The organism is Pantoea alhagi (genome assembly GCF_002101395.1).
Lineage (GTDB): Bacteria > Pseudomonadota > Gammaproteobacteria > Enterobacterales > Enterobacteriaceae > Mixta > Mixta alhagi.
Window position 1 is genome coordinate 4,191,921 of the sequence record NZ_CP019706.1, and the last position, 48,050, is coordinate 4,239,970.

49 protein-coding genes, 5 tRNA genes and 1 pseudogene (1 of these 55 only partly in view) are annotated in these 48,050 nt (G+C 53.2%); 28 read left to right on the forward strand and 27 right to left on the reverse strand.

The annotated features are described in order from the left end of the window. Together B1H58_RS19925 and B1H58_RS19930 are read left to right on the forward strand one after the other, a co-directional pair. Window positions 1-151, forward strand: partial view of a biofilm/acid-resistance regulator YmgB/AriR gene (locus B1H58_RS19925; RefSeq protein WP_085072154.1) — the 3' portion only. The gene continues 113 nt to the left of window position 1, outside the view; only the last 151 of its 264 coding nucleotides appear in the window; its start codon lies beyond the left edge, outside the window; the stop codon is at window positions 149-151. Window positions 152-373: 222 nt separating this feature from the next. Further along, the gene (locus B1H58_RS19930; RefSeq protein ID WP_085072155.1) at window positions 374-1,876 is read left to right on the forward strand and encodes a SulP family inorganic anion transporter; all 1,503 of its coding nucleotides are present in this window, start codon (window positions 374-376) and stop codon (window positions 1,874-1,876) included. A gap of 21 nt (window positions 1,877-1,897) precedes the next feature. Here B1H58_RS19930 and B1H58_RS19935 read toward each other — a convergent pair whose 3' ends face one another. The 8 genes from B1H58_RS19935 to uvrY form a co-directional block, all read right to left on the reverse strand. Then, the gene (locus B1H58_RS19935; RefSeq protein ID WP_085072156.1) at window positions 1,898-2,623 is read right to left on the reverse strand and encodes a YoaK family protein; all 726 of its coding nucleotides are present in this window, start codon (window positions 2,621-2,623) and stop codon (window positions 1,898-1,900) included. Window positions 2,624-2,998: 375 nt separating this feature from the next. After that, window positions 2,999-3,085: transfer RNA gene (locus B1H58_RS19940), tRNA-Leu, on the reverse strand. A gap of 11 nt (window positions 3,086-3,096) precedes the next feature. Beyond that, window positions 3,097-3,170: transfer RNA gene (locus B1H58_RS19945), tRNA-Cys, on the reverse strand. Between the two features lie 354 nt (window positions 3,171-3,524). Next, window positions 3,525-3,791: a hypothetical protein gene (locus B1H58_RS19950; RefSeq protein WP_085072157.1), complete on the reverse strand. Its 267-nt coding sequence runs from the start codon at window positions 3,789-3,791 to the stop codon at window positions 3,525-3,527. Window positions 3,792-4,322: 531 nt separating this feature from the next. Continuing rightward, window positions 4,323-4,398 (reverse strand) — tRNA-Gly (locus tag B1H58_RS19955). Window positions 4,399-4,541: 143 nt separating this feature from the next. After that, window positions 4,542-5,090 (reverse strand): CDP-diacylglycerol--glycerol-3-phosphate 3-phosphatidyltransferase, encoded by a 549-nt coding sequence (gene pgsA, locus B1H58_RS19960; RefSeq protein WP_085072158.1) that lies wholly within the window; start codon window positions 5,088-5,090, stop codon window positions 4,542-4,544. A gap of 71 nt (window positions 5,091-5,161) precedes the next feature. Beyond that, window positions 5,162-6,994, reverse strand: coding sequence for an excinuclease ABC subunit UvrC (gene uvrC, locus B1H58_RS19965; RefSeq protein ID WP_085072159.1), 1,833 nt, complete (start codon window positions 6,992-6,994; stop codon window positions 5,162-5,164). Further along, window positions 6,987-7,646: a UvrY/SirA/GacA family response regulator transcription factor gene (gene uvrY / locus B1H58_RS19970; protein ID WP_085072160.1), complete on the reverse strand. Its 660-nt coding sequence runs from the start codon at window positions 7,644-7,646 to the stop codon at window positions 6,987-6,989. Before uvrY ends, uvrC begins: the two co-directional genes overlap by 8 nt. Window positions 7,647-8,123: 477 nt before the next feature. Between uvrY and B1H58_RS19975 the strand changes: the two genes are divergently transcribed. Together B1H58_RS19975 and B1H58_RS19980 are read left to right on the forward strand one after the other, a co-directional pair. Next, the gene (locus B1H58_RS19975; protein ID WP_085072161.1) at window positions 8,124-8,348 is read left to right on the forward strand and encodes a DUF2594 family protein; all 225 of its coding nucleotides are present in this window, start codon (window positions 8,124-8,126) and stop codon (window positions 8,346-8,348) included. A 67-nt stretch (window positions 8,349-8,415) separates the two neighbouring features. After that, window positions 8,416-8,751: a GlpM family protein gene (locus B1H58_RS19980; protein ID WP_085072162.1), complete on the forward strand. Its 336-nt coding sequence runs from the start codon at window positions 8,416-8,418 to the stop codon at window positions 8,749-8,751. Here the strand turns inward: B1H58_RS19980 and B1H58_RS19985 are convergent. From B1H58_RS19985 to B1H58_RS19995, 3 genes are all read right to left on the reverse strand, one after another. After that, entirely contained in the window at window positions 8,748-9,362 is a 615-nt protein-coding gene (locus B1H58_RS19985) for an acyl-homoserine-lactone synthase (protein WP_085072163.1), read from the reverse strand. The two genes, B1H58_RS19980 and B1H58_RS19985, sit on opposite strands and share 4 nt — an antisense overlap. Window positions 9,363-9,491: 129 nt before the next feature. Further along, window positions 9,492-10,214 (reverse strand): transcriptional regulator SdiA, encoded by a 723-nt coding sequence (gene sdiA / locus B1H58_RS19990; protein ID WP_085072164.1) that lies wholly within the window; start codon window positions 10,212-10,214, stop codon window positions 9,492-9,494. 615 nt (window positions 10,215-10,829) lie between these two features. Next, window positions 10,830-11,528: an extensin-like domain-containing protein gene (locus B1H58_RS19995; protein WP_085072165.1), complete on the reverse strand. Its 699-nt coding sequence runs from the start codon at window positions 11,526-11,528 to the stop codon at window positions 10,830-10,832. A 295-nt stretch (window positions 11,529-11,823) separates the two neighbouring features. Between B1H58_RS19995 and cycA the strand changes: the two genes are divergently transcribed. Next, window positions 11,824-13,224 (forward strand): D-serine/D-alanine/glycine transporter, encoded by a 1,401-nt coding sequence (cycA, locus tag B1H58_RS20000; RefSeq protein WP_085072166.1) that lies wholly within the window; start codon window positions 11,824-11,826, stop codon window positions 13,222-13,224. Window positions 13,225-13,303: 79 nt separating this feature from the next. Here cycA and B1H58_RS20005 read toward each other — a convergent pair whose 3' ends face one another. Continuing rightward, complete coding sequence (locus B1H58_RS20005) at window positions 13,304-14,269, reverse strand: metal-dependent hydrolase (protein WP_085072167.1); 966 nt, start codon at window positions 14,267-14,269, stop codon at window positions 13,304-13,306. 80 nt (window positions 14,270-14,349) lie between these two features. Next, complete coding sequence (rutR, locus tag B1H58_RS20010) at window positions 14,350-14,991, reverse strand: HTH-type transcriptional regulator RutR (protein WP_418304161.1); 642 nt, start codon at window positions 14,989-14,991, stop codon at window positions 14,350-14,352. 314 nt (window positions 14,992-15,305) lie between these two features. Here rutR and rutA point away from each other — a divergent pair, with 314 nt between their 5' ends. The 6 genes from rutA to rutG are packed head-to-tail and all read left to right on the forward strand — an operon-like array spanning window position 15,306 to window position 20,303. Then, window positions 15,306-16,397 carry a pyrimidine utilization protein A gene (gene rutA / locus B1H58_RS20015; RefSeq protein ID WP_085072169.1) on the forward strand — a complete coding sequence of 364 codons (1,092 nt, stop codon included), beginning with the start codon at window positions 15,306-15,308 and terminating at the stop codon, window positions 16,395-16,397. Then, complete coding sequence (gene rutB, locus B1H58_RS20020) at window positions 16,397-17,128, forward strand: pyrimidine utilization protein B (RefSeq protein ID WP_085072170.1); 732 nt, start codon at window positions 16,397-16,399, stop codon at window positions 17,126-17,128. The genes rutA and rutB overlap by 1 nt, the downstream gene beginning before the upstream one ends. Window positions 17,129-17,155: 27 nt before the next feature. Further along, complete coding sequence (gene rutC / locus B1H58_RS20025; protein WP_085072171.1) at window positions 17,156-17,542, forward strand: pyrimidine utilization protein C; 387 nt, start codon at window positions 17,156-17,158, stop codon at window positions 17,540-17,542. A gap of 7 nt (window positions 17,543-17,549) precedes the next feature. Further along, window positions 17,550-18,377: a pyrimidine utilization protein D gene (rutD, locus tag B1H58_RS20030; RefSeq protein WP_085072172.1), complete on the forward strand. Its 828-nt coding sequence runs from the start codon at window positions 17,550-17,552 to the stop codon at window positions 18,375-18,377. A gap of 25 nt (window positions 18,378-18,402) precedes the next feature. Then, window positions 18,403-18,927: an NADH-dependent FMN reductase RutF gene (rutF, locus tag B1H58_RS20035; protein WP_085072173.1), complete on the forward strand. Its 525-nt coding sequence runs from the start codon at window positions 18,403-18,405 to the stop codon at window positions 18,925-18,927. 44 nt (window positions 18,928-18,971) lie between these two features. Beyond that, window positions 18,972-20,303 carry a pyrimidine utilization transport protein G gene (gene rutG / locus B1H58_RS20040; RefSeq protein WP_085072174.1) on the forward strand — a complete coding sequence of 444 codons (1,332 nt, stop codon included), beginning with the start codon at window positions 18,972-18,974 and terminating at the stop codon, window positions 20,301-20,303. A gap of 3 nt (window positions 20,304-20,306) precedes the next feature. On the opposite strand, the gene B1H58_RS20045 is transcribed toward rutG, so the two are convergent. Next, a complete protein-coding gene (locus tag B1H58_RS20045) occupies window positions 20,307-21,215 on the reverse strand; it encodes a DMT family transporter (protein WP_085072175.1) in 909 nt (302 codons plus the stop codon). 144 nt (window positions 21,216-21,359) lie between these two features. Between B1H58_RS20045 and B1H58_RS21125 the strand changes: the two genes are divergently transcribed. From B1H58_RS21125 to B1H58_RS20060, 4 genes are all read left to right on the forward strand, one after another. After that, a complete protein-coding gene (locus B1H58_RS21125; protein WP_237172438.1) occupies window positions 21,360-21,449 on the forward strand; it encodes a hypothetical protein in 90 nt (29 codons plus the stop codon). A 54-nt stretch (window positions 21,450-21,503) separates the two neighbouring features. After that, window positions 21,504-22,103, forward strand: coding sequence for an NAD(P)H:quinone oxidoreductase (gene wrbA / locus B1H58_RS20050; RefSeq protein ID WP_085072176.1), 600 nt, complete (start codon window positions 21,504-21,506; stop codon window positions 22,101-22,103). Between the two features lie 24 nt (window positions 22,104-22,127). Next, window positions 22,128-22,358: a YccJ family protein gene (locus tag B1H58_RS20055; protein ID WP_085072177.1), complete on the forward strand. Its 231-nt coding sequence runs from the start codon at window positions 22,128-22,130 to the stop codon at window positions 22,356-22,358. 68 nt (window positions 22,359-22,426) lie between these two features. Continuing rightward, window positions 22,427-23,803 (forward strand): NAD-dependent succinate-semialdehyde dehydrogenase, encoded by a 1,377-nt coding sequence (locus B1H58_RS20060; RefSeq protein ID WP_085072178.1) that lies wholly within the window; start codon window positions 22,427-22,429, stop codon window positions 23,801-23,803. 57 nt (window positions 23,804-23,860) lie between these two features. Here B1H58_RS20060 and agp read toward each other — a convergent pair whose 3' ends face one another. The 3 genes from agp to B1H58_RS20075 form a co-directional block, all read right to left on the reverse strand. Next, window positions 23,861-25,567, reverse strand: coding sequence for a bifunctional glucose-1-phosphatase/inositol phosphatase (gene agp / locus B1H58_RS20065; RefSeq protein ID WP_085072179.1), 1,707 nt, complete (start codon window positions 25,565-25,567; stop codon window positions 23,861-23,863). Window positions 25,568-25,931: 364 nt separating this feature from the next. Continuing rightward, a tRNA-Ser gene (locus tag B1H58_RS20070) sits at window positions 25,932-26,019 on the reverse strand. A 200-nt stretch (window positions 26,020-26,219) separates the two neighbouring features. Continuing rightward, window positions 26,220-26,307, reverse strand: a tRNA-Ser gene (locus tag B1H58_RS20075). Window positions 26,308-26,526: 219 nt separating this feature from the next. Here B1H58_RS20075 and yccA point away from each other — a divergent pair. Continuing rightward, window positions 26,527-27,186, forward strand: a complete 660-nt coding sequence (yccA, locus tag B1H58_RS20080) for an FtsH protease modulator YccA (RefSeq protein ID WP_085072180.1) — start codon at window positions 26,527-26,529, stop codon at window positions 27,184-27,186. Window positions 27,187-27,305: 119 nt separating this feature from the next. Next, complete coding sequence (locus B1H58_RS20085; RefSeq protein WP_085072181.1) at window positions 27,306-27,632, forward strand: TusE/DsrC/DsvC family sulfur relay protein; 327 nt, start codon at window positions 27,306-27,308, stop codon at window positions 27,630-27,632. Between the two features lie 33 nt (window positions 27,633-27,665). Here the strand turns inward: B1H58_RS20085 and yccX are convergent, their stop codons facing one another. Continuing rightward, on the reverse strand, window positions 27,666-27,944 hold the full coding sequence (yccX, locus tag B1H58_RS20090) for an acylphosphatase (RefSeq protein WP_085072182.1): 279 nt from the start codon (window positions 27,942-27,944) through the stop codon (window positions 27,666-27,668). Window positions 27,945-28,033: 89 nt separating this feature from the next. On the opposite strand from yccX, the gene rlmI reads away from it, so the two are divergent. Both rlmI and hspQ read left to right on the forward strand, forming a co-directional pair. Next, the gene (gene rlmI, locus B1H58_RS20095; RefSeq protein WP_085072183.1) at window positions 28,034-29,224 is read left to right on the forward strand and encodes a 23S rRNA (cytosine(1962)-C(5))-methyltransferase RlmI; all 1,191 of its coding nucleotides are present in this window, start codon (window positions 28,034-28,036) and stop codon (window positions 29,222-29,224) included. Window positions 29,225-29,287: 63 nt separating this feature from the next. Then, a complete protein-coding gene (gene hspQ / locus B1H58_RS20100) occupies window positions 29,288-29,605 on the forward strand; it encodes a heat shock protein HspQ (protein WP_085072184.1) in 318 nt (105 codons plus the stop codon). Window positions 29,606-29,652: 47 nt separating this feature from the next. Here hspQ and B1H58_RS20105 read toward each other — a convergent pair whose 3' ends face one another. Then, window positions 29,653-30,078: a CoA-binding protein gene (locus B1H58_RS20105; RefSeq protein ID WP_085072185.1), complete on the reverse strand. Its 426-nt coding sequence runs from the start codon at window positions 30,076-30,078 to the stop codon at window positions 29,653-29,655. Window positions 30,079-30,267: 189 nt separating this feature from the next. Here B1H58_RS20105 and B1H58_RS20110 point away from each other — a divergent pair, with 189 nt between their 5' ends. Then, window positions 30,268-30,918: a DUF2057 family protein gene (locus B1H58_RS20110; protein WP_085072186.1), complete on the forward strand. Its 651-nt coding sequence runs from the start codon at window positions 30,268-30,270 to the stop codon at window positions 30,916-30,918. Between the two features lie 73 nt (window positions 30,919-30,991). Then, on the forward strand, window positions 30,992-31,450 hold the full coding sequence (locus tag B1H58_RS20115; RefSeq protein ID WP_085072187.1) for a methylglyoxal synthase: 459 nt from the start codon (window positions 30,992-30,994) through the stop codon (window positions 31,448-31,450). Between the two features lie 20 nt (window positions 31,451-31,470). On the opposite strand, the gene helD is transcribed toward B1H58_RS20115, so the two are convergent. Next, window positions 31,471-33,525: a DNA helicase IV gene (helD, locus tag B1H58_RS20120; RefSeq protein WP_085072188.1), complete on the reverse strand. Its 2,055-nt coding sequence runs from the start codon at window positions 33,523-33,525 to the stop codon at window positions 31,471-31,473. 135 nt (window positions 33,526-33,660) lie between these two features. Between helD and B1H58_RS20125 the strand changes: the two genes are divergently transcribed. Beyond that, on the forward strand, window positions 33,661-34,107 hold the full coding sequence (locus tag B1H58_RS20125; protein ID WP_085072189.1) for a YccF domain-containing protein: 447 nt from the start codon (window positions 33,661-33,663) through the stop codon (window positions 34,105-34,107). Between the two features lie 12 nt (window positions 34,108-34,119). Continuing rightward, window positions 34,120-36,267, forward strand: a complete 2,148-nt coding sequence (yccS, locus tag B1H58_RS20130) for a YccS family putative transporter (protein WP_085072190.1) — start codon at window positions 34,120-34,122, stop codon at window positions 36,265-36,267. Here the strand turns inward: yccS and B1H58_RS20135 are convergent. Then, on the reverse strand, window positions 36,264-36,881 hold the full coding sequence (locus tag B1H58_RS20135; RefSeq protein ID WP_085072191.1) for a TfoX/Sxy family DNA transformation protein: 618 nt from the start codon (window positions 36,879-36,881) through the stop codon (window positions 36,264-36,266). The two genes, yccS and B1H58_RS20135, sit on opposite strands and share 4 nt — an antisense overlap. A gap of 209 nt (window positions 36,882-37,090) precedes the next feature. Here B1H58_RS20135 and sulA point away from each other — a divergent pair, with 209 nt between their 5' ends. Both sulA and ompA read left to right on the forward strand, forming a co-directional pair. After that, the gene (sulA, locus tag B1H58_RS20140) at window positions 37,091-37,597 is read left to right on the forward strand and encodes an SOS-induced cell division inhibitor SulA (RefSeq protein WP_085072192.1); all 507 of its coding nucleotides are present in this window, start codon (window positions 37,091-37,093) and stop codon (window positions 37,595-37,597) included. Between the two features lie 350 nt (window positions 37,598-37,947). Further along, window positions 37,948-39,021 (forward strand): porin OmpA, encoded by a 1,074-nt coding sequence (ompA, locus tag B1H58_RS20145; RefSeq protein ID WP_085072193.1) that lies wholly within the window; start codon window positions 37,948-37,950, stop codon window positions 39,019-39,021. A gap of 85 nt (window positions 39,022-39,106) precedes the next feature. Here the strand turns inward: ompA and matP are convergent, their stop codons facing one another. Beyond that, window positions 39,107-39,568, reverse strand: a complete 462-nt coding sequence (matP, locus tag B1H58_RS20150) for a macrodomain Ter protein MatP (RefSeq protein WP_085072194.1) — start codon at window positions 39,566-39,568, stop codon at window positions 39,107-39,109. Between the two features lie 181 nt (window positions 39,569-39,749). Between matP and B1H58_RS20155 the strand changes: the two genes are divergently transcribed. Both B1H58_RS20155 and fabA read left to right on the forward strand, forming a co-directional pair. Further along, complete coding sequence (locus B1H58_RS20155) at window positions 39,750-41,498, forward strand: AAA family ATPase (protein ID WP_085067387.1); 1,749 nt, start codon at window positions 39,750-39,752, stop codon at window positions 41,496-41,498. Window positions 41,499-41,565: 67 nt separating this feature from the next. Further along, on the forward strand, window positions 41,566-42,084 hold the full coding sequence (fabA, locus tag B1H58_RS20160) for a bifunctional 3-hydroxydecanoyl-ACP dehydratase/trans-2-decenoyl-ACP isomerase (RefSeq protein ID WP_085067388.1): 519 nt from the start codon (window positions 41,566-41,568) through the stop codon (window positions 42,082-42,084). A 56-nt stretch (window positions 42,085-42,140) separates the two neighbouring features. Here fabA and rmf read toward each other — a convergent pair whose 3' ends face one another. Continuing rightward, a complete protein-coding gene (rmf, locus tag B1H58_RS20165) occupies window positions 42,141-42,323 on the reverse strand; it encodes a ribosome modulation factor (RefSeq protein ID WP_085067389.1) in 183 nt (60 codons plus the stop codon). 34 nt (window positions 42,324-42,357) lie between these two features. On the opposite strand from rmf, the gene B1H58_RS20775 reads away from it, so the two are divergent. Continuing rightward, window positions 42,358-42,591, forward strand: coding sequence for a hypothetical protein (locus B1H58_RS20775; protein WP_157130121.1), 234 nt, complete (start codon window positions 42,358-42,360; stop codon window positions 42,589-42,591). Here the strand turns inward: B1H58_RS20775 and pqiC are convergent. The 4 genes and pseudogenes from pqiC to B1H58_RS20185 all read right to left on the reverse strand — a co-directional run bounded on the left by pqiC (window position 42,588) and on the right by B1H58_RS20185 (window position 47,998). Further along, window positions 42,588-43,166 carry a membrane integrity-associated transporter subunit PqiC gene (gene pqiC, locus B1H58_RS20170; RefSeq protein WP_085067390.1) on the reverse strand — a complete coding sequence of 193 codons (579 nt, stop codon included), beginning with the start codon at window positions 43,164-43,166 and terminating at the stop codon, window positions 42,588-42,590. The genes B1H58_RS20775 and pqiC overlap by 4 nt on opposite strands. Then, on the reverse strand, window positions 43,163-44,806 hold the full coding sequence (gene pqiB / locus B1H58_RS20175) for an intermembrane transport protein PqiB (RefSeq protein WP_085067391.1): 1,644 nt from the start codon (window positions 44,804-44,806) through the stop codon (window positions 43,163-43,165). The genes pqiC and pqiB overlap by 4 nt, the downstream gene beginning before the upstream one ends. Beyond that, complete coding sequence (gene pqiA, locus B1H58_RS20180; RefSeq protein ID WP_085067392.1) at window positions 44,793-46,061, reverse strand: membrane integrity-associated transporter subunit PqiA; 1,269 nt, start codon at window positions 46,059-46,061, stop codon at window positions 44,793-44,795. The genes pqiB and pqiA overlap by 14 nt, the downstream gene beginning before the upstream one ends. 15 nt (window positions 46,062-46,076) lie before the next feature. Continuing rightward, window positions 46,077-47,998 (reverse strand): annotated as a pseudogene (locus tag B1H58_RS20185) (ABC transporter ATP-binding protein). Between the last annotated feature and the right edge of the window lie 52 nt (window positions 47,999-48,050).

Genomic DNA, 48,050 nt, shown 5'->3' on the forward strand with positions numbered 1-48,050 from the left:
GCAGGCAGGGCAGCCCGTAACCAATAAAGCGATTATCTCACGTCTTATCCAGCGTCTTGAGCTGGAGAGCGATGTGGTTATGTTGGATGTTTATCGTCATGTTCTGGAGCTGGTGGTTAACAAAACGGAAGACGATATTATCGGTTATTAACCTCTTTAGTTGGCTATATCGCCAGTTAAAGCGGCCAGAGTAGTGATGTCATTGCGTCTCAGGCCGGCGCTTTCCCGCAGAGGGAAACCCGGTCTGAAACTGGTATCAACAGACAATTACAGGTAACATGCGCCTCTTGTCCTGTATGGACAACTCAAACCTTTCAGATCCATGATGCACCCTGCTGCATCTGACATTAAGACAATAAGAGCCTGCATTATTATGACCACCTCTTCTGAGGCGAACGCTGAAAAGCATGCCGACAGCGAGCTAACCGTTGCCCGCGTGTTACGCTCGCCCAAATTACTCACGCGCGAATGCCTGGCTGGTGTAATTACCGCGCTGGCGTTGATCCCTGAAGTTATTTCATTTTCCGTGATTGCCGGGGTTGATCCTAAGGTCAGCCTGATTGCCTCGGTGGTGTTGGCGCTTACGCTGTCTCTGCTGGGCGGTCGTCCGGCGATGGTGACCGCCGCCGCCGGTTCGGTTGCGCTGGTCATTGGCCCAATGGTGCGTGCGCACGGCGTGGAATACATTATGCCCGCCGTGCTGATGGGCGGCGTAATACAGATCCTGTTCGGACTCGCCGGGCTGGCGCGAATGATGCGTTATATTCCCCGCTCGGTGATGCTGGGCTTTGTTAACGCGCTGGGCGTGCTCATATTCTTTGCTCAGGTACCGCACGTTTGGGGGCAGTCGCTGCCGGTGTGGCTGCTGTTTGCCCTGACGCTGATTATTGTGCTGTTGCTGCCGCGCGTATTAAAGAGTGTCCCTTCCCCTCTGGTCGCGATCGTGGTGATTACTGCCATTGCCGTTTACTGTGGGCTGCATGTGCCAAACGTTGGCGATGAAGGCCCGATGCAGGCTGGCCTGCCAGGCCTGAATCAGCTGGCCGTGCCGCTTAATCTGGCGACGCTGCAAATTGTCTGGCCGACGGCGCTGAGCATTGCGCTGGTAGGCATTATGGAATCCTTGTTGACGGCGAAACTGGTTGACGATCTTACCGATACGCCATCCAGCAAACGTCGTGAATGTTGGGGACTGGGTATCGGCAATATCCTTGCAGGCTTTTACGGCGGCATCGCCGGCTGCGCCATGATTGGCCAGACCATCGTTAATGTGGAATTAGGCAAGGCGCGTACACGTATCTCTACTGTTGCAGCCGCTCTGGTTCTGCTGCTGCTGGTAACCGGGCTCAGTGCGCTAATGGCGCAGATCCCAATGGTGGTGCTGGCGGGCATTATGATGATCGTCGCGCTGAAAACCATTAACTGGCACAGCCTGCAGCCCGCTACCCTGAAACGCATTCCCCTGTCGGAAACAGCGATCATGGTGCTGACGGTTGCCATGACCGTCTGGACCGGTAACCTGGCCATAGGCGTAGTTGGTGGCGTTGTTTTCGCTATTTTGCTGTTTGCTCGTCGCGTCGCGCACGTTATCCATGCGGAGCGGCAGCTCAGTGCCGACGGTGAATCGGTGCGCTATGTGGTGCGCGGCCCGCTGTTTTTTGGCAGCAGCAACGACCTGTTTGAGCATTTCGACTATGCGCACGATCCGCAGGATGTCACCATTGATTTAACGCATGCGCAGATTTGGGATGCCTCCAGCGTGGCGGCGCTTGATGCGATTGAAAACCGCTACCAGCGCTATGATGCGCGGGTAAAAATCGTTGGGCTGGATACGCGCAGCAGCGATTTTCATCGTCGTCTGAGCGGCACGCTATAACCCAAACGGCCTGTTACATTTTTATTCGCCCGCCGTAATCCGGCGGGCTTTAAAAAGATAGCCTAGCGCCAGCAGCGTTAAAAACATGCCAATCACCAGCAGAAAGCCGTTTCCCATCATTCTGTAGAGCCAAATCCCGCCTACGCCACCCACCAGAAAGGCCGTTATGGTTGAGCCATGCAGCATCAGCCGTTGCAGATAGACCGGGGTGTACTCCGTAGATTCCCGACGCCGCAAAATATCCAACAGCATAGCTAACTCTATGCCAATATCGGTTGCCGTTCCGGAAACATGAGTTGTACGCACACGTGCGTTGGAAATCCGCGTAACCACCGCATTTTGCAGCCCCATTAAAAAGCTAAGGCTGAGGATCATCAGGATGCCGCCCGCTACCTGCGGGAAAAAGATCTCTGTTACGCCCAACAGCAGCAACAGCATCCCCTCCAGCAGAATATTAATGACGTAAACGGCGCTAATGCTGTGGCGACGGCCATGATTAATCAGCAGAGTTGAGAAGGTGGAGCCGAGAATAAACAGACAAACAATTTCAAAAAAGAACAGCGCGATCGGCAGCTCAGCACGCGCCAGTCGCTCGGAGAGTGATGAGACATTACCGGTCATATTGGCAGAGAAAAAACCCACCGCCTCAAAGGCAGCAGTATTTAACGCGCCGGCAACCAGTGCAAGCGTTGCGGCTAGACGGCTGTCGGTAATAAAGGTTCTGGCCTCATCCTGACGAATTAACATAGTAAGTGGTGATATTGCGAAGTAAGTGAGGCGCTATTATGCGCTTTTTTGTCCGCATCCCTTTGTGGTTTATCAAAAACCGCTCTGCAGTTGCTGCTTTCTCCTGCCAGGTCATCAATGGCTCGGTGCCTGATGCAACTTCAGGGATTATAATAGTATGTTGTAACTAATAACTGGCGTGGCGTTGTTATCCTGCATCAGGATATGCAGCTCATGCACATGTCCGGACTGGCTGATTATTCGATAGCTGGCAGGCAGAATAAGGGAATCATGTCAGAGGTTGATATCAGGAAACCGAAGACAAAAACAAAAAAACCGCCCTTGGGCGGTTACGACATTACTACATATTGCTTTGATTTTATTCGGTATTATTTATGGTGCCCGGGGCGGGACTTGAACCCGCACAGCCATACAGCCGAGGGATTTTAAATCCCTTGTGTCTACCGATTTCACCACCCGGGCAGGGTGTAAAGTGGAGGCGCGTCCCGGAGTCGAACCGAGGTGGACGGATTTGCAATCCGCTGCATGGCCACTCTGCCAACGCGCCTTTATTCCGTTTGATCGTCCGAATTCGAACCATCTAATTCTTAACTGGAGCTGCATCTTTGCTCAAATGCTAACTCATTGATTCGAGAAGTTTTTTCGCGTTCCCTCATCAGATGGACGGCATTATGGACTAACTTCCCGCGGTTGGCAACCCCCCAAAGTTAAATTTTTTAAGAAGCTTTTCCATAAAACACAAGGCTGTATGAATCATCGACGCTTTCTGTTCTGTTTTCATCCTTCGCGATTAAAGCGTCACCAGCAGCCTGACATCCGTTAGCGGACCGCTATAAGTTATAGACCGGTTTTTGCCGTAGCGACAGTTCTGTGATGAATCCATGGATAGCCCTGGCGCAAGTTACCCGAGCGTGGCCCGCTTATCGATCTTAATACAGCGCAGATACATATTACAGGCAGTCAGAGAGTCTGTATGCCATCGCCAGTAGAGATGCAAAAAATGGCAGCCGCTTGCCGGCAGATAGCAGACGAAAAAGTAAAGGATAAACGGCAGGCTCCAGGCCAGCCAGGCCAATAGCGCATTAATGAACATTAGCCACAGTAGCGGTAAGGCAACAAAAACAGTTATCCGCACTGCCAGCGGTTTTGCCTGCAGCGCCGCAGTCATTTATATCAACATAATTGTTGCCTGCTACCATTGACAGCTCTATTAAATTTGTCATATACGTTATGTGAAATGCCACGATCGTTCGCGTTGTTGATATCAATGACCGTTACACCATTACAACTGAAGAGGTTATACTTCTGTTACTAGCCGCGTGCGTTACACTGGCTAAGGAAAGTAAAATAAATGCCGCCACAGAAGGATAATTGACGTACGCATGCCCTATTGCTCTATTTCTCATATTCTTTTCCCTGTTATAACTCTCATTGTTTTTCATGCTGAAAGAACTGGTGCATATAATGAAACAATAAATGTCCGCTGCCTTAATAAGAATAATGTTTAAACGATACTCTTTTGTGCTGGCAGAGATAAATCTTAAATCATATTAAAAAATGAGCGCTATTTTGCAGACGTACAAAGGGATCAGTCTCTGTCAGCCCAAAAGAAGAGAAGGCGTGTGGTTTTTGTAACGAAAAAAGGGCCTTACGGCCCTTTTCGGAGAATTGCAGAAAATGCTTTCTACAATTTAAAATCTGGAGCGGGAAACGAGACTCGAACTCGCGACCCCGACCTTGGCAAGGTCGTGCTCTACCAACTGAGCTATTCCCGCATTCATCAGCAACAAAGCACTGATTTTTCCTCTTCCGGCAAATTTATTACCGTCCGATGAGTTGCATTCTACTGCGCTGAACATCTGAGTCAACCCGATTATCTTTATGCGCCAGTTGTTTGCTGTTTTTTGCACCATATCGATCAGTGTTCAAACAGATCGCCGCGCGCCGCGCTTAAATATTGAAACATCGACCAGAAAGTCAGCACTGCAGCAATATAGAGCGCCACCACGCCGATCGCTGAAACCAGCTGATTGGGATGCCACAGCAGCGCAACCAATGCCAGCATCTGAGCCGTGGTTTTGACTTTACCGATCCAGGAAACGGCAACGCTGCTGCGCTTACCAATTTCCGCCATCCACTCGCGCAATGCAGAGATAATAATTTCGCGGGCAATCATGGTCGCCGCCGGCAAGGTGATCCACCAGGCGTGAAACTGTTCAGCCACCAGCACCAACGCCATCGCGACCATCACCTTATCCGCTACCGGATCGAGAAAGGCGCCGAAGCGGGTCGATTGCTTCCAGCGACGGGCCAGAAAACCATCAAACCAGTCAGTAATCGCTGCTATCACAAAAATGATAGCGCAAACCATCGGCCCCCAATGAAATGGCAGATAGAATGCCAGCACAAAAAAAGGGATCAGCACAATACGAAACAGGGTGAGCCACGTCGGTATATTCAATTGCATAAGGTACGCTAACTGTCTGGCATGAGTAGGGTTTACCCGTATGTTGCTACATTGCCACAAGGGATTCAATGTTAGTGTTTTAACGAGTAAAAAATTTTCTCCGCCAGGGCGTGAGAAATGCCAGGCACTTTGGCGATTTCTTCAACCGAGGCGTTCATCAATGGCTGTAGGCCGCCCATATATTTTAACAGCTGCTGACGTCGTTTGGGCCCAACGCCTTCGATACTTTCCAGCGAGCTGGTATTTTTGACCTTTGCCCGCTTATTGCGATGTCCGGTTATCGCATGATTATGGGAATCATCGCGAATATGCTGAATAACATGCAGCGCCGGTGAGTCAGGCGGTAAGGAGAATCCCTCGCCTTCAGGCTCCAGAAATAGCGTTTCCAGTCCGGCCTTACGATCGCTGCCTTTGGCCACGCCCAGTAACAGAGGATGATGTTTATCCCAGCTTACTTCCAGCTCGGAAAAAACCTGCTTCGCCTGCCCCAGTTGCCCTTTGCCGCCGTCAATCAGGATCACGTCCGGCACCTTTTCCGGCTCCAGCTCTTTACCGTAACGACGACGCAACACCTGATTCATCGCCGCATAGTCATCTCCCGGCGTGATGCCGCTGATATTATAGCGGCGATATTCAGCACGCACCGGCCCGTTACTGTCGAAAACCACGCAGGAGGCGACCGTTTGCTCGCCCATGGTATGGCTGATATCAAAGCATTCCATACGGTTGATACGCGGTAATTTAAGCACCCCGGCTAACGCCGCCAGCCGCTGATGGATCGTTGATTGCTGGGTGAGTTTAGTGACCAGCGCTGTTGCGGCGTTGGTACGCGCCAGTTTCAGATAGCGAGCACGATCGCCACGCGGCTTACTCTGAATATGAATACGGCGTCCCGCCAGCTCACTAAGAGAATCCGCCAGCAGCTCGCGTTCCGGCAGATTAAAATCCAGCAGGATTTCACCCGGTAATGTACGCGACTCGCTGCCCTGCAGATAGAACTGACCCACAAAGGTTTGCACCACTTCCGCCAGCTCGGTCCCGCCGGGAATTTTTGGGAAATAGCTGCGGCTGCCCAATACCTTGCCCTGACGAATAAAAAGCACATGCAGACAAGCCATACCGGCATCGTAAGAGACGCCAATGACATCAAGGTCATCGCCCTGATTAGAGACAAACTGTTTTTCGGTAACCCGCCGCACCGCCTGGATCTGATCGCGCAGGCGGGCAGCTTCTTCAAAGCGCAACGCCTGGCTGGCCTGTTCCATACGGCTGACCAGCATGTTCAGCACCTGATCATCTTTACCGGCGAGAAACAGCCGCACATACTCGGTTTGCTGAGCATATTCCTCTTCACTGACCAGGCCTGCGACGCAAGGCCCCAGACAACGCCCAATCTGATATTGCAGACAGGGTCGCGTGCGGTTGCGATAAACGCTGTTTTCACACTGCCGCACCGGGAATATTTTTTGCAGCAGCGCCAGGGTTTCACGCACCGCATAGCCATTGGGGAATGGACCGAAATATTCGCCCTTTGCATGTTTAGCGCCGCGATGGATAGCCAGCCGGGGATGAGGATCGCCGCTTAAAAAGATATAGGGATAAGACTTATCGTCACGTAGCAGCACGTTGTAGCGCGGCTGATAAAGCTTGATGTAGTTATGTTCAAGCAGCAGCGCTTCCGTTTCAGTGTGGGTGACGGTGACATCAATATGATCGATATTGGCCACTAACGCTTCGGTTTTACGGCTGGCAAGATTGCTGCGAAAATAGCTGCTGAGGCGCTTTTTCAGATCTTTTGCTTTACCGACGTAAATAACCGTACCGCCACTGTCATACATCCGGTAGACGCCCGGCTGGCTGGTGACGGTTTTCAGAAAGGATTTTGCATCAAAAACTTCACTCACTACTGATCAACGACTCCGCATTAAACAGGCCATGTCGGATGGCCAGATGCGTCAACTCTACGTCGCCATTAATATTCAGTTTACTAAACATACGATAGCGGTAGCTGTTAACGGTTTTCGGGCTCAGATTAAGCTGTTCAGAAATATCTGTGACTTTCTGCCCTTTGGTAATCATCAGCATAATCTGCAATTCCCGTTCCGACAAACAGCTGAAAGGAGATTCTCCCTTTTCCGGTTCAATCTGGCTCAGCGCCATCTGCTGCGCTATATCAGAGGCGATATAACGTTGGCCTGAATGAACCGAACGAATCGCACTGATGACCTCCTGCGGCGCGGCTCCTTTACTGAGGTAGCCGGAAGCGCCCGCCTGCATCACTTTCGCCGGCAGCGGATTTTCCGTATGGATAGTCAGCATAATAATTTTAACATCGGGGTTAAATCGTACGATCTTGCGCGTCGCCTCCAGGCCGCCGATGCCCGGCATGTTCATATCCATCAGGATCACATCAACCTGGTTGGTCCGACACCACTTAACAGCATCCTCACCGCAGCATGCCTCGCCGGTTACCTGAATACCTTTGATATCTTCCAGTATGCGACGGATCCCTGCGCGTACCAGTTCGTGGTCATCCACAAGAAGAATGCTGATCAAAAGAGGATTTCTCCGGAATGGTGATGTTTATGGGCGACACTTTAATTAACCGGCTTAATGTTACTCTCTTTCGTGACAGGTTTGAACATAATTCAGCGTTTTTTGGGCGGTTAATTGCTCGCTCTGCCCACCGTTATTCTACCCGTAGCGCAACTATTTCTCTCTACCGATAATAAAGCGTTAAATCCGTTAAAAAATAGGCAGAAAATCATCTAAATTTTTAAATTCCTTTACATACAACAAGTTAAATTAAATCCGCCGGGCACTATCGCGTGACGGAATAAGACTCCTTTGACCGTTTTTATCCAGGTTAAATAGCGCAGTTTTTTTATTTACCTCTTCGTTCAGAAGGGCATTTTATTGTTTACCCTGCATGCTCAACTGAGAAAACAGTCTCATAATTTATGTTATACTTTCCTGCTATCGCTGATTTGAGCAGTAGTTCAAATGTTTGTACCATTTTATCAAGGAGAAGCTATGGGTTATAACGATTTTAACACCTCGCATGAAGCAGAGAAGTTGGCGAATGAAGTTGCCTGCCTGAAGGCGATGGTCACGATGATGCTGAAAGGCATGGGCCAGGCCGATGCAGGTAAGGTGATTATCAATATGGAACGGCTTATTGCACAGTTAGACGATCCTAAGCAGGCTGAAACTTTCGCTGATACCATTGGCCAAATCAAAGCTGGATACCGTCGCTAAAAACTTCAAACCCATTGATTTGATGCTGTTATTCACGCATGTTATGGATTTTGCCGTGGAGTGAACAATGGGTTTGCTGTTAAAAGCGTTGATTGGCGCACTGGTGGTGGTCGCGATCGGCATACTGGCCAAGAGTAAAAATTACTATATTGCAGGCTTGTTGCCTCTGTTCCCTACCTTTGCGCTGATCGCCCATTATCTGGTGGCAACCGATAAGGGTGTGAGCGCGTTACGTACCACGCTTATTTTTGGCATGTGGGCCATTCTGCCCTACTTGTTTTATCTACTCTCATTATGGTTTTTCATCGGTGCAATGCGACTGCCTGTTGCGTTGGCCAGCGCCGTGCTGTGCTGGGTGCTGGCCGCATGGTTACTGATTACTCTATGGACACGTTGGCATTAGCGTCCCGATTGCCAGTTTATGGAAACGCCCAACGAAGGCAAAACCTCTTCCGGGCTAAAACGACGTGCGCCACGATACTTTTCCGCCAAATCGGGCTGCTTAACCGGAATCTTAACCGCAAAAAGGTTATCTTCAGATTGAATCAAGCCCGGCGTAAGCGGTTCGAATCCCACTTTATGCTGTTCAAACATCTGCTCCAGCATCGGCGTAGCGGCACTGACGAGATAATCGATGCCTGCCAGCTCTGCCAATTGAACAGCATGCCAGAGAATGGTTAGCGGTAATTCAGCATCCACATCCAGTCTGGCTGAGAAACGCGACATTTCCCATATTGCTTCTTTACGATCGAACGGGACGCTGATGCCTTCAACGTTACCCGGTTCCTGCCACTGCATCAAACGCGCGCAGCCGCAAATTCCCATACGCGCGTGCCAGGCGATAAGCCAGCTGACATCAGAACGGTCAAAGCGATCATACTCCTGCCCCGGCGTGCTGAGCCGGGAAGGTATCGACCATCCTTCACCGCGTGCAAATACGCTATAGCGATAACTGCCCAATTCCGCCAATAACGAGGATGGCATATCCTTTAGCTGGGTTTGGATAATCTTCATCATATTCCCCTGTCGCACTCCCTCGTTTAAGCCGTATTCATACGGCGCTAGCCCAGCTGAAACCCAGGCCGAAGGGTAGACAACTGGTTAACCTTATGAAACTACTAAATTTAGTAGTTGCGCTAGCGCTCACAATAAACCCATTGCTGCTGCATAGCTGGCTACCTGGGTTTTATTCGGTGCATTGAATCGTTTCTGCAAATTTTTTTGATGAAAATTTACCGTATGGGGCGAGATAGCCAGAATCAGTGAAATTTCTACAGCCGTTTTGCCCTCCGCTGTCCATTTTAATATTTCCAGTTCACGCTGGCTTAAGGTTATATCTAAAATGCGCATTGAAACATCGTCTAAACGCTGTAAAGTTTGTAATGACAGATCCAAAAGATACTGTAGTCTTAATTGTTGTTCCGGCTGTAATGTCAACATATTCAGCGCCTTTTTAGAAGACGCAGATAATATACCGAGCGCTCGATTAAGCGCCATAAGCGAACAGGAAACGCCTGAAGTCAGCCCATGGGCTTTTGCCTCTTGCCAGAATAATTTCGTGCATTCTGATAGGGCATCTTGCCACAGTATAAATTTTCCCGGCAGTTGGCAAAGATCAAGAATAGGATCGATTGCATAATAATTTTCATTTTCGTATTGCTTTACCCAACTCTTTGGATAGGTAGTAAAAAGAAACGTTTTAGGGCGCGTAAAGGGAACAGGATGGCGGATAAGTAAAGCAAAATGCTCCAATCCCAACGCTTTAACCTGCTGCTGTAATATATCCGTTAGCTCATCAGTGTTATTCAGTAAAAAAAACAGTGCCTCGACCTCCTTGCGCCAGGCGAAGTAATCATCGAACGTCATTAAAGCCTCACCGGTACGCGAAGGCTACTCGCGCCATGGTTTAAGTCAAACTGCCACCGATGTAACAAAAAATTAAATGCTCTCGAAAAATTATTTTAATTATATTGGCTTAAGCGGTTGCGGATAAGATCGCGCTGCATTTATGATACGTTAAGAAAATGTGATATAATTGCTTAAGTTACACGCTTTGAACCCTTATAATTTAGTAAAGTTATATTTATCAATCTTGCGCAAGCGCAATACTTTGTGCATAAAGACAAGAATAAGATTTTTCTTAAAACTATTCAATCCCCTTGCAATTTAAGCTACGTTGATATGAAAAATCGTGCTGAAACGGCAATTCTTTTCATAAGAAAAAAGCGACAATAATATTCTTTTGAAACAGTGTCATAGCAAAACTCATAACCCAGGCTGATTGTTAACACCGTAATTATTTTAAAATCTCTGCTTTTACTTAAGCTCTTCTTAATTCATCACTAATAATCTTTTATAAAAAATTGCCTGATCTCTATTAAATGCCGCTAACCTTTTTCGTAAGGCTTTATACCATTAGATACCATAGAAAAAGCGTTAAATAGTCCGTTTTTCAAATAATTCTTTATAGACAGCAGCCAGTTAGCGACAAAGCATGTAGCCCCGCATTCCTAAATGGAAATGACTGGCATGCGCCGCGTTATAATTTGGCCCCAGCGCGTTGCCAAACCAGGTGCAGCTACTGTCGAACCAGCGATGCAGAAGCGCCGACGCTTCGCCCGTTCTGTGCCAGTCTCTTCCCACGCTGATTCGCGTACCGTTTGCCAGGCGAAACGCCGTTATATCCCATGCATCAGCGGTCGCATGTTCACTCAACCTGCCCTGCGCGCGGTGATAAATATTGCGGCAGGCGTAGCTTCCTACATGCTCAATACGTTCCAACGGCGATTTCAGTGGGCTTGTTAGCGCTATTTGATTTGCCTGAATCACAAACATTGTACTGCTTACCGCCAGCGGACAGCTGGCCAAAAAACTGCTGCTCAGCGTTATCCTGGCAAACCGCTGTATCCGAATCGGCTTTTCCAGCGGGCAGGCTCCCTTCATCGCAGGAGGCTGAGTAAAGCTGATAAATCCCGCCTCACGGGCACGCTGCAACACCGACAGACAGGCCGCAGGATCATTGCGCAGGCGCTGAAGCTTATAGCGCGTAATCGGCCCTGGCGCATCGGTGACCTCCAGCGGCCTGAAGGGATCCCAGTGCGATGGCAGATGGCGCTGTAGCCAGGGCATGCCTGCCAGCGCGGCCAGAATAATAATCAGCACTATCGCCATGGTTTTCACCCGCCCTTCCCCCGATTAGCCGCTACGCTTGCCTGTTAATTGTAGCCTGTGGCCCGGTTTTTACCGGGAAAGTTACGCATTCTGTGGTTTTTTGCAGCAGCACTGCATAAAAGTTGCACCTTTTCGCGGTTTGTAAATAAATGATGCCAACTTCGGGCCTCTAATTCTGCAGGATTGGCAAAAACCATTAGCTGATAATCGGTTAATTACACTATCTTATGCCAACTTACCTGCCGGTAAGCCTGATAAATATCGGCCAGCAGAGCCGCACGACATCACAGACAGGAACCACTTCATGACAGATCAAACCAAAGATACGCTGCAAAACGCAGAAAGCCCGGATAAGCTCCGGCGTAGTCTTCATAACCGTCATATTCAGCTGATTGCTATTGGCGGTGCCATCGGAACCGGCCTGTTTATGGGGTCTGGTAAAACCATCAGTCTGGCGGGACCGTCGATCATTTTTGTCTATATGATCATCGGTTTTATGCTGTTCTTTGTGATGCGCGCGATGGGCGAGCTATTGCTTTCCAATCTTGAATATAAATCTTTCAGTGATTTCGCCGCTGACCTGCTTGGCCCGTGGGCCGGTTATTTTACCGGATGGACCTACTGGTTCTGCTGGGTGGTTACCGGCATAGCCGACGTGGTCGCCATCAGTTCCTATTTCCAGCTCTGGTTCCCTGATTTCTCCATCTGGATGAGCGCCCTGCTTTGTGTTGTGGCCTTTCTGGCGCTTAACATTGTTACGGTTAAGCTGTTTGGTGAGCTGGAGTTCTGGTTTGCCATTATCAAAATCGTGGCTATCGTTGCGTTGATTGTTACCGGCATTGTTCTGGTGGCGATGCATTATCCTTCTCCGGGCGGCGGTACGGCTTCGCTGTCAAATATCTGGAATGAAGGCGGTATGTTCCCGAAAGGATTAAGCGGCTTCTTTGCCGGTTTCCAGATTGCCGTGTTTGCTTTTGTTGGCATTGAACTGGTGGGCACCGCCGCAGCTGAAACGCACGACCCGCATAAGGTATTGCCGCGTGCAATTAATGCCATTCCGATTCGCGTTATTATGTTTTATGTGCTGGCGCTGATGGTGATTATGGCGGTAACGCCCTGGACGCACGTAGTAGCCGACCGCAGTCCGTTTGTAGAAATGTTTATGCTGATTGGCCTGCCGGCGGCGGCCAGCATCGTGAACTTTGTGGTATTAACCTCTGCCGCCTCCTCGGCTAACAGTGGCATTTTCTCCACCAGCCGGATGCTCTACGGTCTGGCGGAACAGGGTGTAGCGCATCGCGCCTTTGGCCGTCTCTCAGCACGCGCGGTACCAACTGCCGGTCTGCTTTTCTCCTGCCTCTGTCTGCTAATTGGCGTGGCGCTGATTTACCTGATCCCGAATGTCATGACCGTGTTTACCATGGTCACTACCGTTTCGGCCATTCTTTTTATGTTTGTCTGGAGCATCATCCTCTGCTCTTACCTCGCCTATCGTAAAAAATATCCGCAGCGTCATCAGCAGTCGCGCTTTAAAATGCCGCTGGGCACGCTGATGTGCTGGGTATGTATGGCTTTCTTCGTGTTTGTCATTGTTCTGCTGACGCTACAGGAAGATACGCGCCAGGCGCTGATGGTTACGCCGCTGTGGTTTATTCTGCTGGGCATCGGCTGGTGGCTGCGTAGCCGTAAGGCAGCGGTGCGTTAACAGCGGCCTGTTGCCGGAGTGACGTTCTGATACTGACAGCTTGTCAGCTCAGGGGCGAACGCAGGTTCGCCCCTTTTCGTTACAGACGCTGACGAAAGTGCCGCCACGTTTGCGCCAGTGAGGGTCTTGACGAAGCAAGCCGTGAAGGATGAAGATTACGCGCCTGCGGAGCGCCCAGATCAAAAGTAAAGGTGAAATCTGGCGCTTCGCCCATACGCAAATCACTGATAAACAGTTTGCCGTCGCGCTGCTGCATGGCAAAAAAACCATGGCTAAACCAGGCGACACGCTCAACATGCGGATCTCCTTTCAACTGTTGGTAGAGCGCAGCGCCACGATCGTGCATGCTGAGCTGCAGCGGACGATGTGGCGCCAGCAGCGACCAGTAGCCCTCGTAGTAGCGCTCGGGCGTGACGGCGACCACGCGCCATACCAGCGTATTAAAAGCGGTGGGCGTCACCAGTAAATGAGGCTTAACGCCCAGCTGATGCGCCACCTGCGGCGCCACCTGATAAAGCGCAATCCCCTGCGCCGCCATGCTCCATAACAGATAGCCTGTACTGAGCGCCAAACCGGCGCGGCTCCAGCGCGGTTCGCGACGCCACAGGGCAACGATCAGGCAAATTATCAGCGGCAGCGTATACAGCGGATCGACAATATAAATGCTGCCAATAGCCCAGGGGTAATCGGTAAAGGGCAGCCCCAGCTGGGTGCCATATACGGTCATCAGATCGAGCAACGGATGGGTGATCAACGCCAGCCAGACGGCAGGCCACCACTGGATCCACTGAAAGCGCTGTTTGACCACGCCGGCAAGCAGCCACGCCAGCAACGGTGAAAGCAACGTTAACCAGACCAGCGCATGGCTTTCGGTGCGATGCAGAGTCATATTGCGGATTGCATCACCGTGATCGAGAAAAACATCCAGATCGGGCAAGGTGCCGCAAAATCCGCCCACCAGCGCCGACTTCCAGAGCGGCGCTTTGCGCCCCATGACCGCCATGCCCACCGAGGCGCCCAAAACCAATTGCGAAACAGAATCCATGCTTGCTCCTGGGTTGCAATCTAACGCTATAAGCCTGGCGCAATTCTGTTTCGCTGAAGGTAAAGTTTTTTAATCGCCTCTCAGCGCACGCGAATGCCTTCAATCACCATATGCTGCACGTTGCGCACCGCCTGGTTAAAAAACTCTTCGTCATTCAGCGTCTGGCCGGTTATCGCCTCTACCTGAACGGCAAAATCCGCATAGTGTTGCGTGGTGGCCCACAGCATAAACACCAAATGCTGCGGCTCTACCGGTGCCAGCCGCTTTTGCGCCACCCAGTTTTCAATCACCTGCGATTTTTCATCTATCAACGCCTTAAGGTCGCTCTCAAGCTCGGCTTTCAGCAGCGGCGCGCCCTGCAGCATTTCCAGACAGAACAGTCGTGAAGCCTGAGGATGATCGCGCGATACCTCCATTTTCAGCTGGATATAGTGGCGAATCGCTGCCAGCGGCTCGTGATCTTCACGCAGCGCACGCAGCGGCGCTAACCAGACATCAAGGATCTCTTTCAGTACCGCGATATAGAGCGCTTCTTTAGAGGGAAAATAGTAAAGCAAATTGGTTTTTGATATACCGGCGCGCTCGGCCACTTTATCGAGGCGGGTGCCATGCATACCAAACTGCGAGAAGTATTCCAGCGCCGCGTCAAGTATGGCTGAACGCTTTGCCGCTGCCGCCTGTGAACGGCGTGTTGGTGTCTTATTTACCACTTTCACCCTGATCCTTTTTCTGAACAATGCCCGCGCTGCATCTTAGCAGCTGGTCAGTTGAGTTAAGAAGTAATTAACCGATCTCGTTATCCGCTGATAGCGGATAGTGCCTTGCCTGATTTCTGTGCAGCAGGTTTTGACCAAATGGTCTGTTTTAGCGCATCGCCTGACGGCTCCTGCTGCTGTGCCTGTAAATTTCATTGTTATATCAATCGGATAAGAATTTGGCACACCTCTTGCTTTATTTGCCTTACGCGCCGCCGGAACAGGAAAGGCAGGAAGCCCCGCTGCGCACGTTGGTTAAACCACTTCCACGAGGGCTTCATATGAAAATTGGCGTTTTTATCCCGGTAGGTAATAACGGCTGGCTGATTTCCAGTAATGCGCCGCAGTACATGCCGACCTTTGCGCTGAACAAAGCGATTGTGCAGAAAGCGGAGCATTACCATTTCGATTTTGCTTTATCGATGATCAAGCTGCGCGGTTTTGGCGGAAAAACGGAGTTCTGGGATCATAACCTGGAGTCCTTCACGCTGATGGCGGCGCTGGCCGCTGTGACCACGCGTATCGAAATCTATGCCACCGCTGCCACTCTTACTCTGCCGCCCGCTATTGTGGCGCGCATGGCCGCGACGATCGACTCGGTTGCGGAAGGACGTTTTGGCGTTAACCTGGTTACCGGCTGGCAGAAGCCAGAGTATGAACAGATGGGACTGTGGCCGGGCGATGACTATTTCTCGCGCCGTTACGACTATCTGACCGAATACGTTACGGTGTTACGTGACCTCTGGGGCAGCGGCAAATCCGATTTGAAAGGCGAATTTTTTACCATGAATGACTGTCGCCTGAGTCCACGCCCGCAAAAAGCGATGAAAGTGATCTGCGCCGGTCAAAGCGACGCCGGAATGGCCTTTTCCGCCCGGCACGCCGACTATAACTTCTGCTTTGGCAAAGGAGTAAATACTCCGGCCGCCTTTGCGCCAACGGCAGCCCGCATGAAAGCCGCTGCAGAGGCCGTCGGGCGCGACGTCGGTTCGTTTGTGCTGTTTATGATTATCGCCGATGAAACGGACGAGGCAGCGCGCGCAAAATGGGAACATTACAAGGCAGGCGCGGATGAGGAAGCCCTGGCCTGGCTTACCACTCAAAGCCAGCAGGACAAACGTTCCGGCAGCGATACCAACGTGCGTCAGATGGCCGACCCCACCTCCGCAGTGAATATCAATATGGGTACGCTGGTGGGTTCGTATGCCAGCGTTGCGCGTATGCTGGATGAGGTCGCTGCCGTGGAGGGGACGCAGGGCGTGTTGTTGACCTTTGATGATTTTCTGCAGGGCATTGAGGCCTTTGGCGAGCGTATTCAGCCGTTGTTAGCCTGCCGGACACACGTTATCGCCGCAGCGCAGGAGGTAGCCTGATGAACACGGTTATTTGCAACAGCGTCAGCCAGCAGGCGACCGTTACGCTGCCCGCCCGTCCTGAAAATATTGCTTTCCCGCCAGCGCAAACGGCACTGATTGTGGTGGATATGCAGAATGCCTACGCCACGCCTGGCGGCTACCTTGACCTGGCGGGCTTTGACGTTTCCGCCACCCAGCCGGTAATTGAAAATATCGCCGTCGCCGTGCAGGCCGCGCGCGCCGCCGGCATCCAGATTATCTGGTTTCAGAATGGCTGGGACCCGCAGTACGTTGAAGCCGGGGATGCCGGCTCGCCTAATTACCATAAATCCAACGCATTAAAAACCATGCGCAAACAGCCGCAGCTACAGGGCAAACTGCTGGCCAAAGGCGGATGGGACTATGCGCTGGTGGACCGTCTTCAGCCGCAACCGGGCGATATTGTGCTGCCCAAGCCGCGCTATAGCGGCTTTTACCACACTCCGCTCGACGGCATGCTGCGCAGTCGCAACATCCGCCACCTGGTTTTCACCGGCATCGCCACCAATGTCTGTGTGGAATCGACGCTGCGCGACGGCTTTTTCCTGGAATATTTCGGCATCGTTCTGGAAGACGCGACTTATCAGGCAGGCCCACCTTTTGCCCAACAGGCAGCGATTTTTAACATTGAGACTTTTTTCGGCTGGGTTTCCGATGTGAATACCTTTTGCGCCACGCTGGCTGAACCAGCGCTTAAGCGCCTGGCCTGAACCGTCGTCCCCACAGGAGCTATCTTCATGCCTAAACATGTGATTATTCCACCCGGCAGTGGAACACCTATCGCCCCTTTTGTGCCCGGCACGCTGGCGGACGGCGTGGTGTATGTCTCAGGTACGCTGCCCTTCGATCGCGAAAACAATGTGGTTCACGTGGGCGATCCCGCCGCGCAGACGCGTCACGTCCTGGAAACCATTAAAAGCGTGATCGAAACGGCGGGTGGCACCCTGGAAGATGTGACCTTTAATGCGATTTTCCTTACCGACTGGAGCCACTACGCCGCCATAAATCAGGCGTATGCCGAATACTTTCCGGGCGATAAACCGGCCCGTTTCTGTATTCAGTGCGGGCTGGTAAAGCCAGAGGCGCTGGTAGAAATCGCCTCCACTGCGCATATCGCTAAGTGAGGCGCCAATGCATCTGAATATTACGGGCCTGCGCGGAGACAACGCGCCGGTGCTGGTGCTTGCGGCTGGTTTAGGCGGGCTGGGCAGCTTTTGGCTACCGCAGTTAAACGCGCTACGTGAACGCTATCGGGTCGTGAGTTACGACCAGCGCGGCACCGGCCGCAATGCTGACCGGCTGCCTGAAGGCTACAGCCTGCAGGATATGGCCGCCGAGCTGGCGGAAAGTTTACAGCTGGCAGGCATTGAGCGTTTCGATCTGTTGGGACATGCGCTGGGTGGCCTGATTGGGCTACAGCTGGCGCTGGACTATCCCACACGCGTCAAACGCATTGTGGTAGTGAACGGCTGGCTTAGCCTTGATGCACATACGCGCCGCTGTTTTCGCGTTCGTCAGGATCTGTTGCTTAACGCAGGCGTTGAAGCCTGGGTGCGGGCGCAGCCGCTGTTTCTCTATCCTGCCGACTGGCTTTCTGCCCATCAGGCACGTATTGAGGCGGAGGATGCGCTGCACTGCGCCCATTTTCAGGGCATGGAAAACCTGCTGCTGCGCCTGCATGCGCTGATGAGCGCCGACTTTCGTTCGTTTGCCAGCGCCATCACCCAACCGGTGCTGGCGCTGTGCAGCCGCGATGACCTGCTGGTGCCCTGGATCTGCTCACAGCAGCTGTGCGAGGCGCTGCCCAACGCCACGTTCCGGCAAATGAACTGGGGCGGACATGCCATGAGCGTGACCGATAGTTCTGCCTTCAACGCGCTGCTGCTGGCATGGCTTGACGCTACGCCTGAGACCATGCAGTCCACATCCGATGCGCTGCCGGAAACGCTGCGCAGCTAAACCGCTTACCACATAAGGAGTGATCATGTCGCATACCGCTTTATCCCCTGCGCTTTCCGCCGTGGAGAAACAGGATTTTCGTAACGCGATGGCACGCCTCGGTGCCGCCGTCAATATCATCACTACGGATGGGCCTGGCGGCCGCGCCGGTTTTACCGCATCGGCGGTTTGCAGCGTCACCGATTCGCCACCGACGCTGCTGGTTTGCCTGAACCGCTCCGCCTCGGTATGGCCCACGTTTATGCAAAACCAGGTGCTGTGCGTAAATACCCTTGCGGCGGAACATGAGGCGCTGTCGAACCTGTTCGGCGGTAAAACGCCGATGGCGGAGCGTTTTATTGCCGCCGAATGGGCCACGCTGCTCACTGGCGCACCGATACTGAACGGGGCCGTGGCCTCTTTCGACTGCCGCATCAGCCAGACGATTAGCGTCGGTACGCACGATATCCTGTTTTGCGAAGCGCAGGCACTGGTCTGTAATCATCATGGCGCCGGTTTGATCTATTTCGATCGCGGCTATCACCATCTGTTACGGCAGGAAGCCCGTTAACCCCGCTGCGGCGGCTCATCCCTTTTCCTCTGCAGGAGAAAATAATGGCGCATTCCTGGTTTCCTCAATGGCATAAAAAAACGGCGATAAGCGAAGATGGCGTGATCGCCCCGGATGAGACGCTGCCGCTGGGGCAGACAGTGATCCTCGGCCTGCAACATGCGGTAGCCATGTTTGGCGCAACCGTGTTAATGCCGCTCCTCATGGGGCTGGACCCCAATCTCGCCATCATGATGTCCGGCATCGGCACTCTGCTGTTTTTCCTGGTGACCGGCGGGCGAGTGCCAAGCTACCTCGGTTCCAGCGCCGCTTTTGTTGGCGTAGTGATTGCCGTTACCGGCTTTAACGGACAGGGCCTTAATCCGCATTTAGGCGTCGCGCTGGGAGGCATTATCGCCTGCGGTCTGCTTTATACCCTGACTGGCGTGGTGGTGGTCAAAGCGGGCACGCGCTGGATTGAACGGCTTATGCCGCCGGTGGTCACCGGCGCGGTGGTGATGGCGATCGGGCTGAATCTGGCACCTGTAGCGGTGCGCAGCGTCTCAGCGTCGGTTTTTGACAGCTGGATGGCGGTGCTGACCATTCTCTGTATCGGCACGGTAGCGGTGTTTACCCGTGGCATGGTGCAGCGTCTGCTGATCCTGGCAGGGCTTATTATTGCCTGGGCGTTCTATGCGTTGTTGACCAATGGGTTTGGTCTCGGCAAGCCGGTCGATTTTAGTCCGATCGCCAGCGCGCCATGGTTTGGCTTTCCACAGCTTACCGCGCCGGTTTTTTCAGTGTCAGCTATTACAATGATCGCGCCGGTGGCAGTTATTTTGGTGGCGGAAAATCTTGGACATATCAAAGCAGTGGCGAGCATGACCGGACGTAACCTCGACCCCTATATCGGACGCGCTTTCATCGGCGACGGGTTGGCAACCCTGCTTTCCAGCAGCGTTGGCGGTAGCGGCGTCACCACCTATGCAGAAAATATCGGCGTAATGGCGGTTACCCGCGTTTACTCCACGCTGGCTTTTGTGGCTGCAGCGCTAATCGCCTTGCTCCTTGGCTTCTCACCGAAATTTGGCGCGCTGATCCATACCCTTCCCGCGCCGGTCATTGGTGGAGCCTCAATCGTGGTGTTCGGGCTGATCGCCGTAGCGGGCGCGCGCATTTGGCTGCAGAATCAGGTTGATCTGAGCAAGAACGGCAACTTGATTATGGTTGCGGTTACGCTGGTGCTGGGCGCTGGCGACTTCTCGCTGAAAATCGGTGCCTTTACGCTCGGCGGAATCGGCACCGCCACCTTCGGGGCAATTATGCTGCATGCTATCCTGCGTTATCGCCGCAGCTCACCCCTTAGCGAGGCGGAGATCCTGCGGCAGAATCGTTAGCCTCTACTTTTCCACGGCGGGTTGGCTTTTTGCCCGCCTTTTCAGTTTAAATTCACTCACCAGCACTCCCAGCACAATTAATGCGCCGCCCAGCAGCGCCGTGCCGGGCAGCCGTTCGCCAGCAATACGCCCCACTACGCCCGCCCATACCGGCTCGCCGGCATAGATAACCGTGGCTCGCGTGGGTGAAACACTGCGCTGTGCCCAGTTCATTGTCACCTGAATCAGCGCGCTGGCGAGTCCCAGTCCCAGCGCGCTGCCCCAAAGCCAGGTTGACATAGCGGGCACGCTTTCACCGTTGGGCTGCATCATCAGAAAAGAAAACAGAGACGCCACGCCCAGCTGCACAATAGTGACGCGGCGAATATCGACTTTGCCTGCGCTGGCGCCGATCAGGATAATTTCCGCCGCAATCGCCAGCGTACTGAGCAACGTCGCGATTTCGCCCCGACTCAGCGTCAGGCCACCGCTCTCCGGTCCCGCCACCAGCAGCAGTCCGATAAAAGCCAGCGCCACGCCGCACCACGCCATCAGGCCGGGCATTTTGCCCAGGAATACCCACTGTAGCAACGGCACCAGCGGCACGTATAACGCGGTAATAAAGGCTGACTGACTGCCAGAGATGGTTTGCATGCCCCAGGTTTGTAAGCCATAGCCGCAACCAATCGCAATGCCGATCCAGAAGCCCGCCAGCAGTTCACGCCGCGTAAAGCCACCCAGCGTGCGCCATGAAAAGAGCAGCAGGAGCAGCGTTGCGGTGGCGAAACGCACGCCGACGAAAAAGAAAGGGCCGCTCATGGTCATAGCATGGTGCACCACCATAAAGGTGCCACCCCAGATCATGGTAATAAAAATCAGAATGCCTTCCTGCAGCGTAAGCGTCCATTTGTAGCGAGATAACCGGCCCGACATATTTATCCATTCCTTACAGCGAAGGCTGCCAGTGTGCTTGTCTCACCACATCGGGTCAATGGTGTTGACAGCTTCCAGGCAAGCTTGTGGAGTTCTTCTATACTCTGTTACTGAAGTTATCTTTCATTGCTACAGGAGAACGTTATGTCACAGAAACAATCCCAGCAGAGTAAAGACGATCCAAAACAGGCACCGGAATCAGGTGATAAAAAGCCTGCTAACCCGAAAAAGTAAACGCGTCCGGCTGACCGCCGTAGAGATCGAAACTCTTCCACAGGGAGCTGAACAATGGCAAAAATTCTGGTGCTGTATTACTCCATGTATGGCCACGTTGAAACCATGGCGCAGGCCGTTGCTGAAGGCGCAAGCCGTGTGAGCGGCGCTGAGGTAACCATCAAACGCATACCTGAAACCATGGATGCTGAACGCTTTGCTCAGGTTGGCGGTAAAACGCAGCAGGATGCGCCAGAAGCCACGCCAGAAGAACTGCCGCAGTACGATGCTATTTTGTTCGGCACCCCTACCCGTTTTGGCAATATGTCTGGTCAGATGCGTACTTTTCTCGATCGCACCGGTGGGCTGTGGGCCTCTGGTGCGCTTTACGGCAAGCTGGCCAGCGTATTTACCTCGACCGGCACCGGCGGCGGTCAGGAGCAGACCATTACCTCCACCTGGACCACGCTGGCGCACCACGGCATGGTGCTTGTGCCTATCGGCTACGGCACGAAAGAGATGTTTGATATCAGCCAGGTTCGCGGCGGCACGCCTTATGGCGCGTCCACCTATGCCGGCGGTGACGGCTCACGGCAGCCAACGGCAGAAGAGCTAACTATTGCCCGCTTTCAGGGCGAGCATGTCGCCCGGCTGGCGGTAAAAATCAACGGATAGTCTCAATCAACACAGGAGAACACTATGGCAACGCAACAATCCAAAGCACATCATGTTGGCGAATGGGCAAGCCTGCGCCATACCTCACCTGAGATTGCTGAGGCAATTTTTGAAGTCGCAAATTACGATGAAAAACTGGCGGAAGAGATTTGGCGCCAGCAGGGTAACGACGACGTGCTGTTTCGCGCCTTCGATAAAACCGATGCAGATGTCCTGACCTGGGACGATGTGGTAGTGGAACGTAAAAACGTTTAGTTCGCCATGATATCTGCGGGCGGGATCTTCCCGCCCTTTTTATTTTTATCCCGCGAAAGGAGTCCTCTATGTCTACCTACCAGTCTGTTAACCCTGCGACCAACGAAGTCATTAAAACCTGGCCTGCGCACAGCGATCAGTATGTTGAGGACGCGCTGGCGACCGCCGCGCAGCTTTATCAGTCAGCCTGGTCAAAAGGCGATATCCAGCCGCGTATCCAGGTCTTACATAAACTGGCGGAGCTGATCGACAGCCGTACAGAAGAGTTGGCCAAAATCGCCAGCCTTGAAATGGGTAAGCTACTGAAACAGAGCCGTGGCGAAGTGCAAATATGCGCGCGCATCGCCCGCTATTATGCGGAGCATGCCGAAAAGTTTTTGCAGCCCGTGCCCTATCCTACCGATTTGGGCGAAGCATGGGTTGAACATCATCCGCTTGGCGTTCTGGTAGCCGTCGAGCCATGGAACTTCCCTTACTATCAGCTGATGCGCGTGCTGGCACCCAATCTGGCAGCTGGTAATCCGGTACTGGCAAAACATGCAGCGATTGTCCCGCACTGCGCCCACATCTTTGAGCAGCTGGTGCTGGAAGCCGGCGCGCCAAAAGGTGCCTGGACGAATCTTTTTATCTCCAGTGAAAAAGTGGCTGAACTGATTGCCGACGATCGCGTTCAGGGCGCCGCGTTGACCGGTTCTGAGCGCGCAGGCAGCGCCGTCGCACAGCAGGCCGGCAAATATCTGAAGAAAACCACTCTTGAACTGGGCGGCAATGATGTGTTTGTGGTGCTGGACGATTGCGATTTAGAGAAAGCGGTTAAACAAGGCGTACAGGCGCGTTTGAGCAATGCCGGTCAGGTCTGTACCGCAGCGAAACGCTTTATCGTTCAGCGCAGCGTTGCCGATCGTTTCCTGGAAAAATTCACTGAAGCCTTCAAAGCAGTGAAAATCGGCGATCCGCTGGATGAAAACAGCACGCTTGGTCCGCTTTCCTCTGCCAGCGCGCGCGATACGCTGGACAAACAGGTTAAAGAGGCGATTGCTAAAGGCGCGACGCTGCACTACGGCGGCGAGGCGCTACCCGGCCCCGGCTGTTTCTATCAACCCACCATTCTGACCAATATCACACGTGACAATCCCGCCTACTTCACCGAATTTTTCGGTCCGGTCGCGCAGGTTTATGTCGTTGAGAACGATGACGACGCAGTACAGCTGGCCAATGATTCCCATTACGGCCTCGGCGGCGCCGTGTTTACCGGCGATATCGCTCGCGGTAGGCGTATGGCTGCGCGCATCGAAACCGGCATGGTGTTTATCAATTCCGCCAGCGATACCGCTGCAGAGCTGCCTTTCGGTGGCGTTAAGCGTTCTGGCTATGGACGTGAGCTATCCGATTTGGGCATTAAAGAATTCGTGAATCAGAAACTGGTAGTGGTTTCCGGTCAGTAAGCGGACGGAGCCATAAAAAAGGGAGCCTGAGGCTCCCTTTTTATTATCTGTCTGAGATCAGCTGGCGGATCCTGCCTGTGTTGCCGGTGCCTGCTGCGCTTTCTCATCAGCAGCTTTTGGCTGTGGTTCAGCTTTTGGCTGTGCAGCAGATTCGGCTTTCTCGCTTGCCGCTTTATCTTTTGCCGCCTGCTCAGCATCCGCTTTGGCTTTAGCCGCAGCGGCCTTCGCTTTCTCTGCATCCGCCTGCGCTTTCTCTGCCGCAGCTTTCGCGGCAGCGTCCTCTCCGGCGGCCTGTTTTTCTGCAGCTTTTGCCTGCTGGTCAGCTTTAGCAGCGTCCGCTTGATTCACTGGTGCATCCGCTGCGGGTTTATCCGCTGCGGCTTTGTCCGCAACTGACTTATCGGCAACAGGTTTGGCTGCAGCAGGTTTATCGGCGGCCGGTTTAGCTGCCGCTACATTATCCTGTGCTGTTTTGGCCCCGGGTGCCGGTTTTGCGGCAGCAGGCTGCAGCGCAGTGCCCTGCAATGCGGTATTCAATGCATTGCTGAACTGCTCCCATGAACAGAAACCGTTAGCATCCGTCTGGCAACCGTTAAGCTGCAGCGTTACGCGTTTTGGCGGGTTTTTCAGGCTAAGCGCTTCGGCATCACGTAACTGCCCGGCGGTCTGGTAAACATATTCAATTTTCACCAGATCTTTATCTGCTTTCGCATCGTGCCAGCGTTCGAAAACAACCTGGCCGCCAATTGGCGTTTTCTCATACTGTCCCGGCAGCGTATAGGCTTTGGTATCCAGCGCCGCCAGCAGCGAAGCGATATTTGAGTCATGACCCACCATCAGCGTTACTTTTGGCGCAGAGGCTTTATCCTGATCCACCAGTTGGCTGCGAATGTAATCAATCAGCGGCGCTGCCACTTCGCGGGCAATTTCCGGTGAGGTAAACAGCGCATCCTGATAGCCGTTTTTAATCGCCGCCAGCTCCTGCCACTGTTCTGGGGTTTTAATCTGTCCCCAGGCGACCTGCTCCAGCGGGAAGCCCTGATAATATTGCAGGGTAAAGGCGTCCACCAGCGAGTTCCCCACTTTCAGCGGACCGGCAACGCCAGGCTCTTTGCCATTTTCCGCGCTGAATTTGTTTTGGTTATCGCTGCTCAGCGCGCACTGCTTTTTGCCGTTGCAGGCCGGGGAGTTTTTATAATCGACAATTTTTTCCAGACGCTGGAAGGCGGGCTTAAGGCTCAGCTTTTCACCCTGTGCATTCAGGGCCGCCAGCGCTTTCTTGTTGAACTCTTCGCTGTCGTTACTGATCACCGGGCTGAATACGGGATCCATAGTGCCCATTTCATCCTGATGCGTTACGGTAATGTCGCAGCCGGGAAACGCACCGGTAACAAAATATTGTGCTGTCGCGACGGTACGTTGCAGGCTGTTGGCGTAGGCAAATACCTCGCTGGAATCCGGACAGGCATCATTTTTCATCAGGCCCTGCTGCGCCAGCCACTCGCGCGTATAACGCCCCATATAGACCTCCAGCACGCCGCCTTTGGTGGTCAGCTCGCCGCCCGCCACATCCCACTGCGGCCAGGCTTTCCTGGTCGCCTGCGCCAGCAGACTGCCGTTATCAGCCAGCGGAGCCCGCAGGTTATGACGGCTAAGCATTAATACCTGCTGGAGTTGCAGATCGCCATCAGCGGCGTGGGCGGAAAATCCTAAGGGTAACGCCGCAATAACCGACAATGCGCAAAGACTGAGTTTTTTGATCATTGTTACTGTTCCATTCGATCCGATGATGACTGGCTGACGGCTGACCGCAGGGGCGTCAGCGCCAATAATAGGTATAGCATTGTGCCCGACACCCTAGTTTACGGTAGCCGGAAGCAGGCTTCATATCGTATCAGGACTATAGCAGACGCGCGACACTGTGCTTTAACCTGTTTAGCTGATTGAAAAGTAACGAAATGTTTTAGGGAAGTATCCATTTTTCGTCTGCTGGCGCTTGCAGAATAAAAGGAAAGAGGCGAATCCTGACAAGTTAACCGGGCGTGAGGAAGATTTGGCTGGCTTTGCTCTTGCTGACCGGGATTGCAGGCATAAAAAAAGCCAGCACGCTGTGCTGGCTCTTAAAATTTGGCGGAGGAGGAGAGATTCGAACTCTCGGATGGTTTCCCATCGGCGGTTTTCAAGACCGCTGCCTTAAGCCACTCGGCCACCCCTCCGCAAGACAATCCACAACTGCGTTGCGACGTGTCATATTGTGCGACGAAGTCTAACGGCTTGATTCTGCTTGTGCAAGCCTCTTTTATGCAAAAAAGATCTGACTGATTATTTTCGCAGCGCCACGCTGAAAACATAGGCAAAACCGCTTGCGGCCCAAACGAAAACGGGCCAGCATTTCTGCTGACCCGTTGTAATTCAGTGGCGGAGGAGGAGAGATTCGAACTCTCGGATGGTTTCCCATCGGCGGTTTTCAAGACCGCTGCCTTAAGCCGCTCGGCCACCCCTCCGCAATGAGGCGAACTATAAACACCCCTCAGCGCAATGTAAATAGTCAGGCTTGCTGTTCGCCTGAAAAACAGCCAAACCCTCTTTATTTGCTGGCTTAATCTCCATTTGGTTCACAAAAACAGCGGCTTCACGCGTAAAGAAGGGTAAAACGCCTTTTCCCTTTCCGCCGCGCTTCGTATGCTCTGCGCTAAGATTGTTACCCCTGTATGAGGTGCATTATGGATCGTATTGTTTCCCGCTCTGGTACCGGCACATCGTTGCTGAGTACCCATAAAGTTTTGCGTAATACCTATTTCCTGCTGGGGCTGACGCTGGCCTTTTCTGCCGCAACCGCAACCGCCAGTACCTTACTGAACCTGCCTGCGCCTGGCCTGATTCTGATGCTGGTGGGTTTTTATGGCTTGATGTTTTTAACCTACCGCCTGGCCAATAGTCCGGCCGGTATCGTGGCCGCTTTCGCCTTTACCGGCTTCCTTGGCTATAGCCTGGGCCCGATCCTGAATTCCTTCCTGTCGGCAGGCATGGGCGATGCCATTGCGCTGGCGCTGGGCGGTACCGCTCTGGTGTTTTTCTGTTGCTCTGCCTATGTGCTGACAACGCGCAAGGATATGTCTTTCCTTGGCGGCATGATGATGGCGGGATTTGTAGTGCTGCTGGTTGCGGTGGTTGCTAACCTGTTCCTGCAGCTGCCGGCTCTGCAGCTGGCTATCAGCGCCCTGTTTATTCTGTTTTCTACCGGTGCGATCCTGTGGGAAACCAGCAATATTATTCACGGCGGTGAAACCAACTATATTCGCGCCACCATTAGCCTCTATGTCTCGCTGTACAATATTTTTATCAGCCTGCTGAGCATTCTTGGCTTCTCACGTAATAACTAAACGCCCTCCGCGTAGAGTTTTGGATGCCTGATTAAGGCCTCGCCCACCGGCGGGGCCTTATTTTTTGCCGCCGTTAAGTTTGCTAAGATAGCCACAGGTTAAACAAATGAGGCCATATTGTGCTGTTTGAAGGTAAAGACATTGCGCGTGATGCTCAGGGTTATCTGCTGAACTCTGCGGACTGGAGCGAAGCGCTGGCGCTGCATATCGCAGCCGAAGAAGCGATTACAATGAGCGAAGCGCACTGGGAAGTCGTGCATTTTGTCCGCGAGTTTTATCTGACGTACAACACCTCTCCGGCGGTAAGAATGCTGGTAAAAGCGATGGCGCAGAAGTGTGGCGAGGAAAAAGGCAACAGCCGCTATCTGTTTCGTCTGTTTCCCGATGGCCCGGCAAAGCAGGCGACCAAAATAGCCGGCCTGCCCAGGCCGGTTAAATGCCTGTGACGCTTAAGCGGAGCAGCCCCTGCCCCGCTCTGATTAGCCTGTGGTAAAGCGCTGCGGCATCTCACCCGCATGATGCGGCTCTGTTAATACGCGATCGACGCGCGCGCTGCGTGGCCCACCTGCCTTTAACCAGGCTACCAGCTGTTCCAGAGCTTCGCTTGCGCCACAGGCCAGCACTTCCACGCTGCCGTCATCCAGATTGCGTGCATAGCCGGTTAATCCAAGCTGCTGCGCCTGCATCTGGGTGCTGTAGCGAAACCCTACGCCCTGCACCTGACCATGAACCCAGGCTTTAATACATTGTTGCGTCATTGCGCGCTCCCCTGATGTCCGCTGATTGCATTTTGCCGGTAACCACCGGACAATGTGGCCTCATTTTCCGTTGGTAAGCATAGCAAAATATGACCGTTCGATTGATTCTCGCTAAGGGACGTGAAAAGTCCCTGCTCCGTCGTCATCCGTGGGTTTTTTCCGGCGCCGTTGCGCGTATGGAAGGTAAAGCCCGGCGTGGTGAAACCATTGACGTTTGTGACAGCCAGGGTAAATGGCTGGCCCGCGCAGCCTTTTCACCCGATTCGCAAATCCGCGCACGCGTCTGGAGCTGGCAGCAGGACGAATCTGTCGATATCGCCTTTTTTGTCCGTCGCCTGCAGGCAGCCCAGCAGCTGCGTGACTGGCTGGCGGTACGTGATGGTCTGGACAGCTACCGTTTGATCGCCGGTGAGTCTGACGGCATGCCGGGCGTGACGATCGATCGTTTTGGCTCCTTCCTGGTGTTGCAACTGCTTTCCGCCGGGGCGGAGTATCAGCGTCCGGCGATTATTTCCGCGCTGCAGCAGTGCTATCCCGACTGCAATATCTACGACCGCTCCGATGTGGCCGTCCGCAAGAAAGAAGGACTGGAGCTGAGCCAGGGGCCGGTTTGCGGGGCGTTGCCACCCGATCTGTTGCCGATTAGCGAACATGGCATGAAGCTGCTGGTAGATATTCGTACCGGCCACAAGACCGGCTACTATCTGGATCAGCGCGACAGTCGCTTTGCTACCCGGCGCTATGCGCAAGACAAACGCGTGCTTAACTGCTTCTCCTATACCGGCGGCTTCGCTGTTTCTGCTCTGCTTGGCGGCTGTAGTGAGGTTATCAGTGTTGATACTTCGCAGGCGGCGCTGGATGTGGCGCGTCAGAACGTAGAACTGAACGGGCTCGATGTCAGTAAGGCGCAATTCGTGCGCGATGATGTGTTTAAACTGTTGCGCAGCTATCGCGATAACGGCGAGAGATTTGATCTTATCGTGATGGATCCACCTAAGTTTGTTGAAAACAAAAATCAGCTGGCAGGCGCATGTCGTGGCTATAAAGACATTAATATGCTGGCGATGCAGCTGCTGAATCCGGGCGGCATGCTGATGACCTTCTCCTGTTCGGGACTGATGGCAACTGATTTATTTCAGAAAATTATCGCTGACGCCGCCGTTGACGCTCATCGTGATGTACAATTTATAGAGCAGTTCCGTCAGGCAGCCGATCACCCGGTTATCGCCAGCTATCCTGAAGGACTCTATCTGAAGGGATTTGCCTGCCGCGTGCTGTAACTTGAAAACGATGCTTTTATCCCCATATTTGTGGTTAAAGGCAATGTTTGTCAGGAGGTATTGATGATTGCCAGTAAATTTGGAATTGGACAGCAGGTGCGTCATAAGATGCTGGGCTTTCTGGGCGTGGTGGTTGATGTCGATCCCGAGTATTCGTTAGACGACCCTGATATTGATGATGTGGGCGCAAATGAGATGTTACGTACTGCGCCCTGGTATCATGTCGTTACCGAAGACGATGACGGTGAGCCGATTCATACCTATCTGGCCGAAGCACAGCTTGCAGGCGAAGCGCAAACCGTTCATCCCGAACAGCCTTCGCTGGATGAACTGGCCGAGTCAGTTCGTCAACAGCTTTTATCCCCTCGCTTACGTCACTAATATTATGCCTGGCGCGCCAGGCATCTCATTTTCTTTACGCTGCGCGATCAGTTCGCCTGATTTTTCAGTAACCCCAGCCGCGGGATCTCAATTTTTGGACAGCGGTCCATGACCACGTTTAGCCCTGCTTCTCCAGCCAGCACCGCAGCCTGTTCATTTATCACGCCCTGCTGCAGCCAGAGCGTCTTCGCACCGATAGCAATCGCCTCCTGCGCCACGCCCCACGCCGCCTCTGAATTACGGAACACATCTACCATGTCAACCGGCACAGGGATCTCTGCCAGCGTGGCATATACTTTTTGCCCCAGTAATGTCTGGCCTGCCAGCTTTGGACTGACCGGAATAACCTGATAGCCCTGCTGTAGCAGCCAGGCCATCACGCCATAGCTGGCACGGGTTGTTTTATCGCTGGCACCCACTAACGCAATGGTCCGGGTAGAACGCAACACGTCGGCAATCATCTGATCGTTCATGAATGACTCCTGATACAATGGATTGACCCATTTTAGGTTATTTACAGTTAGGTAATGAATTGCTGGCATTCATCTGCGCATTTAGCGATTCAGGGCACAAAATAATATGTTAAAATGTTAACACACTGCCATAATGTAAGAATTTGATACATTCACTGCCGGGATTCCCGTGCGCCTTCTGGAGAAATAATGAAGCTGCGTTTGATCTGTTCAGGTATGTTTGCGTTGTTGTTCGCAACATCCTGTTACGCGACTACGCTCAGGCTCGATCCCAATATCGATCTGCTGGTACTGGACGGACGCAAAATTTCAGGCTCACTGCTCAAGGGAGCTGAAGGACTGGAGCTGGACAATGGGGAGCATCAGCTTCTGTTCCGCGTTGAAAAAGTACTCGACACTTCTCATGGCAACGTAAAGCGTAGCTATATTTCCGCCCCTTTAATCGTGACATTTGTCGCCAAAGCCAAATCCATTTCTATTCGGCTTCCCGCGCTGGAAAACCTGCGCGATCGTCGCCAGTTTGATAAAAACAGCGCTTTTATCCTGGTAGACGAAAAAGGTCAGACGGTTGAAAGCCGCCGCGATCGCCTTCCCCTGCTGCAGGGACATCAGACCGATCTGGAAAAAGCGCTGATAGCCTATAACCGCAACGGTCAGGTGGCATCCGTCCCCCGTTTCGCTCAGCAACCGCCGTTAAGCATGCAACAGGAGAAATTCCCGGTTGATGTGGTAGGCGCTAATATGCCCGCGGAGCGTATGCTGCAACTCTGGTTTCATCAGGTCGACAGCGCCACGCGCCAGCGCCTGGTAAGCTGGATGAAAGCGCTACGGCCAAGTTGATGTTTACCGCTCCGCAGCGGTAAACTCTGGGTTTGTTTCCCTATTTTCACCTTATTCTCAACAGGATGCATCAATGGAGCAAACCAGCCGTATTCTTGCCGAAGCGAAAACCATTGCCCTGGTGGCACACGACCATTGTAAAACCGCACTGCTGGAGTGGGTCAGCCAGCATAAAACGCTGCTGGATGCACACAGGCTCTATGCCACTGGCACCACGGGCAATTTGATCCAGCGGGCTACCGGCCTTGAGGTTAATGCCATGCTTAGCGGCCCGATGGGCGGCGATCAGCAGGTAGGCGCGCTAATCGCCGAGGGTAAAATCGATCTGTTGATCTTCTTCTGGGATCCGCTGAACGCCGTGCCGCACGATCCGGATGTAAAAGCACTGCTGCGTCTTGCCACCGTCTGGAATATCCCAACGGCCACTAACCGTTCTACCGCTGACTTCCTGATCCAGTCACCGTTATTTAATCAGGCGGTTACCATTCAGATCCCCGATTATCAAAACTATCTGCAGGCGCGCCTTAAATAAACGCACCGGGCTTACCCTCTCTAGGGTTTACGCAGCAGCGGAACGCCCAGTCGTTTAAAATCTTCGACGAATACTGACGGCTGCTGACGATTATAAAGCAGCCAGACCTGCTGTTTCGCTCGCGTTATCGCCACATAAGCCAGGCGTCGCTCCTCCGCATCAGGAAAATCTTCAGGCTGGGGCAGCAGCCCCTCTTCGATTACCGACTCACGCGTCGGAGCCGGGAAGCCGTCACTTCCCGCCTGCAATCCCAACAGGATCACATAATCCGCCTGCTGCCCTTTGCTGGCGTGAATTGTCATAAAATCCAGCCTGAGCTTAGGCCAGCGGGTTTTGGCTTTTGCCAGTAATGCGGGTTGCAGATGATGATAGCGAGCCAGCAGCAACACCCGCTCTTCTGGCAGGGCGTAGCCGCTGATTTTATTCAGCAAATCTTCCAGCCGGTCGTCAGGCAGCAGCGAAATAGCTTTCCTGGTACCTTTTGTCAGGCTGTTAAGCGGTTTAGCAAGCTGATGAGGATTTTCCTGCACGAAGCGGTTGGCGATGTCACCGATGCGATCGTTAAAACGCCAGGTGGTATCCAGCATGCAGCTATCCCCCTGGCCAAAATAATGATGAAATGAGGTTGTCAGCGTCATTTCCGCTCCGTTAAAACGGTAGATCGCCTGCCAGTCATCACCCACGGCAAACAAGCTGGTTTGCCGATTCTGTTTGCGTAAAGCGGCCAGCAATAACGCCCGCTGCGGCGAAATATCCTGAAACTCATCCACCAGGATATGTTTCCAGGGACTGATAAACCGCCCTTTCTCTACCAGGTTAATCGCCTGATGGATCAGCCCGGAGAAATCGACCGCCCCCTCTTCTTTCAGCGCGCTTTTCCACGCTTTCAACAGCGGCGCCATCAGCTTAACGCGTTTAGCGAAGAGATCGCGTATCGCGTCCGGCGCGTCAGCAATCATTGCCGCCTGGGCTCCGCCATGCATACGCATCAGGCCAAGCCAGCTTTCCAGACGGCTTGCTAACCGCTGCGCCAGCGCATGGTCTTGCCAGAAATCGCTCTCCGGCACCGTCCACTCCAGCTCTTCCGTCAGCCACTGCCGCCAGCCGTTAGCGTGGGCTTTCTTTTCCGCGCACTGTTGTTGCCAGGTTTCAACCAGCAGCTGGCGTCTTGCCTCGCTATCGGTTTCAAGGCGGGAGATCAGCGGCGTTTTATTACTGCTCTCACGGATGATATGCAGCGCCAGCGAGTGAAAGGTGCGCGCCTCCGGCTCTTCAATATGCAGTCGGCTCCTGATGCGCTCGTTCATCTCTTCCGCAGCCTGACGCCCGAACGCCAGCAGCAAAATTTGCTGCTGCTGAGCCTGCTGCTGGCGTAGCAGCCAGCCCGCCCGCGCCACAAGAACCGCAGTTTTACCGCTGCCGGCACCCGCCAGCACCAGTAGCGTCTCTTCACCATTCACCACCGCACGCGCCTGCGCAAGATTGAGCGGGGCTGATTCTACCGTAGCAAAAAAATCGGCATGCTCTTCCAGCATCCGTTGAGTCCAGACGTCGTTACGCCTCGCCCGTTCTGCTTCGCCACGGCATAGCCACTCCCGGCACTGGCGGTAAAGCGTCCGACAGTTATCGAAATTCTCCAGCCGTGAGCAAGGCAGCGGTAAAGCGGAAAAGGTTTCTTCGATCTGCTGCTGCAGTTCAGCCAGCTCACGCTGCTTTAACCAGCGAGCCTGGGTTTCCTGCTGCGGTAAGGCCGCCACCAGCGTCTCGAGCACGCCGGCGCTGATTGCGCTCATCTCTTCGCTCCAGCCCTGCCATGCCTGCATAAGATAGTGATAAAAGCGCTGCGTTTCCTGCCACTCCGTACCGTGCAGACGCACAACTTTTTCATCCGGCAGGGTAAACTCCAGCTCTCCCCAGATCAGGCCGCGTTTGCATTTAATTTCCAGCAGCTGGTTAAACGGGATCAGATACTCATGTTTTTCACCGCTGACTTCTACCCCGGCGCTTAATAGCCGTACCCGATTGTAGGGGTGCTGCGCCAGATGTTTGCCGAGCGACGTTGCTTTTAGTTCCATGCGTTATAACCAAAGGTGGATGGATACGGTTTGCTGTTTAGTCTACCGAGCCGTAGTTTACCGCTCCAGGGTTAAAACAGGTTACAATCAAGCGCAGTGATGCTGGATAAATTCTGTTTTTGAAGGAAGCCTGTTATGCGTACCGTTTTGAATATCCTTAATTTTGTATTAGGTGGCTTCTTTACCACACTGTGCTGGTTGTTCGCTACCCTTGTAAGCATCGTTTTGATCTTTACCCTGCCACTGACACGCTCCTGCTGGGAGATAACGAAACTTTCCCTGCTACCTTATGGTAATGAGGCGGTTCATGTAGATGAATTACGTCCTGAACAAAGCAACACGCTGCTGAATACCGGTGGCACGTTGCTGAATATTTTTTGGTTTATCTTCTTTGGCTGGTGGCTGTGCCTTTCCCACATTATGCTCGGCATTACACAATGCATCAGCATCATTGGCATTCCGGTAGGTATTGCCAACTTTAAGCTGGCGGCGATTGCGCTATGGCCGGTTGGCCGCCGCGTTGTCTCCACTGAAGAAGCGCGTGCGGCACGTGAAGCTAATGCGCGTCGTCGCTATCAGTAAGGGCGCCATGTCATGATTGCGTTAACTGCGGGTTTGCGTCGTTATACGGCGAACAGTACCGGGCTTTATCTGACCCGCATTTTTCTGGCGCTGGCGGGCGCGGCCGCCTTTCCCTGGTGGATCCAGCAGGTTGTCTGGACATTACCGCTTACGCTGGGCGTGGTTGCCGCCGCGCTGGCCGATCTTGATGACCGCTTCACTGGCCGATTGCGCAATCTGTTTATCACGCTGCTCTGTTTTTGCATCGCTTCGGTTTCGGTAGAGTTACTTTTCCCCTGGCCCTGGCTATTTATTCTCGGCCTGGCGATTTCTACCTGGGGTTTTATTTTGCTGGGTGCGCTTGGCCAGCGCTATGCCACTATCGCCTTTGGCGCGCTGCTGATTGCTATTTACACCATGCTTGGCGCGGGTCTTTTTTCGCAGTGGTATCTCCAGCCGATCCTGCTGCTGCTGGGCGCTGTCTGGTATAACCTGCTAACGCTGACAGGACACCTGCTGTTTCCTATTCGCCCGTTACAGGAAAACATGGCGCGCAGCTACAGCATGCTGGCTAATTACCTGGACGCCAAGGCCAGCCTGTTTGACCCAGATACGGAAGAAAACGACGACGGCGGGCTGGTTGAAGTGGCGATGGCTAACAGCAAGCTGGTGGCCGTGCTTAATGAGACGAAAACCTCGATCCAGAGTCGGTTACGCGGCGATCGCGGGCAACGCGGTACGCGGCGAACATTGCATTATTATTTTGTCGCGCAGGATATTCATGAACGCGCCAGCTCTTCTCATGTGCAATATCATGCCCTGCGTCAGGAGTGGCGCTACAGCGAAATTCTGTTTCGTTTTCAGCGTCTGTTGACCATGCAGGCGCGCGCCTGTCGTCAGCTTTCCGATGCGATTCTGCTGCAGCGCAGCTATCAGCATGATATGCGTTTTGAGCGCGCTTTTAATCACCTGCAGGCGGCGCTGGATCGGCTACCTGATACAACAGAAGATAAAGCGCGCCAAAAAGCGCTGCACTATTTACTACGCAATTTAAAAGCAATCGATGCCCAACTGGCAACGATAGAGTCAGAGCAGGCGCTGGAGCAGGCGCATCGGGATGGCAGCGATACGCATCTCTCCAGCGAGGGATTAACTGGCTGGAGCGATATTCGTCTGCGTATTAGCCGTCATTTAACGCCAGAATCACCGCTTTTTCGTCATGCCGTGCGGATGTCGCTGGTGCTGTGCGTTGGCTACGCCTTTATTCAGCTGACCGGTCTGGAGCGTGGTTACTGGATCCTGTTGACCAGCCTGTTTGTTTGTCAGCCCGGCTATAACGCAACGCGCCGCCGTCTGGCGCTGCGCATTATCGGCACCTTAACCGGCATCGCTATTGGTTTGCCGGTTTTATGGCTGGTGCCTTCTGTGGATGGGCAGCTGCTGCTGATTGTGCTGTCAGGCGTGCTGTTTTTTGCTTTCCGCCAGGTACAGTATGCGCATGCCACTATGTTCATCACGCTGCTGGTGCTGCTCTGCTTTAATTTGCTGGGCGAAGGCTTCGATGTGGCTGTTCCCCGTATTGTCGACACGCTGTTGGGCTGCGGCATCGCCTGGCTGGCGGTTAGTTTTATCTGGCCAGACTGGCGTTTCCGACGCCTGCCGGCGGTGGCGGAAAAAACCTTAACGGCTAACTGCCGATATCTGGATGCAATTCTGGAACAGTATCACCAGGGGAAAGATAACCGCCTGGCCTACCGTATTGCACGCCGCGACGCGCATAACGGTGATGCCGAGCTGGCCTCGGTGGTTTCCAACCTTTCAACCGAAATGCGCCCGGATCCGCAGCTGCGTGAAGCGGCATTTCGTCTGCTCTGCCTGAATCACTCTTTTTTAAGCTACATCTCAGCGTTAGGCGCGCATCGTGAAAAAATAACGCAGCCAGAGCTGCTGGCGTTACTGGATGATGCCGTCTGCTATGTTGATGATGTATTACAGATAGATATTGTCAGCGAGCAGCAAGCGCAGCAGATGATGGGTGAGCTTGCTACCCGTATTGGAGGGTTTGACAGCGAGGCGGATTCACAGGCGCAGCTGGTATTACAACAAATCGGTTTGTTGATTGCGCTGTTGCCCGAAATTGCCCGCCTGAAAAAGCAGCTGGCCTCCTCTTCCGCCGGTTAGTTTTGTCGTGCTTTTTCCCCATGCACGGCGCAATCAAACCAGTTACGCAGCTCTTCTTTTATCTCTGCGGGCAGGGCCGCCTGATGATGACCAGAAATCGCGCCCTGCAGCGCCATTAAACAGTTCAGCCCCAGGTGCTGGTTACGCATTCTTAAACGTAGCCAGCACCGCTTTGCTCCCGCCTCGCGCAGTGCGTATACGCTGTTAATGCCGATCTCGCGTAACAGCATTTCCATGCGAATGCCCAGATTAGGCAGGTCTTTAAGGCGGATATTATTTTTGCGCGCACTTTTTTGCTGCTGCGCCAGAGCCAGCGCCGATTTTGACAGCCTGATTAACAACGGCCGGTTGTTCCATAACGCTTCATCAATATGGTAATAACGTAATTCTACCGCAATGCCGCGTTTATCGATAACCAGCGGCGTTAACGATTGCGTACGGAGATAGCGCGTTAGCGTTTCGCTGGCTCGCAGATAAAGTTCGCCATCGGTAATCAAGGCGAACACCACTTTTTCCACGGCCAGGCTATAGCCGCCGAATTGCGAGCGCACGGTAATATTGCCTAATGCCGCCAGCTGCTGTTTTGATTGAATTATCCGTTGGTAAGAATCCATATCCTGCTCCTTTTCCTTAAGAAACCTAAACTAACCTACTGTTTTCCATCAGCTAAAACATAGGCAATTCTTATTAATGGTTCAATTGCTAAATGAGCTTGCATTCTTTTGCATGTGAAAAGTGCGAGACGTTTTCAAAAAATGAGGTTGATCTTAAGTGCTCAGCGCATTACTGTATATCCATACAGTAACCACATGAGCTGATAATCATGCGTACTCATTTACTGAAGTCTTCTTTTGCTCGTTCTGCTTTGCCTGGTCATTCTCGCGTTGCCGTATCGCCGGTCTTAACAACCGGTTGGATCAGCGAGCTAAGCTATAGCGAAGCTCAGCCAGGGCTAACGCAGCTGTTACTCCTGCCGCTATTACAGCAGTTGGGTACGCAGTCGCGCTGGCAGCTCTGGTTGACGCCGCCGCAAAAGATCAGCCGGCAGTGGCTTAAGGCTTCGGGACTGCCGCTGAATAAGATGATGCAGCTCCCTTATCATCAAGAGTTCAGTACGGTTGAGGCGATGATAAAAGCGCTGCAAACCGGGAATTACAGTGTAGTTTTGGGCTGGTTTGCTAATGATATAAGCGAAAACGATCGTCGTCGGCTTGAAGAAGCAGCGTCCGCAGGGCAGGCTCTTGGGCTCATAATGCGTCCTCAAACTGGCGCTACTTGTTCCAGCGGACAAAAAAACCGGCTGAAAATTCACTCAACTTTGTATCATTAAGTAAATATAAGATAAATCTCAGCTAAAAATTCTCACTTTCTTTTAATAACCCGCTGATTCTACTCTCACGCGGCTAAGCCTCGCTTCTGCCGCGCTAAATAAGCTTCTTTATATCGTTCAAACAGATGTCTATTGTTAAAATTTATGTCTGAAACGTCCTTTTTTTGCCGAGCGCCCTCACATCTTACTTGTAAGTTTCTCGCCACGTTGTAGACTTTATCTCGCCAGGGTGCTCAATAACCTCCGTTTTCCGGTAGAGTAATAATCGAGCAAAAGGACCCGGCGAAGGATTACAACCAAGAGCTTAATTTAAGCTCCTTGCCTATTTGGATGATAACGAGGCGCAAAAAATGAAAAAGACAGCTATCGCAATTGCAGTGGCACTGGCTGGCTTCGCTACCGTAGCGCAGGCCGCACCGAAAGATGACACCTGGTACACCGGTGCCAAACTGGGCTGGTCTCAGTATCACGATACTGGTTACTACGGTAACAACTACGTGAACAACGATGGCCCGACTCACGAAAGCCAGCTGGGCGCTGGTGCATTCGTTGGTTATCAGGCTAACCCGTACCTGGGCTTCGAACTGGGTTATGACTGGCTTGGCCGCATGCCTAACAAAGGCGACGTAGTTAACGGCGCATTTAAAGCACAGGGCATCCAGCTGGCAGCGAAACTGAGCTACCCGATCATGGATGACCTGGACGTTTATACCCGTCTGGGTGGTATGGTATGGCGCGCTGATTCTACTCAGCACGAAGTGGGTACCAACATCAGCCGTAACGACCACGACACCGGCGTTTCTCCGCTGGCAGCCGTTGGTGTTGAATACGCACTGAACCAAAACTGGGCTACCCGTCTGGACTACCAGTGGGTTAACAACATCGGTGACGCAGGTACCGTTGGTACTCGTCCTGACAACGCCATGCTGAGCTTAGGTCTGTCTTACCGTTTCGGTCAGGACAATGCAGCAGCTCCGGTTGTAGCGCCGACTCCGGCTCCGGCTCCGGTTGTTGAAACCAAACACTTCACGCTGAAATCAGACGTGCTGTTCACCTTCAACAAAGCAACCCTGAAAGGCGAAGGCCAGCAGGCGCTGGATCAGCTGTATTCTCAGCTGAGCTCAATGGATCCGAAAGACGGTTCCGTTGTTGTTCTGGGCTACACCGACCGTATCGGTTCAGAGCAGTACAACCAGAAGCTGTCTGAAAAACGCGCTCAGTCTGTGGTTGACTACTTGGTATCTAAAGGTATCCCAGCTGACAAGATCTCTGCACGTGGCATGGGTGAATCTAACCCGGTTACCGGCAACACCTGTGACAGCGTGAAAGGCCGTAACGCCCTGATCGACTGCCTGGGTCCGGATCGTCGCGTAGAAATCGAAGTTAAAGGTCTGAAAGACGTTGTTACTCAGCCGCAGGCTTAAGTAATACGTTAAGAAAAACCCCGCTCCGGCGGGGTTTTTTATTGGCTGCTTACCGGGAAAAACGGTTATTTTTCATTTTTCCGCATTAGCTCACATCGTCCTTGCCCAAAATAGCCTGCAGATCCTGACGTAGCGTCGACATCTGGCTGGCATATTTTTCTTTTCGCTCAGCATCCTCAATCAACTGTACGATCGTATCCGATAAGGTGCTGTTGCGACGCTGCGCCAGCCCCGCCAGCCGTTGCCACACCAGATATTCTAAATCGATCGATTTCTTACGCGTGTGCTGATGCTCGGCATTAAAGTGACGTTTACGGCGCGCACGAATCGTCTGCTTCATACGGTTTTCCAGCGCCGGATTAATGTGTTGCTCAATCCATTTCAACACCTCTACCGGATGGTTTTCCATGGCCAGCAAAGCCCTGACGGCTTCCTGTGCGGCGCTGATTTCAATGTAACGGGTAATCGGCTCCCCTTCCCGGTATTTTTTTACCAGGTATTTCCATTTCCATCCGCTTTCAAGATTTTCCAGCTGCTGATATTTCATCGGAATCTCATCATGAGCAGGTAACAAACTAAGAATAACAGCTTTTTTACGACTTGCGGCAGAGAAAGGCGCAGCGGCGACTCCGCCACACTGTTGAGAATCAGTCTAATCTCTGCCGTGCGTAACAGCCTGAAAAGCTGTATAATCGCGCTTTTCATTTATTCAGACAAATACGATTACTTTGACCAGCAACCGACTTGCATGGCAGGCGCTACAGCCTGATGCCGAAAGCTTCCAGCCTCTTTTTTCCCGCGTCTTTAGCGATAATATCGGTGATATTCTCCCCGACGTTCAGCCTCGTCTGTTTGATGCAGCCAGCCTGCTGCAGAACAGCAGCGCGCCTTTTTCATTGATGCTGATACGCTGTGCGGAAAACAGTGAGAATCTGTCATTGCTGGCGCAGACATTACAGCATAACAGTAGCCAGACGGAAGCGCTTTACGGCGGTAACTATCTGATCAATGAAGAACAGATAACCTGGCAGCCTGCCAAATCAGCAGATGATCCCTTCGCCAGCCGCGGCGGCGTACATTTCGCCGACTGGATCGAGTCTGAGCAGCTGTTTGGCTGCGTACGTATTTTTTCCCAACGCATCAGCCTGCAGCCAGGTCTGATCCATCGGGCTAACGGCGGCATCTTAATGCTTTCGTTGCGTGCTCTGCTGGCCCAACCGCTGCTGTGGCTGCGGCTGAAGCAGACCATTGCCCGGCAGCGTTTCGACTGGCTGTCGCCTGATGAATCGCGCCCGCTGCCGGTGACAGTCCCCTCAATGCCGCTGCAGTTAAAGCTGGTGCTGTGCGGCGATCGTGACGCCCTGGCTGATTTTCAGGAGATGGAGCCTGAACTGGCGGCGCTGGCGATCTACAGCGAATATGAAGAGAGTCTGCAGCTCGACGAAGAAGAAGACATGGCGTTATGGTGCCGCTGGGTAACCGCGCTGGCGCGTCAGGCGGGCTTACCGCCAATTGCCGTTAACTTCTGGCCTGCCCTGCTGCAGGAGGCCGTCCGCTATAGCGGCGATCGCGAAACGCTTCCGCTCTGCCCGGCCTGGCTTGGCCGCCAGCTGCGCGATGCTGCCTTATATGGCGAACAGCTGGATGCCGCCGCGCTTCAGGCCGCTCTGGATGCTCGCCTGTGGCGTGAAAGTTTCCTGCCCGATCGTATGCGTGATGAGATTCTTCTTGATCAGGTCCTTATTGAAACGGAAGGTGCCGTGGTAGGGCAAATCAACGGCCTGTCGGTCATTGAATTTCCCGGACATCCGCGCGCGTTCGGCGAGCCTTCGCGTATCAGCTGCGTGGTACACGTGGGCGATGGCGAGTTTACTGACGTTGAGCGCAAGGCTGAGCTGGGCGGCAACATTCATGCTAAAGGCATGATGATTATGCAGGCGTTTTTGATTGCAGAACTGGAGCTGGATCAGCAACTGCCCTTCTCCGCTTCGCTGGTATTTGAGCAGTCCTATTCGGAAGTAGACGGCGACAGCGCCTCTCTTGCCGAACTGTGCGCGCTGGTCAGCGCGCTGGCCGGAGAGCCCATTAATCAGCAAATTGCGGTAACCGGCTCGGTGGATCAGTTCGGTCATGTGCAGCCGGTAGGCGGCCTGAATGAAAAAATCGAAGGCTTTTTCGAGATCTGCCAGCAGCGAGGCTTAACCGGTCAGCAGGGCGTGATTATCCCTGCCGCCAATGTGCGACATCTCTGCCTGCAACAGCAAATTGTTGATGCGGTACAGGCGGGAGAGTTTCATATCTGGGCCGTCAGCGAGGTGGATGAAGCGCTGCCGTTGCTCACCGGCGTTCCGTGGAAAAAAGATGATGCTCCCTGCCTGTTGCAAACGATCCAGGCGCGCATCACAGAATTTAATCAGCAGGAGGCGCGCCAGCGTCCCTGGCCTCTACGTTGGCTAAACTGGTTTAACCACAGCTGATCGGAGTTGTTCAGCTTACACCTGTTAGCTAATGTTCGTGATTCACTAAAAAAAGGCTTATTGAAACATGGTAGATAAACGCGAATCCTATACAAAAGAAGACCTGATTGCCTCTGGTCGCGGCGAACTATTTGGTGCTGAAGGCCCGCCGCTGCCCTCTGGCAATATGCTGATGATGGACCGCGTGGTCAAAATGAGCGAAGAAGGCGGCAACTACAACAAAGGTTACGTTGAAGCCGAGCTGGATATTAATCCTGATCTCTGGTTCTTCGCCTGTCACTTTATTGGCGATCCGGTGATGCCGGGCTGTCTGGGTCTGGATGCGATGTGGCAGCTGGTTGGTTTCTATCTTGGCTGGCTGGGTGCAGAAGGCAAAGGCCGTGCGCTGGGCGTAGGCGAAGTGAAATTTACCGGTCAGGTTCTGCCTACAGCGAAAAAAGTGACCTATCGTATTCACTTCAAACGCGTCATCAACCGTAAACTGGTTATGGGCGTGGCCGATGGCGAAGTGCTGGTTGACGGTAACGTTATCTATACCGCCAGCGATCTGAAAGTGGGTCTGTTTAAAGACACCAACGCTTTTTGATGCGGTGAATTAAAAACCTCCGCAAATGCGGAGGTTATCCTTTTTATGACAGGCCGTCAGACCATCGCGGCACTTACGCTAACTGCCCTGTCCTCCATGGCTTTTCGCCAACCTCCCAACCAGTGAGACCGAGCCTCAATCATTTGATAAGGACACATTTCTTTTGAACGCCCGGTGATGCCAGCCTGATAGCCTCGTGAATGTGCTCGTTCCAGGCGGTCTCGTTTCTGTCTCTTCATGCCTCATTTCCCTCATTCAGGTATGGTGGAACTGGTGGAAAGAAAACAATGGTCACAAAGTGCGCAACCACTTTTCTTTTCTACCCCTATCGCTGAAAAAGATCAATGCGCAAATTTCACGCCATTGTCATACAGGCAGGCTATTTTTAAAGGTTTTTCTGCGGTGAAAATTTGCGGGTGGGATAACGGAATGATCTGCAATAAAAAATCCCGGCCAGCGAACGCGCTATGCGCTGCCGAACCGGAATTGACTTTCAAGAAAAATTAATTACTTCTTATGGCACTAATGGCTGTCGCCATACGCTGCGCTTGCTGTTGCCATCCCTGCGCCAGGGTTCTGACCATCGCATCATAGCCATCTTCCTGCTGCGGCAGCGTCAGATTAAAGTTCTGACGCGTAATTTGCCCGTTATGCTCCAGTGTCCAGCTGCCGCTAATGATCGCCTGGCCATCATAACGTCCGTGGAAGCCAGTAACGTTAACGTTCAACGTATCGTGCTGCTCACCCAGCGGCGTGGTGGAAATTAGCCAGCCCGGCAAAGCATTACTCAGGTTGGTTACCAGCGTTTGCTGTAATTGCTGATCAAGCGGACTGGCCCACAGATTACTGGTGGCAACAACATATTTAACGTCGCTGGTCTGATAAACCACGCCATTGCCTGCCAGATAATCAGGCACCGAAACGCGCTCGATCCAGACTGGCAACGAATTATTTACCATCAACGCGCTCTGGCTAACCGGCGCAACCGCCGACGTTCCCGCCGGCAGCTGATACAGGGTGGTTTGCGTGTTGCTGCTGCAGGCGCTCAGCGCCAGCATCAGCAATGGCATCCATTTCATCATTGTTTCGCCCTCTTCGGCTGTGGGTCTTCGCCCGGTTTAGCTTCAAATACCAGCGCGTTGCTCTTTTGATTGAGCGTCTTCAGCACCGGTTGCAGCTCACGCAGCACCTGATCCAGTCGTTGCATATCGCCAACCAGCTTGTTGTAGGCCGGAGAGCCGGGCTGCAAACCTTTCATGCTGCGGTTCAGCTCGCGCAGCGTTTGCTGCATATCCTGCGGCAGCTGCTGCATTGAGGGGCTGGCGGTGATTTTATTCACGTTGTCCAGCGTCTTTTGCAGCTCGCGCAGGGTACGCTGGCTCTCTTTCAGCGTGCCGGTGGCCTGGTTAATCATAGGATTCAGCGGCAGATTATTGATCTTATCCAGCGCATCCATAAGCTTCTGCTGAATCTGACTCAGGCCGCCGCTAACGGTGGGAATGATCTCCAGTCCGGCAACTTTTTCCGGGCCTTTATACTGCGGCGCGTTGTCATAGAAATCGAGATCGATATACAACGAGCCGGAAAGCAGGTTGCCGGTTTTCAACGAAGCACGCAGGCCGCGTTTTTTGCCGTCGCGCAAATGCTGGCGAATATCAAAGTCACCGCCCAGGCGGTTAACAAAGCGATCGGGTTCAATACGCACCAGAACCGGAATGCGGTAATCCGTATTCAGCGACTGTTTCCAGCCCGGAACGGTATAAGGTGCCTGTGCCACTGTTCCCAGACGGATGCCGCGGAACTCTACCGGCGCCCCTGGCTGCAGCCCACGAATCGAATCGCTAAAGAACATCAGGAAATCCAGATGCGTGGTATACAGCGAGTCCTGGATGCTGCGCTGATCGTCATACAGATGGTATTCCGCTTTGTTTTCTGCCGGTACACCCAGCTCCCAGCCGTCAGGCACGTCAAAACTAACGCCACCGCTGAACAGCGTGGTCAACGAGCCCATCTCCACACGCATACCGGAGGCGGACATCTCTACGGCAATGCCGCTGTCTTTCCAGAAACGCACATTTGAGGTAACCAGGCGATCGTAGGGCGCGGCGACAAACAGCTGATACTGCATTGCGCGTTTATCCGCATCAAAGCTGCTGGTTTCCACTGAACCCACGCGATAGCCGCGGAACAATACCGGATCGCCTGGATTGAGCTGGCCTGCCTTGGTGCTGTCAAGCACGATACGGATACCCTTCGCATCTGGCGGTGCCAGCGGCGGCGAATCCAGTAGTCTATATTGTTCTGGCTTTTCACCTTTACTGCCGGGCTGGAGTTCAATATAAGCGCCGGATAATAATGTACCCAGACCGGTAATGCCTTCGCGTCCTACCTGCGGCTTAACCACCCAGAAGGCGCTGTCGCCATGCAGCAGCTTCTCCATTCCCGCGTTAAGGCGGGCTTTGATTTCTACATGATGCAAATCGTCAGTTAATACCGCGCTCTCCACCACGCCCACATCAACACTGCGGCTTTTAATGGCCGTTTTACCGCCCTCAATGCCTTCGGCATTGGTGGTAATCAGCGTAACTTCCGGTCCCTGATGGCTGAAATGATAAAACAGGATCCAGGCACCAATCAGCACGGTCACAAGGGGAATGATCCACACCGGTGACCAGCGCTTGATCTGATCGACCTTCGCAACGCCGTGATTATTTTCCGTCAAGGCTCGGCTCCTTCAGATTATTTTCTGGTTCGCAATCCCACGTCAGACGCGGATCAAACGTCATGGCGGCAAACATAGTCAGAATGACCACCGCCGCAAACAAGAGTGCGCCTGGCGCAGGATAGATATTCATTAACTGTCCGATACGCACCAGCGCAGAAAGTACCGCAATCACAAAAACGTCGATCATTGACCAACGTCCCACAAACTCCACCACCTCATAAATCAGATGCATTCTTTCGCTGTCTCGCCTGCCATGCCCCCGCGCATCCCAGCACAGCCAGCCAATCGCCACCATTTTCAACGAAGGCACCATAATACTGGCGATAAAAATCACCAGCGCCACCGGATAAGAGCCATCGCTCCAGAGCAGGATCACCCCGCCCATAATATTGGAGTTCATCCTGTCGCCGAGCGCTTCGGTGACCATAATCGGCAGGATATTGGCGGGGATGTAGATAATAATGGAGGTGAACAGCAGCGCCAGCGTCCATTGCAAACTGTGCCGCCGACGCGCATGGCCTGTGGTGCCGCAGCGTGGACAGAGAAAACGATCGGCCGGCAGCACCGCTGTACAGCATGGACAGGATCGCAGTCCCTGTTTCAGACCGCTGATGCCCGCCTGTGGCGCAGCTGGCAGCGGCGGTTCAGGCGCAATCTGACGCCATAGCCAGCGCCGATCAACACACTGAAAAGCACGCAGCTGCAGCAGACAGAATAAACACCAGGGTAAAAAACTGCTGCCGATACCAATATCGCCATAGGCCATCAGCTTAACAAAACTGACCAGCACGCCTGCGAGGAAGATTTCCGCCATTCCCCAGCTTCTGAGCTGAAACAGAATGCGGGCGATAGCAATTTGCAGACGCTGCGGCAACGGCAGCCGATTCACCAGCAGCAGGATCGCGATCATGCAAAAGGCCGGCACCGCCTGAACAAACAGCATAAACAGCGTGGCGAGACTGGCGTAATCTTCTGAGACCATGACCTGTGGAATTTCCATCAGGGTGATTTCACTGCTCAGGCCCGACACGTGCATATTGACGAAAGGAAACAGGTTTGCCAGCAGCAACATAAATAGCGCAGCCAGCGCATAGCTGGAGGGCCGCTTGCGCGGCTCGCTCCAGTTAGCGGTTAGCGTAGTATGACAGCGTGGACAGCTGGCTTTCTGACCAATGGCAACCGATGGCAACTGCGTCATCAGGTCACACTGTGGACAAAGCATCCAGTGTTGCGGGTGTTCAGCTGAACACATACCCTACTCCCGATTTCAGCCGCCGTTCTTCAGCGATTCAAGGTATTCCCAGCGTTCAAACGCGGTTTCCAACTGCTGTTCCGCTTCTGCCAGCGCGGTCACTACCGGCTGCGTTTTTTCATGCGGCTGGGTGAAAAAGTTAGCATCCGCCATCTGCAGTTGCAGTTGCTCTATCTGATTTTCCAGCGCTTCCAGCTGTTGCGGCAGCTGGTCCAGTTCACGCTGCAGCTTATAGCTTAGTTTAGTGCCGGACGCTTTTACTTCGTTTTTAACCGTCTCGTTTTTTACTGGCTTTTCTGCTGCCGCCACGGTTTTCACCGGCGCAGCGCGACTCTGACGCGAGGCGGCGCGCTGCTGTTGCGCATCATGATAGCCGCCGACAAAGGTACCGATATCGCCATTGCCTTCAAAGATCCAGCATTCGGTAACGGTATTATCTACAAACTGACGATCGTGGCTGACCAGCAGCACGGTACCCTGATAGCCATCAATCAGCTCTTCCAGCAGCTCCAGCGTTTCAACATCCAGGTCGTTAGTTGGCTCATCGAGAATCAACAGGTTGCTGGGCTTCAGGAACAGACGCGCCAGCAGCAGGCGGTTACGCTCTCCGCCGGAAAGCGCCCTGACCGGCGTCATCGCCCGCTTCGGATGGAACAGGAACTCCTGCAGGTAGCCCAGAACATGACGCGGCTTACCGTTTACCATTACTTCCTGTTTGCCTTCCGCAAGGTTATCCATCACGGTGCGATCCGGATCGAGGATGGCACGGTGCTGATCGAAATAGGCCACTTCCAGTTTACTGCCGCCGTGCACGCGACCGCTGTCCGCCTTGAGCTGTCCCAGCATCAGCTTCAGTAATGTGGTCTTACCGCAGCCGTTAGGGCCAATCAGCGCAATCTTATCGCCACGCTGCACCTGCGCGCTAAAGTTTCTGACCAGCGTGCGGTCGCCAATGCTGTAATTGACATTTTCCAGTTCAAAGACGATTTTGCCGGAGCGCGACGCTTCTTCAACCTGCATCTGCGCTTTGCCCATCACCTCACGACGCTCTGAACGCTCGCGACGCAGCGCTTTCAGAGCGCGAACGCGACCTTCGTTACGGGTACGACGTGCTTTGATACCCTGGCGGATCCAGACTTCTTCCTGTGCCAGCTTGCGGTCAAATTCAGCGTTTTGCATCTCTTCAACGCGCAGTGCTTCCTCTTTCCCTTCCAGATATTTGTCATAGTCGCCTGGCCAGGAGACCAGTTTGCCGCGATCGAGATCAACAATACGCGTTGCCATATTGCGGATAAAAGAACGGTCATGCGAAATAAAGACGATGCTGCCCTGGAAGGTTTTCAGGAAATTTTCCAGCCAGTCAATGGTTTCAATATCCAGGTGGTTAGTTGGCTCATCCAGCATCAACACGCGTGGATTACTCACCAGCGCGCGTCCCAACGCAGCTTTACGTAACCAGCCGCCGGAAAGCGACGACAGCTCAACCTCCGGCTCCAGGCCTATCTGCTGCAGCACATCGTTAATGCGCGACTCCAGCTGCCACAGATTATGGTGATCCAGCAGCGACTGCAGACGCGCCATCTCATTAAGATTTTTTTCGCTCGGGTCATCCATCACCACATGCGAAATCGCATGATAGGCTTTCAGATGCTCAGCCTGCTCGGCAACGCCTTCAGCACGAAATCATATACCGTGCCAGCGATATTGCGCGGCGGATCCTGTTGCAGACGCGCCACCACCAGATCCTGCTCGTAAATAATACGACCATCATCCAGCGGTTGCTCGCCGTTGATGATTTTCATCAGTGTGGATTTACCGGCGCCGTTGCGCCCGACCAGACAAACGCGTTCGTTCTCTTCGATATGCAGCTCGGCATAATTCAGCAACGGCGCATCGCTGAACGAAAGGTAGGCATTGTGAATACTAATTAGTGACATACAGCTTATTCCTTACCGGCGTGCGTAATCAGCCAGCAGTTGTGAATATGAC

Coding starts and splice junctions, on each gene's coding strand:
- B1H58_RS19930 (WP_085072155.1), top strand. CDS start 374: ATGACCACCTCTTCTGAGGCGAACGCTGAAAAGCATGCCGACAGCGAG.
- B1H58_RS19935 (WP_085072156.1), bottom strand. CDS start 2,623: ATGTTAATTCGTCAGGATGAGGCCAGAACCTTTATTACCGACAGCCGT.
- B1H58_RS19950 (WP_085072157.1), bottom strand. CDS start 3,791: ATGACTGCGGCGCTGCAGGCAAAACCGCTGGCAGTGCGGATAACTGTT.
- pgsA (WP_085072158.1), bottom strand. CDS start 5,090: ATGCAATTGAATATACCGACGTGGCTCACCCTGTTTCGTATTGTGCTG.
- B1H58_RS19975 (WP_085072161.1), top strand. CDS start 8,124: ATGGGTTATAACGATTTTAACACCTCGCATGAAGCAGAGAAGTTGGCG.
- B1H58_RS19980 (WP_085072162.1), top strand. CDS start 8,416: ATGGGTTTGCTGTTAAAAGCGTTGATTGGCGCACTGGTGGTGGTCGCG.
- B1H58_RS19985 (WP_085072163.1), bottom strand. CDS start 9,362: ATGAAGATTATCCAAACCCAGCTAAAGGATATGCCATCCTCGTTATTG.
- sdiA (WP_085072164.1), bottom strand. CDS start 10,214: ATGACGTTCGATGATTACTTCGCCTGGCGCAAGGAGGTCGAGGCACTG.
- cycA (WP_085072166.1), top strand. CDS start 11,824: ATGACAGATCAAACCAAAGATACGCTGCAAAACGCAGAAAGCCCGGAT.
- B1H58_RS20005 (WP_085072167.1), bottom strand. CDS start 14,269: ATGGATTCTGTTTCGCAATTGGTTTTGGGCGCCTCGGTGGGCATGGCG.
- rutA (WP_085072169.1), top strand. CDS start 15,306: ATGAAAATTGGCGTTTTTATCCCGGTAGGTAATAACGGCTGGCTGATT.
- rutB (WP_085072170.1), top strand. CDS start 16,397: ATGAACACGGTTATTTGCAACAGCGTCAGCCAGCAGGCGACCGTTACG.
- rutC (WP_085072171.1), top strand. CDS start 17,156: ATGCCTAAACATGTGATTATTCCACCCGGCAGTGGAACACCTATCGCC.
- rutD (WP_085072172.1), top strand. CDS start 17,550: ATGCATCTGAATATTACGGGCCTGCGCGGAGACAACGCGCCGGTGCTG.
- rutF (WP_085072173.1), top strand. CDS start 18,403: ATGTCGCATACCGCTTTATCCCCTGCGCTTTCCGCCGTGGAGAAACAG.
- rutG (WP_085072174.1), top strand. CDS start 18,972: ATGGCGCATTCCTGGTTTCCTCAATGGCATAAAAAAACGGCGATAAGC.
- B1H58_RS20045 (WP_085072175.1), bottom strand. CDS start 21,215: ATGTCGGGCCGGTTATCTCGCTACAAATGGACGCTTACGCTGCAGGAA.
- B1H58_RS21125 (WP_237172438.1), top strand. CDS start 21,360: ATGTCACAGAAACAATCCCAGCAGAGTAAAGACGATCCAAAACAGGCA.
- wrbA (WP_085072176.1), top strand. CDS start 21,504: ATGGCAAAAATTCTGGTGCTGTATTACTCCATGTATGGCCACGTTGAA.
- B1H58_RS20055 (WP_085072177.1), top strand. CDS start 22,128: ATGGCAACGCAACAATCCAAAGCACATCATGTTGGCGAATGGGCAAGC.
- B1H58_RS20060 (WP_085072178.1), top strand. CDS start 22,427: ATGTCTACCTACCAGTCTGTTAACCCTGCGACCAACGAAGTCATTAAA.
- agp (WP_085072179.1), bottom strand. CDS start 25,567: ATGATCAAAAAACTCAGTCTTTGCGCATTGTCGGTTATTGCGGCGTTA.
- yccA (WP_085072180.1), top strand. CDS start 26,527: ATGGATCGTATTGTTTCCCGCTCTGGTACCGGCACATCGTTGCTGAGT.
- yccX (WP_085072182.1), bottom strand. CDS start 27,944: ATGACGCAACAATGTATTAAAGCCTGGGTTCATGGTCAGGTGCAGGGC.
- rlmI (WP_085072183.1), top strand. CDS start 28,034: ATGACCGTTCGATTGATTCTCGCTAAGGGACGTGAAAAGTCCCTGCTC.
- hspQ (WP_085072184.1), top strand. CDS start 29,288: ATGATTGCCAGTAAATTTGGAATTGGACAGCAGGTGCGTCATAAGATG.
- B1H58_RS20105 (WP_085072185.1), bottom strand. CDS start 30,078: ATGAACGATCAGATGATTGCCGACGTGTTGCGTTCTACCCGGACCATT.
- B1H58_RS20110 (WP_085072186.1), top strand. CDS start 30,268: ATGAAGCTGCGTTTGATCTGTTCAGGTATGTTTGCGTTGTTGTTCGCA.
- B1H58_RS20115 (WP_085072187.1), top strand. CDS start 30,992: ATGGAGCAAACCAGCCGTATTCTTGCCGAAGCGAAAACCATTGCCCTG.
- helD (WP_085072188.1), bottom strand. CDS start 33,525: ATGGAACTAAAAGCAACGTCGCTCGGCAAACATCTGGCGCAGCACCCC.
- B1H58_RS20125 (WP_085072189.1), top strand. CDS start 33,661: ATGCGTACCGTTTTGAATATCCTTAATTTTGTATTAGGTGGCTTCTTT.
- yccS (WP_085072190.1), top strand. CDS start 34,120: ATGATTGCGTTAACTGCGGGTTTGCGTCGTTATACGGCGAACAGTACC.
- B1H58_RS20135 (WP_085072191.1), bottom strand. CDS start 36,881: ATGGATTCTTACCAACGGATAATTCAATCAAAACAGCAGCTGGCGGCA.
- sulA (WP_085072192.1), top strand. CDS start 37,091: ATGCGTACTCATTTACTGAAGTCTTCTTTTGCTCGTTCTGCTTTGCCT.
- ompA (WP_085072193.1), top strand. CDS start 37,948: ATGAAAAAGACAGCTATCGCAATTGCAGTGGCACTGGCTGGCTTCGCT.
- matP (WP_085072194.1), bottom strand. CDS start 39,568: ATGAAATATCAGCAGCTGGAAAATCTTGAAAGCGGATGGAAATGGAAA.
- fabA (WP_085067388.1), top strand. CDS start 41,566: ATGGTAGATAAACGCGAATCCTATACAAAAGAAGACCTGATTGCCTCT.
- rmf (WP_085067389.1), bottom strand. CDS start 42,323: ATGAAGAGACAGAAACGAGACCGCCTGGAACGAGCACATTCACGAGGC.
- pqiC (WP_085067390.1), bottom strand. CDS start 43,166: ATGATGAAATGGATGCCATTGCTGATGCTGGCGCTGAGCGCCTGCAGC.
- pqiA (WP_085067392.1), bottom strand. CDS start 46,061: ATGTGTTCAGCTGAACACCCGCAACACTGGATGCTTTGTCCACAGTGT.